Raw genomic sequence first — 57671 nt, 5'->3', positions numbered from 1 at the left:
CTCAACCGGGGGCGCACAGTGCTGCGCCGGGTTGCCCGCATCGAGGAGGTCTACCGTCTGCTCGAGGTCCTCAACTCCATCGGCGTGCGGACGCGGTGGGTCAACGACGGCGTCGACCTGGAGATCGTGCCGCCGGCCGAGCTGGACATGGCGGCGATCGACGCCGAGGCCGCCGTGCGCACCCGTTCCATCATCATGTTCCTCGGCCCGCTGCTGCACCGGGTGGACCAGTTCAAGCTGCCGTACGCGGGCGGCTGCGACCTCGGCACGCGGACCATCGAACCGCACATGATCGCACTGCGGCGGTTCGGGCTCGAGGTCGCGGCGACGGAGGGGCAGTACCACGCCGTCGTCGACCGCGCCGTGCGCCCGGACCGGCCTATCGTGCTGACCGAGCGCGGGGACACGGTCACCGAGAACGCGCTGCTGGCGGCCGCCCGGCACGACGGCGTGACCGTCATCCGCAACGCCTCCTCGAACTACATGGTCCAGGATCTTTGCTTCTTCCTGGAGGCGCTCGGCGTCCGGGTCGAGGGCATCGGCTCCACGACGCTCACCGTGCACGGCGTGGCGAACATCGACATCGACGTGGACTACTCCCCCTCCGAGGACCCGGTCGAGGCGATGAGCCTGCTGGCCGCCGCGGTCGTCACGGAGTCGGAGCTGACGGTACGCCGGGTGCCGATCGAGTTCCTGGAGATCGAGCTCGCGGTCCTGGAGGAGATGGGCCTCGACCACGACAGGACACCCGAGTACCCGGCCGACAACGGCCGCACCCGGCTGGTGGACCTCACGGTCCGGCCCTCCAAGCTGGAAGCGCCGATCGACAAGATCCACCCGATGCCGTTCCCCGGCCTGAACATCGACAACGTCCCCTTCTTCGCCGCCATCGCGGCCGTCGCCCAGGGCAAGACCCTCATCCACGACTGGGTCTACGACAACCGCGCGATCTACCTGACGGACCTCAACAGGCTCGGCGGACGCCTCCAACTCCTGGACCCGCACCGGGTACTGGTCGAGGGACCGACCCGCTGGCGAGCCGCCGAGATGATGTGCCCGCCCGCCCTGCGCCCGGCGGTGGTCGTGCTGCTGGCGATGATGGCCGCCGAGGGGACCTCGGTCCTGCGCAACGTCTACGTCATCAACCGCGGCTACGAGGACCTCGCCGAGCGGCTGAACTCGATCGGCGCGCAGATCGAGATCTTCCGGGACATCTGAAAGTCCCAGGAAAAGGTAACGCGGATCCTCTCCTGACCTGCACGTATGCAAGCCAGGAGGGGACTCGGCTCCATCTGTCGGACTTCTCGGGGAGCGTGCTGTCACGCTCATACCTTGTTCCGCGAACCCGTCCCGCTCACCGCGGACGCGGGCTCGCGCATCATCCTTACCGCTCTCCTGCCGTCATAATGGCTGCATGTCCTCCAGCCCACAGGACCCCGCACCCGCGCGGAGCGGCCTCTCGGACGCGGTCGCCGAGGATCTCGCGCTGTACCGGGAGAAGTTCCGACGGCGTCTGCCGGAGTCGCTGGACGAGTTGCACGGCCCGCCCCAGGGGATCGTGGAGCTGCCGCTGCACATGGCGTGGTCGGGGATGACCTCGTACGACCTGGGCAAGCCGCGCCAGCGTATGGGGCTGTACCGCACCGTCCTGCACGAGGGCCTGCGCGATGACCTGCCCCGCTACCTGAACCAGGACCTGCTCCTGGAGCTGTGGCCGGTGCTGCGCACCCTCGTCGGCCGCAGCGTGCGCGCCGTGTGGGAAGACGCCTTCCCTCAGCTCGCCTCCCGCACCCGGGCAGCCGCATGACGGACATGCCGGAGCTGCACACGCGGCTCCTGGCGGATGTGACCGCGCTCGGTTCGCCGTATCCGCTGGTTCTCACCGGTGGATACGCGGTGCGGGCACACCGCCTCGTGAACCGTCCCAGCCAGGACCTTGACGTCGCCACCGAGAATCCGCGCCCATGGCCGACATCGTCACCGTGATCAGCGCCGGGAGTCCGAACTGACCCTCGATCGGGGCGGGTCGCAGAGACCGGGGGTGTGGTCTCTGCGACGTCCGGTCGTGGCGTCCGGGGCCCGGTCAGGGTGGGGCGGGCCTCGGGTCAGATCTGGGTCAGGGTGACGTCCTGCTGGTGCACGGCGTGGAAGCGGGGCAGGGGGAGGCCGGTGTCGGGGCGGAGTTCCATCAGGGTGGCCTCGACGTGGGCGGTGCCGGGCGCCAGGTCGTTCGGGGTGGCCTTGCCGGTGTTCTGCCAGCTGTGCTCGGCGCCGTCGCACACCGCGCGGGTGCCGCCGATGCCGTGCCGGGCGCCGTCGGAGCTCTGGCCGACGGAGGAGCTGACGAAGACCGGACCGCTGCTGTCGGCGCAGCGGTAGGTGCCGGAGAGGGTGACGGTGCCGTCGGCGGCGAGTCGGCCCGTCGGGTCTACGGTGACGGACTCCGACGGGGCCGCCTGGGCGGTGACCGCCGGTCCGGACAGCATGAGCAGGGCGGCGGCGCCGGCTGCCGCGTGCAGTGCGGGGCGCATCGACATGGGAGAACCTCCTGTTGTGGGGCCTCCACTGGTACCGGGCGGAGCGCCCCGGCGCGGTGATCGTCACTCCTTCGGTGGCGCGCCGCACCGGCCGTCGACGAGCCGTACCCGTCGCCGACGAGCCGCACAGGACGCCGACGAGCCGCGCCGGGTCTTCAACGACCGGCGCCGGTCGCCGGCGCGCCGCGCCGGCCGGCGACGATCCGCGGCCAATCCTCGACGATCCGCCCCCGTCGTCGGGGAACGGTCCTGGAGTTGTCCTGGTGCTGTCACGCTTGCGGGCGGGCTCTGGCGGTGGCTTTCGGCCGGGCGCATGGTCGAGGCATACGGACCGGCCGGACGGCCGACCGTCGACGTGGAGGTGCGCTATGTGTTCCCACCTGAGTCCCGGCGCCGCTGCCCGCACCCGGCCCTGCTCCGACGCCCGCCCCGGGCATGTCGTCGCCGCCCACCCCGAGCAGGGGTGGAACCTGCTGTGCGACGGCACGATCGTCTTCGACGACTCGGGTGAGCTGCTGCCCGACGGCCGGGTCGTGGACCCGCACCGGGCGGCCTCGCCGGGCCTCGCGGTGGCGGCCTGACCCGACGGCCGGGCGCACGGCACGGGTCAGTGCGGGGTGGACGGCGGCGGGCCCAGGACGGCGATCCCGTCCAGCTCGACGAGCGCCTCCTCGTCCCAGAGCCGGACGACCTCGACGACGGCCATGGCCGGATAGTCCCGGCCCGCCAGGTCACGCCAGATGCGGCCGAGCCGCGGGGCGTGCGCGCGGTAGTCGGCGACGTCGGTCGCGTGGACGGTGACGCGGGCGAGGTCGGCCGGAGTGCCGCCGCAGTGGCGCAGAGCGGTGAGGAGGTTGGCCAGGGCCCGCTGGAACTGCTCCGGGAGCCCTTCACCGACGATCTTCCCCTCGGTGTCCAGCGCGGTCTGTCCGGCCAGGAAGACCACGCGCTCGCCGGTGGCGACGACGGCGTGCGAGAAGCCGGCCGGCGGGGAGAGTTCGGGCGGGTTGACGCGCTCGGCGCTCACCCGGCCGCCTCCTCGGTCCCGGAAGCGGCTCTCTCGCCTTCCCTGTGCGGCATCGCCCCCGCCGTACCTGCCCTATCCGCCTCCGACTCCGTCGCCGCCTCCGCCTGTTCGGTGTACAACTCCCTTGCGATGATGTCGCGTTGCACCTCGCTGGCCCCCTCGTAGATACGCGGTGCGCGCACCTCGCGGTAGAGGTGTTCGAGCAGGTGGCCGCGGCGCAGCGCGCGGGCGCCGTGGAGTTGGACGGCGGCGTCGACGACGTACTGCGCGGTCTCGGTGGCGAGCAGCTTGGCCATCGCGACCCGTTTGCGGACGTCCGGTTCCCCCGCGTCGTACGCCGTCGCCGCGGCGTGGACCATCAGGCGGGCCGCTTCCGTGCGCAGGGCCATCTCGGCGACCTGGTGGGCGACGGTCTGGAGGTCCCTCAGCTTGCCGCCGAAGGCGTCCCGCCGGGCGGTGTGGGAGAGAGCGGCGTCGAGGGCGGCGCCGGCCATGCCGACGGCGAAGGCGCCGACGCTGGCGCGGAACAGGTCGAGGGTGCCCATGGCGACCCGGAAGCCGCGGTCCGGCTCGCCGAGGACGTCGTCCGCGGTGACGGGGACGGCGTCGAAGCGGAGGGCGCCGATGGGGTGCGGGGAGAGCATGTCGAGGGCGGAGCCGGTGAGGCCCGGACGGTCGGCGGGCACGAGGAAGGCGGTCACGCCGCGGGCGCCGGCGCCGGGGGTCGTGCGGGCGAAGACCGTGTAGAAGTCGGCCTCCGGGGCGTTGGAGATCCAGCACTTCTCCCCGGTGAGGCGCCAGGCTCCGGGACCGTCCCGCTCCGCTGCGAGCGACAGGGCCGCGGCGTCCGAGCCCGCCCCCGGCTCGCTCAGAGCGAAGGCGGCGACCGCGGTGCCGTCGGCGACGCGGGGCAGCCAGCGCCGGCGTTGGGCGGGGGTGCCGTGGGTGTGCACGGGACGGGCGCCGAGTCCCTGGAGCGCGAGCGCGGTCTCCGCTTCCGTGCAGGCGTGGGCGAGGGACTCGCGCATCATGCAGAGGTCGACGGCGCCGGAGGTGAACAGCCGTGACAGCAGGTCGAGTCGGCCGAGTTCGGCGAGGAGCGGTCTGTTGACGCGGCCCGGCTCGCCCTTCTCGGCGAGGGGGCGCAGCCGGTCGGCGGCCAGCGCCCGCAGTTCGGCGCACCAGGCGGTCTGTGCCGGTTCGAGCGAGAATGCGGGCATCGCCGCTCCCCTCTGTCATGTCGGCCGGCGGCCGGCCCACCGCTACCTCCGACGGTATCGCGTACCGTTGACTGTCGTCACCAACGCGATACGCTCCTTGCGCGACCCCTCACGACGAAGCCCGCCCGGGCAGGCCGGCCGGAAGTCCATCGAGGCAAGGGGACGAACGCCGATGAACGTCTCTGCCCATGTCGACACCTTCGCGCGCGACCATCTGCCGCCGCCCGCGCAGTGGCCCGAGCTGCGCTTCGACCTGCCCGGGCTGGACTACCCCGCCCGGCTGAACTGCGCCGACGAACTGCTCACCGGCCCGCCGTCGGACCGGGTGGCGTTCCGGACGCCGTCGGGGCCCTCCTGGACGTACGGGGAGCTGCGCGCCCATGTCGACCGGATCGCCCATCTGCTCAGCGGCGAGCTGGGGGTGGCGCCCGGCAACCGCGTGCTGCTGCGCGGCCCCACCACGCCCTGGCTCGCGGCCTGCTGGCTGGCGGTGCTGAAGGCGGGCGCGATCGCGGTGACCGTGCTGGCCCAGCAACGTCCGCCCGAGCTGCGCACCTTGTGTGATATCGCCCGGGTGGAGCACGCGCTGTGCGACGTCAGGGCGGTGGACGACCTCGTCGCGGCGCGGATACCGGGGCTGCGGATCACGACGTACGGCGGGGACTCCCCCGGCGACCTGCTGACCCGGCCGGCGCCGGCCGGGCCGTACCGGGCCGTCGGCACGGCGTGCGACGACGTCGCGCTGATCGCGTTCACGTCGGGCACCACCGGTCGCCCCAAGGGCTGTATGCACTTCCACCGGGACGTGCTGGCGATCGCCGACACCTTCTCGCGGCATGTGCTGAGACCGCTGCCCGACGACGTCTTCGCCGGCAGCCCGCCGCTCGGCTTCACCTTCGGCCTCGGCGGGCTCGTCGTCTTCCCGCTGCGGGCGGGCGCCAGTGCGCTGCTGCTCGAACAGGCCGGGCCCAGGCAGCTGTTGCCGGCCGTCGCCGAGCACGGGGTGAGCGTGCTGTTCACCGCCCCCACCGCGTACCGCGCGATGCTCGACGACCTCGACGGGCACGATCTCTCCTCGCTGCGGCGCTGCGTCTCGGCCGGCGAGAACCTGCCCGCCGGGACCTGGCGGGCCTGGCACGAGCGGACCGGGCTGCGGCTGATCAACGGCATCGGCGCCACCGAGCTGCTGCACATCTTCATCTCCGCCGCCGACGACGACGTCCGGCCGGGAACGACCGGTGTGCCGGTGCCGGGCTGGCAGGCGCGCGTGCAGGACGCCGACGGCGCGCCCGTGCCCGACGGCGAGCCGGGGCTGCTCGCCGTGCGCGGGCCGGTGGGGTGCCGCTATCTCGCCGATCCGCGGCAGGAGCAGTACGTGCGCGACGGCTGGAACGTCACGGGAGACACCTATGTCCGGGAGGCCGACGGCTACTTCCGGTATGTCGCCCGCGCCGACGACATGATCGTCTCCGCCGGGTACAACATCGCGGGCCCCGAGGTGGAGGAGGCGCTGCTGCGCCATCCGGACGTGGTGGAGACGGCGGTGGTGGGACGGCCCGACGAGCGCCGGGGCCAGGTGGCCGTCGCGTTCGCCGTGCTGCGCGAGGGCGCCCCGCGCGACACGGAGGCGCTGGGCGCGTTCCTCCGGCGGGAACTGGCGCCGTACAAGTGTCCGCGCGAGTTCGTCCTGCTGGACGCGCTGCCGCACACCGCGACGGGGAAGCTCCAGAGATTCCGGCTGCGAGCAAGCGGTTGCACCGAAGGTGACCAGCAGTGATGCCGACGACCTAAGATGATCTACGTGTCCGACCAGCCCGCACCTCGGTCTCTCATCGTCACGCTCTACGGCGCGTACGGACGCTTCGCCTCGGGCCCGGTGCCCGTCGCCGAGCTGATCCGGCTGCTCGCCGCGGTGGGCGTCGACGCGCCCTCCGTCCGCTCCTCGGTCTCGCGGCTGAAACGGCGCGGTCTGCTGCTGCCGGCCCGCACGGCGCAGGGCGCAGCGGGCTACGAACTCTCGGACGAGGCGCGCCAGTTGCTCGACGACGGCGACCGGCGCATCTACGCCGACGCGCCCGCCGCGGACGAGGGCTGGGTGCTGGCGGTGTTCTCCGTGCCGGAGTCGGAGCGGCAGAAGCGGCACGTGCTGCGGTCGCGGCTGGCGGGTCTGGGCTTCGGCACGGCCGCCCCGGGCGTGTGGATCGCCCCGGCGCGGCTGCACGAGGAGACCCGGCACACGCTGCGGCGACTGCGGCTGGACGGGTACGTGGACCTCTTCCGCGGGGAGCATCTCGGTTTCGCGCCGACCGCGGAGGCCGTCGCCCGCTGGTGGGACCTGGCGGCCGTCGCCAAGGAGCACGAGGCGTTCCTCGACCGGCACGCGCGGGTGCTGGACGCCTGGCGGGAGCGGCGGGACACCCCGCCGGAGGAGGCCTACCGCGACTATCTCCTCGCTCTGGACTCCTGGCGCCACCTGCCCTACGCGGATCCGGGCCTGCCGGAGCGGCTGCTGCCGCCGGACTGGCCGGGCACCCGGTCGGCGGCCGTGTTCCAGGGACTGCACGAACGGCTGCGGGACGCGGGGGCGCGGTTCGCCGGGGTGTGAGGCCGCCCGGAACCCGTCCCGGCCCCGAGGGGCGGGGTGGTCCCGACGGGTGCGGTGGTCCCGAGAGGGCGTGGGCTGGTCCGGCGAGGCGTCAGTCGGTGAGGCGCAGGCGGGGTTTGGGGGCGTCCTGGCGTCCGGTGCGGGGTGGGCGGCTGCCTGCTCGGTACGGTGCCGGCCAGGGCGCGCCGGGGCCGGTGTAGCCCTGTTCGGCGGCCGCGTGCAGGGTCCAGTGCGGGTCGTAGAGGTGGGGGCGGCCCAGGGCGCAGAGGTCCGTACGGCCCGCGAGGATCAGGGAGTTGACGTCGTCCCACGAGGAGATCGCTCCGACCGCGATCACCGGGACGCCCGCCTCGTGCCGTATCCGGTCGGCGAACGGCGTCTGGTAGGAGCGCCCGTACTCGACGTGCTCGTCGGAGACCACCTGTCCGGTGGACACGTCGATCGCGTCGGCGCCGTGGGCGGCGAAGGCGCGGGCGATCTCGACGGCGTCCTCGGCCGTGGTGCCGCCCGGCGCCCAGTCGGTGGCGGAGATGCGGACGGTCGCCGGGCGTTCCGCCGGCCAGACCTCGCGGACCGCGTCGAAGACCTCCAGGGGGAAGCGCAGCCGTGCGGCGAGCGAGCCTCCGTAGGCGTCGGTGCGGCGGTTGGTGAGCGGGGAGAGGAAGCCGGAGAGCAGGTAGCCGTGTGCGCAGTGCAGTTCGAGCAGGTCGAAGCCGGCGCGGGCGGCGCGGCGGGCCGCGGACACGAACTGCTCGCGCAGGTCGGTGAGCTGGGCCCGGCCGAGTTCGCGGGGCGTCCGGCTGCGCGGTGTGTACGGCAGCGGGGAGGCGGCGACGAGGGGCCAGCCGCCCTCGGGCAGCGGTTCGTCCATGCCCTCCCACATGAGCCGGGTCGAGCCCTTGCGTCCGGAGTGGCCGAGCTGGACGCCGACGGCGGTTCCCGGCGCCCGCTCGTGCACGAAGTCGGTGATCCGCCGCCAGGCGTCGGCCTGCCGTGCGGTGTAGAGGCCGGTGCAGCCCGGTGTGATGCGCCCCTGCGGGGAGACGCACACCATCTCGGTCATCACCAGCGCCGCCCCGCCGAGGGCGCGGGCGCCGAGGTGGACGAGGTGGAAGTCGTCGGGGACGCCGTCCCGCGCCGAGTACATGTCCATGGGCGAGACGACGATCCGGTTGCGCAGGGTGAGGCCGCGCAGCCGGAACGGGGTGAACATGGGCGGGGTGCCCGGCGGGCAGCCGAACTCGCGTTCCACGGCGTCGGTGAAGCGGGAGTCGCGCAGGCGCAGGTTGTCGTGGGTGACCCGGCGGCTGCGGGTGAGGAGGTTGAAGGCGAACCGGCGGGGCGGCTGGTCGAGATGGAGGCCGATGTTCTCGAACCACTCCAGGCTGGCCGCGGCGGCGCGCTGGGTGGAGGCGACGACCGGCCGGCGCTCCGCCTCGTAGGCGGTGGCCGCGGCGCGCGGGTCGGGGTGTTCGTCCAGGCAGGCGGCGAGCGCGAGCGCGTCCTCGACGGCGAGCTTGGTGCCGGAGCCGATGGAGAAGTGGGCGGTGTGGGCGGCGTCGCCCAGCAGGACGACGTTGCCGTGCGACCAGCGCTCGTTGACCACCGTGCGGAACGTGGTCCAGGCGGAGGCGTTGGATCTCAGGGGGCGTCCGCCGAGCGCGTCGGCGAAGACCTCGGCGCAGCGCTCCACCGACTTTTGCTCGTCGAGGGCGTCGAGGCCGGCCGCCCGCCACACCTCCTCGCGCATCTCCACGATGACGGTGGAGGCGTCGCGCTCGTACGGGTAGCCGTGCAGTTGCATGACGCCGTGCTCGGTCTCGGCGATCTCGAAGCGGAAGGCGTCGAAGGCGAAGCCGGCGGCGAGCCAGATGTAGCGGCAGCGGTGGCCGGTGAGCCGGGGCCGGAAGACGTGCGCGCAGGTCTGGCGGGTGGTGCTGTGCACGCCGTCGGCGGCGACGACGAGGTCGTACCCGGCGGACAGCGACGCGGTGTCCGGGGCCCTGGTCCGAAAGCGCAGGTCGACGCCGAGGGAGCGGCACCGTTCGTGGAGGATGCGCAGGAGGCGTTTGCGGCCGAGGGCGGCGAAGCCGTGCCCGGTGGAGGTGTGGCGGACGCCCCGGTGCACGATGTCGATGTCGTCCCAGCGGACGAAGTGCCGTTGCAGGGCCGCGTAGACCTGCGGGTCGGCGTGTTCGATGCCGCCCAGGGTCTCGTCGGACAGGACCACTCCGAAGCCGAAGGTGTCGTCGGGGGCGTTGCGTTCCCACAGGGTGACCTCGCGGGCGGGGCCGAGGCGTTTCAGCAGGGCCGCCGCGTACAGCCCGCCGGGGCCGCCGCCGACGACCGCGACGCGCAGGGGCGCCCCGGCCGCCCCGGCCGCCGTCACCGTCCCCGCCACCGGGGCGGGCGCTTCTCGGTGAACGCGGCGTGGAACTCGGCGTAGTCCTCGCCGTTCATGAGGAGGGCCTGGGTGGCCGCGTCGAGTTCCACCGCGGCCGCCAGCGGCATGTCCAGTTCCGCCGTGAGGAGGGCCTTGGTCTGGGCATGGGCGAGGGCGGGTCCGTCGGCCAGGCGGCGGGCCAGGGCCTTCGCGGCCTCGTCGGCGCGTCCCTCCTCCGTCAACTGACTGATCAGGCCGATCCGTTCGGCCTCGGGGGCGTGGACCGGTTCGCCGAGCATGAGCAGCCGGGTGGCGTGGCCGAGGCCGACGACCCGGGGCAGGAGGTAGGCGGCGCCCATGTCGCCGCCGGAGAGGCCGACGCGGGTGAAGAGGAAGGCGAAGCGGGCGCCGGGGTCGGCGACGCGGAAGTCGGCGGCCAGCGCGAGGACCGCGCCGGCGCCCGCGGCCACTCCGTGGACGGCCGCGATCACCGGGAACGGTGCCTCGCGCACGGCGCGCACGACCTGGCCGGTCATCCGGTTGAAGTCGAGGAGGCGGGCGGTGTCCATGCCCAGGGTGGCGCCGATGATCTCGTCGACGTCTCCGCCGGAGCAGAAGCCGCGGCCCTCGCCGGTCAGCACGAGGGCGCGCACGGCGCGTTCCCGGGACAGTTCCGCGAGCAGGTCGCGCAGGTCGGCGTAGGCGCCGAAGGTGAGGGCGTTGAGCTTGTCGGGCCGGGCGAGGGTGACGGTGGCGACGCCGTCGGCGAGTTCCACGTGCAGATGGCGCCAGTCGGAGGTACGGGCGGCGGAGCCGGTGAAGGGACTCATGAGGGCGGCCTCCTCGACAGTTCCTCGAAGTTATCACTCTCTTGTGACTGCCGTCATGAGTACGCGATAGAGGGAGCGGGAAGAATCGCCGTGTCACCGCACGACATGCCCTCGTCACACACGTCACCGGTCGTCGATAACGCGGTAACAACGGGATCGGGTGCGCGAGGGCGGGCGTTGTCCCGGGTAGGCCGACCGGCAACGGGGCCGACGTCCCGTGCGACGCCCGCCGAGCGCTTTCGCCGGAGGCCGCCGTACCATTCCCGAAGCCGAAGGCAGGACCGTCCGATGTCGATCGCGGGAACCTGCGCCATGAACGGACTCGCCGTGCACGAACGCCCCTCCGACGCAGCCGCCTCCTGGCGGATCGCGCTGCCGCACTCCGCCGCGGCCGTGCCGGTGGCCCGTGCCCTGGTCCGTACGGCGCTGGCCGAACGGAAGCAGGTCGCGGACAGCGACACGGCGGAGCTGCTCACCGCCGAGCTGGTGGCGAACGCGGTGGAGCACACCTCGGGGGACGCCCCGATAGAGCTGGTGGTGGAGCTGCGGCCGAGCGGCTGCCACATCGAGGTGCACGACCCGGACCCGGCGGCGCCGGGCGATCTCACCCGCCCGTCCGGCGAGGAGCCCGACCCCTGGCAGGAGCACGGGCGCGGGCTGCTGCTGATCCGTTCCCTCAGCTCGTCCTGCGGGCACCGGCCGACGGAGCAGGGCAAGGCGGTGTGGTTCCGGCTGGCCGCCGTCCCGCCCCAGCGCGGCCCCGAACGGACGTGACCGGGCCGCCCGGGTCCGGTCACGGGCGGGCGGTGCGCCGACGGGGGCGCGGGCGGGCCCGGGGTGTCAGGCGAGGGTGGCGACCAGGACGGCCTTGATCGTGTGCAGCCGGTTCTCGGCCTCGTCGAAGACGACGGAGTGGGCCGACTCGAACACCTCGTCCGTCACCTCCAGGCAGTCCAGGCCGTGGCTCTCGTGGATCTCGCGGCCGACCTTGGTGCCGAGGTCGTGGAAGGCCGGGAGGCAGTGCAGGAACTTGACGTCGGGATTGCCGGTGGCGCGCAGGACGTCCATGGTGACCGCGTAGGGGCCGAGGGCGGCGATCCGCTCGTCCCAGACCTCCTTGGGCTCCCCCATGGACACCCATACGTCGGTGGCGACGAAGTCGGCGCCGCGGACGCCCTCGGCGAGGTCCTCGGTGAGGGTGACGCGGGCCCCGCTCGCCTCGGCCAGCTCGCGGGCGCGGTCCACGACCTCCTGGGCGGGCCAGTAGCTCTTCGGGGCCACGATCCGCACGTCCATGCCGAGGAGAGCGCCGGTGACCAGGTAGGAGTTGCCCATGTTGAAGCGGGCGTCGCCGAGGTAGGCGAAGGCGATCTCACCGAGGGGCTTGGCGCTGTGCTCGGTCATCGTGAGCACGTCGGCGAGCATCTGGGTGGGGTGCCAGTCGTCGGTGAGGCCGTTGTAGACGGGGACGCCCGCATGGGCGGCGAGTTCCTCGACCTTGTCCTGGCTGTCGCCGCGGTACTCGATGGCGTCGTACATCCGGCCCAGCACGCGGGCGGTGTCCTTCACCGACTCCTTGTGGCCGATCTGCGAGCCGGAGGGGTCGAGGTAGGTGGTCGACGCGCCCTGGTCGGCGGCGGCGACCTCGAACGCGCAGCGGGTGCGCGTCGAGGTCTTCTCGAAGATCAGGGCGATGTTCCGGCCGGCCAGGCGCCGCTCCTCGGTCCCGGCCTTCTTGGCGGCCTTCAGCTCGGCGGCCAGGGCGACCAGACCGCGGAACTCCTCCCCGGTGAAATCCAGCTCCTTGAGGAAGTGGCGGCCGGCGAGGGCGGTCGGGACTGTCGCCATGGGGGTCGCTCCAAAGACGCGGTGAGAACTGCCGTGAAGGGTCGCTGCGGTGACACAGATGTCGGAACTCTATACGACCCATGGCATTTTTATACAGACAGCTGTACGTCTACACGGCGCTCCGTTCGACCGGGCAGCTCATGCAGCGCGGGCCGCCCCTGCCCCGGCCCAGTTCGCTGCCCGGGATCTCGATCACTTCGACGCCCTGTTTGCGCAGGTGCGTGTTGGTGGTCACGTTGCGCTCGTAGGCGACGACGACGCCCGGTTCGACGGCGAGGACGTTGCAGCCGTCGTCCCACTGCTCGCGCTCGGCGGCATGGACGTCCTGGGTGGCGGTGAGCACGCGGATCTCGCTGAGCCCGAGAGCCGCGGCGATCGCGCGGTGCATGTGCTCCGGCGGATGGTCGGTGACCTTCAGCTCCTTGTCGGCGGCGCCGGGCTCGATGGTGTACGACCGGAGCATGCCGAGTCCGGCGTACTGCGTGAAGACGTCGGCGTCGACCATCGTCATCACGGTGTCGAGGTGCATGAAGGCCCGCCGCTTCGGCATGTCGAGGGCCACGATGGTCCGGGCCGAGCCCGCGGCGAACAGCTTGTGGGCGAGCATCTCGACGGCCTGCGGGGTGGTGCGCTCGCTCATGCCGATCAGCACGGCGCCGTTGCCGATGACGAGGACGTCGCCGCCCTCGATGGTGGACGGGTAGTCGGCCTGCCCCTCGGACCACAGGCGGAACGTCTCCGCACGGAAGAGCGGATGGTGGCGGTAGATGGCCTCGAAGTGGACCGTCTCGCGCTGCCTGGCCGGCCAGCGCATGGCGTTGATGGCGACGCCGTCGTAGATCCAGGCGGAGGTGTCCCGCGTGAAGAGGTGGTTGGGCAGCGGGTCGAGGAGGAAGTCGTCCAGCTCCATGACGTGGAAGCGCACCGAGGTGGGCTCGGGATGCGCCTGGAGGAACTCCCGCTTGGTCATGCCGCCGACGAGGGCCTCGGCCAGTTCCGGCGCGGGGAGGGTCTCGAACGCGGAGCGCAGGTGGTCGGTGGCGAGCACCCCGTACTCCTTCTCGTCGAAGACGCGGTCCAGGACGAGCGCGCGGGCCGCCGGGATCTCCAGGGCCTCGGTGAGCAGGTCGCCGAAGAGGTGGACGGCGACGCCGCGGTCGCGCAGCACGTCGGCGAATCCGTCGTGCTCGGCGCGCGCCCTGCGCACCCAGAGCACGTCGTCGAAGAGGAGGGTGTCCTTGTTGCTGGGGGTGAGCCTTTTGAGCTCGAGATCGGGCCGGTGCAGGATGACGCGGCGCAGCCGCCCGGCCTCGGAGTCGACGTGGAATCCCATGCCTCCATCCTGACCACCGAAGACCGTCTTCACCCCCCGCTCGGCCTTCTTGGACCGTTTCCGTCCCGAGTCCGCCCGCGCCGGTTCCGTCTTTGCCCCCACTCTCCTTCTCGTCCCCTTGACGACAAGAGGAGGTGTGGCTATCGTTTTCTTATCGTCGCAGTGACGAGAAAAGGGAACGAGGGGGACCTTGCATGGCCGACATCACCCGGCGCCTGGGCTGGCGCCATCTGCGGGGCGCTCCGACGGCCCATGTGCGCCACCACCGCTCCGGCAGACTCGCGCACGACGGGCCGGGGCTCAGCTTCTGGTTCCGCTCCCTGAGCGCCGCCCTCTCCGAGGTGCCGGTGGACGACCGCGAGCTGGCCATGACCTTCCACGCCCGCACGGCGGACTTCCAGGACGTGACGGTGCAGGCGACGGTGACCTACCGCGTCAGCGACCCGGCCCTGGCCGCCGCCCGCCTCGACTTCTCCATCGACCCCGACACCGGGATCTGGCGCGGCGCGCCCCTGGAACAGCTCGGCACCCTGCTCACGGAGACGGCACAGCAGCACGCGCTGGACGTCCTCGCGCGCACCTCGCTGTCGTCGGCCCTGGTGGACGGCGTGACGGCGGTGCGGGAGCGGGTCGCGGCCGGGCTGGCGGCGGAACCCCGGCTGCCGGCCACCGGCATCGAAATCGTGGCCGTCCGGGTCGTCGCGCTGCGCCCGGAACCCGAGGTCGAGCGGGCGCTGCGCACCCCGGCGCGCGAGCAGATCCAGCAGGAGGCCGACCGGGCCACCTACGAGCGGCGGGCGGTCGCCGTCGAGCGGGAGCGGACGATCGCCGAGAACGAACTGGCCAGCCAGATCGAACTGGCGCGCCGCGAGGAGCAGCTCGTCGAGCAGCGGGGCACCAACACCCGCCGCGAGGCCGAGGAGCACGCGGCCGCGGACAAGGTGCGGGCGGAGGCCGAGGCCCAGCGGTCCGTGCGGCTGGCCGAGGCGGAGGCCGCGCGCTCGGTGAAGCTGGCCGAGGCGGAGGCCGACCGGCAGGTGCGGCTGGCGGAGGCGGAGGCCCGGCGCACCGAGCGGCTCAGCGAGGCGGAGGCGGCGCGCACGGTGCGGGTCGCCCGCGCCGAGGCGGCGGCGGCACGCGAGGTCGGAGAGGCGCGGGCGCAGGCGCAGGAGGCCTGGCTGCGCGTGCACGGCGACGTCGACGTGGCGACGCTGCACGCGCTCACCGGGACGCGGCTCGCGGAGAACCTGCCGCACATCGACAGCGTGACGATCTCGCCGGACGTGCTGACCGGCCTGCTGTCGAGGCTCGGGGCCGGGGAACGGCAGTGAGCCTGGCCCCGCGGGCCGTGCTGGTCCACCGCACCACGGAGTACGAGGAGCTGGTGGCCCGGCACGGCACGCACGGCCAGGCCGCCTTCTTCCTCTCCTCGCGGGGCCGGGACATCGAGGAGGTCGCCGAACGGCACCGGCGCACGAGACGCGCCCTGGCGGAGGTGACGGCGGCGATCCCGCTGACCTGGCGGCAGAGCCGGGTGGAGCGCGCCGACCTGGACCGCTTCCTGTTCGCCCCGGAGGACGTGGTGGTGGTCGTCGGCCAGGACGGGCTGGTGGCGAACGTCGCCAAGTACCTGTCCGGGCAGCCGGTGGTGGGCATCGACGCCGACCCGGGCCGCAACGCGGGCGTCCTGGTCCGCCACCGGCCGTCGGACGCGCCGGTGCTGCTGCCCGGCGCGCTCGCCGCCGGCACCGGCACGACCGAGCTGACCATGGTCGAGGCCGTCGCCGACGACACCCAGCGCCTGCTGGCCCTGAACGAGATCTACCTCGGCGCCGCCGGCCACCAGACCGCCCGCTACCGCCTGGGCCTCGACGACGACGGGGGCGCCGTGGAGGCCCAGGCGTCGTCCGGCGTGCTGGTGGGCACGGGGACGGGGGCGACCGGCTGGATCCGGTCGGTGTGGCAGGAGCGGGGCGGCGCCGGGGCGGACGGCGGTCCGCGCCTGCCGTCCCCGACGGAACAGCGGCTGGTGTGGTTCGTGCGGGAGGCCTGGCCGTCCCCCGCCACCGGCACCTCACTGGTGGCGGGCGAACTCGCGGCCGGCCGCCGGCTGACCCTCACCGTCGAGTCGGAGCGCCTCATCGCCTTCGGCGACGGCATCGAGACCGACGCGGTGGAGCTGACGTGGGGACAGCGGGTGCGCGTCGGGGTGTGCGAGCAGCGGCTGCGGCTCGTGGGGTGAGGCGGGGGCGGGCCGTGCGCCGCCCGGCCCGCGCGGGGGCACGGACCGGGCGGCGTCTCACAGCCGCGGGTCGACCGGCTCCGACTCCAGGGCCAGCACGCCGAACACCGCCTCGTGCACGCGCCACAGCGGCTCGCCCTGCGCCAGCCGGTCCAGGGCCTCCAGGCCGAGGGCGTACTCGCGCAGCGCAAGCGACCGCTTGTGGCCGAGGAAGCGGCCGCGCAGCCGGGCGAGGTTCTCGGGCCGGGTGTACTCGGGACCGTAGATGATCCGCAGGTACTCGCGGCCCCGGCACTTCACGCCGGGCTGGACCAGGCGCCCGTCCTCGCCGCGGACCAGGGCGCCGAGCGGCTTGACGACCATGCCCTCGCCGCCCCGGCCCGTCATCTCCAGCCACCAGTCGACGCCGGCCGCGACCGACCCGGCGTCGCCCGTGTCGACGTACAGGCGGCGGGTGGTCCGCAGCAGGCCCGTGTTGTCGTGCTCCACCAGGCGGTCCAGGAGCGACAGCTGCTCGTCGTGCGGCAGCGCCGCGAGGCTGCGGCCCTGGACGGCGAGGATCTGGAACGGGGCCAGCCGTACGCCGTCCAGGCCGTCGGTCGTCCAGCAGTAGCGGCGGTAGGCCTCGGTGAACGCGGCCGCGTCGGAAGCGCGTTCACGCTGACGGGACAGCAGGTCCCCGACGTCCACGGCCCTGGCCGCGGCGGACTCCAGGGCCGACAGCGCACGCGGGAGGACCGCGCCGGACGCGGCGCCCACGGCCGCGTACTGCGAGCGCAGCAGTCCCGACGCCTTCAGCGACCACGGCATCAGCTCGGCGTCCAGCAGCAGCCAGTCGGTGTCCAGTTCGGCCCACAGGCCGGCCTCGTCCACCGCCGTGCGCACCCGGCCGAGGACCTCCTCCGTGACCGTCACGTCGTCGAAGAACGGGCGGCCGGTACGGGTGTAGAGGGAGCCGGTGGGGCCTCCCCCGCCGTCCGGGGTGCCCGGGTCGCCGGCGCCGAAGCGCCTGCGGGCCGTCTCCGCGTCGCGGCAGACCAGGACGACCGCCCGGGAGCCCATGTGCTTCTCCTCGCACACCACCCGGGCGACGCCGTCGCCGGCGTACTGCGCGAACGCCTCCGCCGGGTGCTCCAGGTAGCCGTCCACCCGGCTGGTCGCCGTGGGGGCCATCGTCGGGGGCAGGTAGGGCAGCAGGCGCGGGTCGACGGCGAAGCGGCTCATCACCTCCAGGGCGGCCGCGGCGTTCTCCTCGCGCACCGAGACCCGGTTGTGGCCCTCGTAGCGGGTCTCCACGACGCGCTTGCCGTGCACGTCCGCCAGGTCCAGCGGACGGCCGTCGTGACCGCCGGGCGCCTCGGAGCGCAGCGGCTTCGCCGGCTCGTACCAGACCCGCTCGGCCGGCACGTCGACCAACTCGCGTTCGGGCCAGCGCAGCGCGGTCATCCTGCCGCCGAAGACGGCGCCGGTGTCCAGGCAGATCGTGTTGTTCAGCCAGGTCGCCTCGGGGACAGGCGTGTGCCCGTACACGACGGCGGCGCGACCCCGGTAGTCCTCCGCCCACGGGTAGCGCACGGGCAGGCCGAACTCGTCGGTCTCGCCGGTGGTGTCGCCGTAGAGCGCGTGGGAGCGGACCCGGCCGGAGGTGCGGCCGTGGTACTTCTCCGGCAGGCCGGCGTGGCAGACGACGAGCCTGCCGCCGTCGAGGACGTAGTGGCTGACCAGTCCGTCGATGAAGCTGCGCACCTCGGCGCGGAACTCCTCGCTCTCGCCCTCCATCTGCTCGACGGTCTCGGCGAGCCCGTGGGTGTGCTGCACGTTGCGGCCCTTGAGGTAGCGGCCGTACTTGTTCTCGTGGTTGCCGGGCACGCACAGGGCGTTGCCGGACTTCACCATCGACATCACGCGGCGCAGCACGCCCGGGCTGTCGGGGCCGCGGTCGACGAGGTCGCCGACGAAGACGGCCGTGCGGCCCTCCGGGTGGACGCCGTCGGTGTAGCCCAACTTGCCCAGCAGCGACTCCAGTTCGGAGGAGCAGCCGTGGACGTCGCCGATGATGTCGAAGGGGCCGGTGAGGTGGGTCAGGTCGTTGTAGCGCTTCTCGGTGACGACCGAGGCGTTCTCGACGTCCTCGACGCCCCGCAGGACGTGCACCTTGCGGAAGCCCTCGCGCTCCAGGTGGCGCAGCGAGCGCCGCAGTTCGCGGATGTGGCGCTGGATGACCCGCCGGGGCATGCCGGCGCGGTCGGTGCGTGCCGCGTTGCGTGCGGCGCACACCTCCTCCGGCACGTCCAGGACGATGGCCACGGGCAGCACGTCGTGCTGCCTGGCCAGGTCGATCAGCTGCTTGCGCGCGTCGGACTGCACGCTCGTGGCGTCGACCACCGTGCGGCGGCCGGCCGCGAGCCGCTTGCCGGCGATGTAGTGCAGGACGTCGAAGGCGTCCCGGGTCGCGCTCTGGTCGTTCTCGTCGTCGCAGACCAGACCGCGGCAGAAGTCGGAGGAGATGACCTCGGTGGGCTTGAAGTGACGTCGCGCGAACGTGGACTTGCCCGAGCCGGACGCGCCGACGAGCACGACGAGGGAGAGGTCGGTGACGGGCAGGACGCGGCCCGTCTTCGCGGATCCCTGGGTGTCGTTCATGCCGCCTCCGCCTCCTTCTCGCTCTTCTCGCCCATCTCGTCCGTCCCGCCCGTCCCGTTGGTCCCGGTCGTCTCGTTGGTCCCGGTCTTCGAGGCCTTCCCGTCGCGGCCTCCGGCGTGGCCGCCCCGCGCGCCCTCGTTCTCCGCGCCGGCCGCCTTCCTCTCGAAGACGGCCATCTGGGTGGGCGGGCCGACCTCGGGGTCGTCCGGTCCGACGGGCAGGAACGCGACGTCGTAGCCGTGCCGCCCGGCGACCGCGGCCGCCCAGGCGCGGAACTCCCGCCGGGTCCATTCGAAGCGGTGGTCGCCGTGCCGGACGTGGCCGGCCGGCAGGCTCTCCCAGCGGACGTTGTACTCGACGTTCGGGGTGGTCACCAGGACCGTGCGCGGACGCGCCGAGCCGAACACGGCGTACTCCAGCGCGGGCAGCCGGGGCAGGTCGAGGTGCTCGATCACCTCGCTGAGCACGGCCGCGTCGTAGCCCTTGAGACGGCTGTCCGTGTACGCCAGCGAGCCCTGCAACAGCTGGACGCGGGAGGCCTGCCGCTCCCCCATGCGGTCCAGCTTCAGCCGGCGCGCGGCGACGGTGAGCGCGCGCATCGACACGTCGACGCCGACGATCTCGGTGAACCGCGGGTTCTTCAGCAGCGCCTGCACCAACTGGCCCTGTCCGCAGCCCAGGTCGAGGACGCGGGCGGCTCCGGCGCGGGTCAGCGCGGCGACGAGCGCCTCACGGCGCTGCTCGGCCAGCGGTGTCGGCCTCTCCTGCGTCTCGGCTTCCGCCGCGACGGCGTTGTCGATGTCCTCGACCTCGCTGTCGTCGGCCTCGGCGAGCCGGACCAGCTCCAGCCGCTCCATCGCCTGCCGGGTCAGCGACCAGCGGCGGGACAGGAACCGGCTGGTGATCAGCTTGTGCTCGGGGTGGTCGGGCAGCCAGCCCTCACCGGCGCGCAGCAGCTTGTCGACCTCGTCGGCCGACACCCAGTAGTGCTTGGCGTCGTCGAGGACCGGCAGCAGGACGTACAGCTGGCGCAGGGTCTCGGCGACGGTGAGCGTCTGCGACTCCAGTGTCAGGCTCACGTACCGCGAGTCGCCCCACTGCGGGAACCGCGCGTCCAGGGCCACCGGTTCGGCGCTCACCCGCCAGCCGAGCGGTGCGAACAGGGCGTGCACCAGGGCGGGCCCGCCGCGCGCGGGCAGGGCCGGTATCTCCACCCGCAACGGCCGCGGCTGGGCGGGCAGTTCGGGCTTCGCCGCGCACACCCCGCGCATCGCGCTGGAGAACACGCCGCTCAATGCGACCGCGAGCAGCGACGAGGCCGCGTAGGGGCGGTCGTTGACGTACTGGGCGAGAGCCGCGTCGGGAGCGCCGCCGCGGCCCTTGCCCTTGCCGCGCCGGACCAGCGCCACCGCGTCCACCTCCAGCAACAGCGCCGCCGTGCAGCGCTCGGCGTCGGCCTCGGGGTAGAGGACGTGGGCCGTGCCGTAGGAGGTGGAGAACGCCTGCGATCTGCCGGGATGCTTGTGCAGCAGGAAGCCCAGATCGGTCGCGGGGCGTTCAGGGGTGCCGGTGGTGCCGATGGTCAGGAACACGGTGGGCGCCTAGGAGAGGTGGGATGGGAACGGGAGCGGCAGCGCGCTCGCACGTCCGCACAACGTACCGACAACCGGCCTGCGGCACCCGGGGATTTTCTGGGGGTGGACGCCGGTCCGGGCTGGTCGGACGCGGTGTGGGCGGGGGAAGGAGGGGGCGGACGGGGACGGTCGTCAGGGGGAGGCGGTGGCGCGGATCCCCTGCGGCTGCGCCGCCGCGCGCCAGGCGCTGACGGCGAGCTTCCCCGTGGTGCCGAGGTCGAGGTGCGGGGTGATCATCACCGGCGCGGCGTCCGGCCGGGCGAGCACCCTGACGTACGGGACGCCCACGGCCGTGCCGGATCCGGTGGTGTTGCGCCACATCAGGCCGGACCTCGCCCGCTCGCCGGGCGCCAGGGTCACGGTGCGCGGCGGGTCGTCGAACGCGGTGACCGTGGCGATGCCCCCGCCGCCGTGGACGATCGTGACGCCGTCGACCGGCTGGTGGTCGTCGTCCAGCAGGGTCAGCCTCGGGTAGCCCTTGAGGGTGTAGTCCCGGTCGCCGCAGTTCTCCAGGAACAGCCCCACCACGCGCAGCCCCATGGCGGCGTCGCCGTCGTCGGCCGTGACGCGGATCCCGGAGGGCGGGCAGGCGTCCGCCTCGGCCGGCGCCTCGATCGCGGGGACGCTGGTCACCTCGGCGACCTTCACCCCGGTCACCGACGGCGCTCCCGGCGGCAACGGCTCCGGCCGCACCGTTTCGCGCACCGTCCGGCCCGGCCCGACCGGGCCCACGGTCACCTTGCGGTTGCTCATGGCCCCGCCGTCGTCCGAGGTGAAGACGAAGAGGACGGTGTAGGTCAGGGCTGCGGCGGTGGAGTTGGCGACCTCGTAGTCCGCCGAGACGCCCGAGCCGGCCTGGAGTGCGGTGGGCAGGGGCTCGGCCCGGACCATGCCGCCCCCGGCACCGGGGCTCCCGGAGGGAGAGGGGGAGGGGGACGGGATGGTCACCGAGGTGATCCGCACTCCGTCCACCGCGGGCTGGGAGACGGCGGTCCGCGGCGCCGAACCGCTCGCACCGGAGCCGCCGTCCTGGGTGCCGGCGCGTTCCGCTCCGCACGCGGTGAGCAGCAGGGCGACGGTGACGGCCGGGAGGAGAGCGGCGGTTCTGCGCATCCGGCCACCTCATCAGGGCCCCGGCCGCACGACTGTGACGGAAGCCACAGCTCCGGTCACAGCCGTGTCACAGAGCCCGTGACGCGCACGTCCTCCGGGGGCCGCCCCGGCCTGCCGACGCCGGGGACAGGTGCGGCCGCCGTACTGCGCCGCCGACGCTACGGTCGCCGCCCGCGTCCGTCATCCGCCCGGGCCCCCGTCCTGCCGACCGCCGTCCGCTCCGTCGTGCTACGGCAGCCGGCTCTGCACCTGGGCGGAGATCAGCTCCAGGTGGTCCAGGTCGTGCAGGTCGAGGACCTGGAGGTAGACCCGCTGCACACCGGTCTCGGCGTAGCGGCCGATCTTGTCCACGACCTCGGCCGGGGAGCCCGCCAGCCCGTTGGTCCTCAGCTCGTCGACCTCGCGGCCGATGGCGGCGGCTCGCCGGGCCAGTTCCCGGTCGTCCTTGCCGACGCAGACGACGAGGGCGCTGGAGAAGGTGATCTCGTCGGCGTCGCGGCCGATCTCCGCCGCCGCGTCGCGCACCCGGGCGAACTGACGCGCACTGTCCTCGACCGTGCCGAACGGCATGTTGAACTCGTCGGCGAACCGGGCGGCCAGGCGCGGCGTGCGCTTCGCGCCGGTGCCGCCGATCAGCACCGGGATCTTCGCCTGCGCGGGCTTGGGCAGGGCGGGCGAGTCGGTGAGTTCGTAGTACGAGCCCCGGAAGTCGAAGGTCTTGCCGGGCGCGGTGGCCCACAGGCCGGTGACGATCTCCAGCTGCTCCTCCAGCCGCCCCATCTTCTCCTTCGGGAAGGGGATGCCGTACGCCTTGTGCTCGTCCTCGTACCAGCCCGCGCCCAGCCCCAGTTCGACGCGCCCGCCGGACATCTGGTCCACCTGCGCGACCTGGATGGCGAGGACGCCGGGCAGCCGGAAGGTACCGGCCGTCATCAGCGTGCCGAGGCGGATGCGCTTGGTCTCGCGGGCGAGGCCGGCGAGCGTGATCCAGGCGTCCGTGGGGCCCGGAAGGCCGCTCACGTCGCCCATCTTCACGTAGTGATCGGACCGGAAAAAGGCGTCGAAACCGAGGTCCTCGGTGGCCTTCGCCACGGTGAGGAGGGTGTCGTAGGTCGCCCCCTGCTGGGGCTCGGTGAAGATACGAAGATCCATGACTCCATCCTGCACGCAGCAGCCGGTGACCGTCCCCTCCGTCCCCGCCCGGCGGGTCTCCCCCGGCGGGTGAAACCGTCCGTGTCCCGCGCGGGGATTCCCTCTCGGGGTGGGCGCGGCAGGCGGGGCGGGCTGAGCGCACCGGTCATCTCTCCGGCAATGCGCCCTCCCGCTCCTCCCGTTCCTCTCTCGCCGCCAGCTTGCGCAGCATCTCCAGGACCCGGTCCCTGGACTCGTCCGCCGCGTCGATGGCCTCCATGCACTGCCAGTAGGTGCCCTGGTCGTCGACCGAGCAGGCCAGGCCGACCAGGGCGATGCCCACCTCGCCGAGCAGGCCGCCCAGGTCGAGCAGGGCCCGGCGGGCGTCGTCCAGATCGGTGAGCCGGGCGGCCAGCAGGTCCCCCGGATCGAGGTCGGGCGCGCCCAGGACGCCGCAGCCCCGGCCCGCCAGTTCCGTCAGCCCCAGCGCCTCGCCCCGCAGTTCGGGCGGGCCCGAGACGGCGAGCCGGCTGCCGATCGCCTGCGCCAGGGCCTGCGCCTGCCAGACCTCCGTGAGAATCTCCGTGCGTCCGCCGCTGCCGGCGAGCGCGCGCCTGCTCGTCAGGATGAGCCGCACCGCGTCCATGCGCCGCCCCCGTCTGCCCGGCGTGCTTCCGGCACGCCACCCGAACGTGACTGTTCACTACCCAGAGTGAGGGCCTGCGGGGCGAAAAGCCAGAGGTGGACCGAAATCTGTGGACAACAAATCGATTTCGGTCCGCTTCTCGACTGCGGAGAGTGAAAACGGATCCAGTCCCTCCTGTCCTGCCCTCCCCACCGCCGAGCGGGGGAATGCCGGCCGCGGCGGACCGCGGGCCTCAGGGCGCCGGGAACCTGAGCTCGTTGCGGTCGATCTTCGCGGCCAGCGCCGTCAGCGGGTCGACGCCGAGCACCTCGCACAGTTGCAGCAGATAGGCGAGGACGTCGGCGACCTCGTCCGTGACCCGGTGCGCGGTGTCCGGGTCGTCCATCACGCGCGCGGACTCCTCCGGCGTCAGCCACTGGAAGATCTCGACCAGTTCGGACGCCTCCACGCTGAGCGCGGCGACGAGGTTCTTGGGGGTGTGGAAGGGCTGCCAGTTCCGCGCGGCCGCGAACTCGGCAAGCCTGCGCTGCAGTTTCGCCACATCGAGGTGTTGTTCCGTCACGGCCCCAGGTGTACCACCGTCACGCCGTCGGTCCGGGCGGCCCCGCTGCGGTCGCCGACCGCGCCGACGCAGCGGATGTGCCCGCGCCCCGCCATCCGCACGGCCAGTTTCAGGAGTTCGCCCGCCTGGCGCTCGTCGAGGCCGCGGTCGAGGCCGTCGGCGAGCAGGGTGAGGGTCTGCATCGCGGCCGGCACCTCGCCGGCCGGGTCCACGTCGAGGACGCCCGGCCCGGTGAGCAGCACCAGCGCGAGGGCGACGTAGCGCAGCTCGCCGTATCCCAGCCGGGCCAGCTCGGTGCGGCCGTCGGCGCGGTCCAGGACCGCCCGCACCGTGCCGTCGCCGAGCGGTTCGGCGCGCAGGTCGACGACCGGTGCGCGGGACCCGGCGGACAGCGCGGCGACCAGTTGCGCGTGCCGCCGGCCGCACTCCTCCCGGGTGCGCCACAGGACGTCGGCGAGGTTGTCGCATCCGGTGAGCAGCCGGCCGGTGCCCGTGGGCACGGGGGCGCCCATCCAGTCGGGCTGGGGGTCGCAGGGGAACACCGACCGCAGCGCGACGACCATCTGCTCGGCCGCCGCCAGGACCTGCCGCTGGCCGTCCGTCTTCCCGGCGACACGCAGCGGCAGCAGCGCGGTGCCGAGCCGGTCGTCGGGCAGCGGCGCGCGCGTCACGGGCGCGGGGCCGCCGGTGTGCCAGGCGGCCTGCACGGTGCGGCGCCCGGGATCGCGCAGGGCCGTCTCCAGCAGGACGACGCCTCCCGCGCTCAACCGCTCCCCCACGACGCGCAGTTCGGGCTCGGCCTGTACGGCGACGTCCAGGTGGACCGGGCCGCCGGGTCCGTCGGCCGTGCATCCGATGCGAAATCCCCGGCGGCGCTGGGCGTCGGGCCGCGCGCCCTGCGGCACGCACGCGACCGGATCGGGGAACACCTCCCCCAGCAGGGCCCCGCCGCCGAGCCGCGCCAGCGCTTCGTAGGCGCGCAGCGCACTGCTCTTGCCGCTGCCGCTGGGCCCGGCGAACACCGTGACGGCCCCCAGCGAGAACCGGGCCCGGCGGTGTCCCGCGAACGCCGACAGCCGCAGCTCGGTGACGCACGGCCGCACATGACGTGCGGGGACGGCGGTGGCACGCGGCTCCTGCCCGGCGCCCGACCGCGTCGCGCCGGAGGCCGGCTCGACGCCCGACGAAGACGCCGGAGTGCGGGCCGCGCCACGACCCGCCGCCGACGGCGAGCCGGCATTCGCCGCGGAGCCCGCCGACGCGACGTGTGCCGACCCCGGGGTCGCCGGCAACCGGTGCGGCTCCGGGCCGGACGCTCCCCGCGGATCGGCGCCGCACGAGGCGCAGCGCGGCGGGGAGGACGGCGCACCGCCGGTCCCAGTCGCGCCGAGGGGGCCTGCGGACGGCGGCTCGGGCCGGTCCTGCGGCGGCGACGCCTGAGCGGGCACCGTGGGCGTGGAGTGCACGGGCGCCCGAGGGCCGTCGGGCGCGGACGGGCGGGAAGGGGAAACGGCAAAGGGGGCCGGGGCGGAAGCCGGGCCCGAAGCCGCAGGGGCCGCGGGAGCGACGGGGGTTGGCGGGGCCGCGGGAGCACCGGAGGGGACGGGAAGGACCGGGGCCGAAGGAGCCGAGGGGGCGGGCGCGGGGGTCGGCGAGGGTGTGGAGGGAGCGGCCTGCGACGGAGTGGCGGAGGGTGGCGAGGGCATATGCGGACGGTAGGACTCCGCCGCCGGGCGAACCGTTCCGCCCGGACGAGCTTCCTACGATCGGGGGACCGCGCGGGCCGCGCCGGACCTCGCGCGGCGGCGGCGCGACGATCCGTGAGTCCGACGGCGATGCGTGGTGCCGACGGTGCATGGTGCCGGCGGTGCGCCGTCCCCCGGACGACCGGACAGCCGGGAACCGGACCGCGGGGTCGCTGGACCTCCTGTTCGCCGGATCCGGATCGCGAAACGCCGGACCTTCCTGACCGCCGAGCCCTGCCCGCGGATCGCCGGGCGGGCGTCCGCGCGTGCTGACCGCAGAGCCGCCGCGCCCCGCGCCGCCCGCGGCAAGGCGCGCGGCGCGGTGGGCTGTGGCCCCGGCGGCGCGGTGGGCGGTCGCCGAGGGTGGTGGTCGTCCGCGGCTCAGATGCCCGGGGCTCCCGCCCCCTCCATGAGTCCGCTCACCTCGGTGCCCGGCGGGGTGAGGAGGAAGACGTTGCGGTCGACCCGGTGCATACCGCTGGCCAGGCCGAACACCACCCCGGTGGAGAAGTCCAGGACGCGTTTGGCGGTGTCGGTCTCGGCTCCCGTCAGGTCGAGCAGCACGGGTATGCCCGACATCAGCGTCTCGGCGACCTCGCGGGCGTCCGCGAAGACGTTGACCCGCAACACGACGAAGCGCCGCCTGGTCTCCGTCTCGGCGTCCGGGAGCGAGCGGTGGTCCACCGCCGACGGCCACGCGTCCCGCCCGCGCAACGGAACGACCTGAGCGAGCCCTTCCCACTGTTCATCGGTGACGTCGTAACGGTTCACCGGCACCCCCCGGACTGACTCGCCTTCAATGCATGCACCAGTCATTCTTACGCCAAGTCACCCGTTCGGCCCAACAACGACACGGTCCGCCACCGGCCGGGACGTCTGCCGTCGGTCCCGGACGCCCGTGCGCCGGGCCCGCCGCACGGTCGAGGGGCCCCGGCGTCGCACTGACACCGGGGCCCCGAAGGAGCTGTTACACCATCTGCCGGCCTTGCTCACGCACCGGCCTGTTGTGTCCGCGGACCCGACCGAGACGCTGTCGGGGGCGCGGGGATCGCTGCTGTTGCCTGACCGGAGACCACCTCACTGTCGATGTCCTGCGGTACCCGGGCCGACGCTGCCGCCCGGGCGATCCTGATGGCGCTGACGTCCTCCGCTCTTCCCTCTGAACCGATCACTTGCCTGTACCGCTGTCGGCGGCCCCTGATCACCGCGGGCCGCCCGGTGCGGTCGTCAGTCCCGTCGCCGTCCTGCGAGAACCCTGGCTTCGGAACTCCACCACCGCACCGTCCTGCTGACTACCGATCGCAGGTACTGCCTCCCCGGCGCTTCGTCACTGCACTGCCGGGCCCTGCTCGATCTCTCGGCTACGAGTGAAACCATAACCACCGCCCTGCACAATGTCTACTACGACGGCTACAGATTTCCGCGCGCTGGAGGATGAGGTAAACCGTCACGGCCGGCTCGTCCGCGGCCGGGGCCGACGCCCCCTTCGACGACCCCTGCGGCGGCCTCTGCGCCTCGGCGGGGGCCACCGGCCGACCGGGCGGACGCACGGTGAATACAATCTGTCCCGTGTCGAAGCCTGACGAACTGCTGGTCGCCGTCGCCGCCCTGGTGGAGTCCGAGCAGAGCAACCAGATGTCCCTGACCGTGGTCACCGGTGGCGCTGTCATCACCGGTCGCTTGGCTCCCGAGGCGGTGTGGAGACAGCGGGTGTCCGAAGTGCTGACGGATTCGGACCGCCTGGGCGAGTTCTCCGCCGTCTTCGCCACTCCCGGACCGAAGGGGCCGCCGACGCATCTGCACTTCCACGTCGCCCGGATCCTCCAGGGCACGGTGGGGATTCCGGAGACGGGCGGCATGTACCGCGTCGCGATCGAGGACGTGAGCGCCTGGACCATGGGCGACTTCAGCTACTCCGACCGCTGAACGGCCGCCGGCCGCGCCCGTGACGCGGCCGGCGCCGTCCCACGCGATCCGGCACGGCGCGGCCCGGTCCGCCGTCCGCCGCGGCGGGTACGGCAGGCGCGTGCGCATCGGACCGCACCGCCGTCGGCCACGGCGCCGGGCCGCGCCGCCCACGACCGGCGCCCGCAGGCCGGACGCCGGCCTCAGCGACGACCGTCCCCCTGCGGCGCGCCCACCGCCCCTCGGCCACGGTCTCGCCGACGACGGTCGGCCCCGCCCCGCCGTCCCTCCGCCCCGCCGCTGTCTCTCCGCTTCGCCGCCGCGTCACCGGCCCGCGGGTGGCCGGCGCGCGACCGTCGGGTGTGCGCGGGCCTGTTGGTTTTCGCGCCCCTCGCCTCGCCGATGTGCGGACGCCCCGGACCGGGGCGTCCGCGCCCGCCCGTCGCCTTGCGCGTTCCCGGCGCTTCCTTGCGTCCCTTACCCCCGTCGCCCCCTCCCTCGCCGCCTTCCCGCCGCCTTCCCGCCTGCTTTCGGCCGGTCACAGGCTTGGGACCACCGTAGAGACGATCTTGAATTCGGGGCTCATCGAGGCGGCGTCGCGCGGCTTTATGGAATATGACGCATACATATACAGCAATGACGTCCATGCAGGGAATGGCCATGCATTCCACGAGATGAATCCGCGGGTCAGACCGCATTCGGCGGCTTTTCGGCCAAGATCCACGAAGCGTTCGGGCCAGGCGTCCAACGCGGCTTCGCGGCAGGCGCCTTGGGCCGGACGACGCCCGGCGGCACCGGAGGGCGCAGGGTGGCGGACGCGGCCGCGCGAGGGCGTCGCAGCGGGGCCCGGTGGGCTGCTGGAACGTGTGGTGACGGCGAGGTGTCCCCATGCGGTCACCGACGATGGATCAAGAATCAAAGCTTAAGCACAAATTACACACATCCTCTCTTCATACTGGCCGCGATGGTCTAGATTGACCTTGCTTCAGCCGTTCGGACATGAGGCGCACGCGTAAATGATCAATAGGTCCGGCACCGGGGAAAGCCCGTAATCGCTTTCCCGGCGCCAGACGCAGGGGGAGTCACTTTCACGGGACCCGAGGCGGCCTTGAGTGCGGGGAGCACGCGAGGTCGTGAAGGGGGTTCCGCGCATCTCGGGACTCTGACGGCACAGGCATGCCCGCTGCCGTGGGAGGGGCTTGCCCGAGTGGCTCCGCACCGGCCGGTATCCGGTTTTGTCGTGCGCGGGAGGCGGGGGCCTCCCGAGGGGAGGGACAGCGCGGCACGGGAGGCGGGGGCCTCCCGGGGGAGCGACAGTGCGGGAGGCGGGGGCCTCCCGAGGGGAGGCACAGTGCGGGAGGCGGGGGCCTCCCGGCGGCGAACACGTCGACATCACTGGGAACCTGGGGGGTTCTGTGCGGCAAGGGGAATTGGTCGGCCCGTTTCCGTCGGCGCGCGGCGGTCGTCTGGCGGACGGGACGGTCAGCCGGCCCGCAAGCGACTGGGAGCAGCGGTACCGCCGTACCGTGATCACCAGCGACACCGTGGTCACCGCGTTCGTGGTGGCGGGGATAGGCAACTTCTTCGGGGCCCGCGACGCGGCCAACTGGCACGAGAAGTGGGGGATTCTCGCGTTCGGCACCGAACTGCTGGTGCTGGGGGCGCTCGCGGTGAGCCGGGCCTGGGCCCCGGCGGTGCTGGGCCAGGGGGCGGAGGAGTTCCGCCGGCTGGGACGCTCGGTGTTCGCGGCGACCGTCGTCCTGGCGCTCGGCGGGATCGCCCTCACCTCTCGCAACATCAAGCTCTGGATCTTCGTCGCGATCCCGGCGATCGCGCTCGTCACCATGACGGCCAGGTACGTGCTGCGTCTCGGGCTGCACAAGCAGCGCAAGGAGGGGCGGTGCCTGCGGCCGGTGCTCGCCGCCGGCAGCCCGGACACCGTCCGCGATCTGATCACCCGTACCCGCAAGTTCCCGCACCTCGGGTGGCGGGTGGACGCGGTGTGCACGACGGACGCCGGTGTGCTCGACGGCGACCTGCTGGACGGGGTGCCGGTCGTCGGCCGGCTCACGGACGTCGCCAAGCACGTGCACTCCGACGGCTACCGCGTCGTCGCGGTCACCCCGGACCCGCACTGGTCGCCGCACCGGTTGCAGCGGCTGGCCTGGAACCTGGAGGGCAGCGACGCCGAGATGGTCGTGGCGCCCGTGCTGATGGAGGTGGCCGGCCCGCGGCTGCACATCGACGCGGTGCTCGGCATCCCGCTCCTGCGGGTCAGCATGCCGACGTTCACCGGGGGCCGCCGGGCGGTCAAGGGCGTCGTCGACCGGCTGGGCGCCGCGGTTCTGCTCGTCGTGTTCGCGCCGCTGATGGCGTTCGTCGCGCTGCTCGTGCTGCTGGACAGCCGCGGCGGGGTCTTCTACCGGCAGCGCAGAGTCGGCAAGGACGGCAGCGAGTTCACCATTCTCAAGTTCCGCACCATGGTCGCCGGCGCGGACCGGGCGCGGGAGAGGCTGGCCGCCCTCAACGAGGGGGCCGGCCCGCTGTTCAAGCTCCGCCGCGATCCCCGGGTGACCCGGGTGGGAGCGGTGCTGCGCCGGTACTCCATCGACGAGCTGCCGCAACTGTTCAACGTGCTCACCGGATCCATGTCGCTCGTCGGTCCGCGGCCCCCGCTGCCGGAGGAGTCCGCCGCGTACGGCCCGGACATCCGGCGGCGGTTGCTGGTCAAGCCGGGCCTCACCGGGCTGTGGCAGATCAGCGGGCGCAGCGACCTGTCGTGGGAGGAGGCGGTCCGGCTGGACCTGCGGTACGTGGAGGACTGGTCGCTCGCCCTGGACACGGTGATCTTGTGGAAGACGCTGCGTGCGGTGCTCTACGGGCAGGGGGCCTACTGATGGGCCGGAAGCTGCAACTCGACGTTTTCGCCGGTGCGCGGACGGCAGGCCCGAGCGGGTCTGCCCGGGGGAGGAACGGGTCATGAGAGTCAGCGTTTTCGGGCTCGGCTACGTGGGCTGCGTGTCGGCCGCGTGCCTGGCCGGCATGGGGCACGAGGTCGTCGGCGTCGACGTGAACCAGGTGAAGGTCGACCTGGTCAACGACGGCAAGGCGCCGGTGGTCGAGGAGCGGATCGGCGAGCTGATCGCCGAGGTCGTGGGCGCCGGAGCGCTGCGCGCCACCGCCGACGTCCGCGAGGCGATCATGAACAGCGAGATCTCGCTGGTCTGCGTGGGCACGCCGTCGGAGCCCAACGGCAGCCTGTGCACGACGTATCTGGAGCGGGTCACCGAGGAGATCGGCGCGGCCCTGGCCGAGCGCGGCGGCCGGCACACCGTGGTGTTCCGCAGCACCATGCTTCCGGGCACCTGCCTGAACCTGCTGGTGCCGATCCTGGAGAAGTACGTCGGCGGCACGGCCGGGGTGGACATCGGGGTCGCGGTCAACCCGGAGTTCCTGCGCGAGGGCACGAGCGTGCGCGACTTCTTCGACCCGCCGAAGACGGTCGTCGGCGAGCTGGACCCGGCGAGCGGCGACGCGGTGCTCGCACTGTACGAGGGGCTGCCCGGCGAGGTGTTCCGGGTGCCGGTGCCGACCGCCGAGGCCATCAAGTACGCGGACAACGCCTTCCACGGCCTCAAGATCGGCTTCGCGAACGAGCTGGGCGCGGTGTGCCAGGCGCTCGGGGTGGACTCGCACCAGGTGATGGACGTGTTCCTCGCCGACCGCAAGCTGAACATCAGCCCCGCCTATCTGCGGCCCGGCTTCGCCTTCGGCGGTTCCTGCCTGCCCAAGGATCTGCGCAGCCTGGTCCACGCCGCGCAGCGGGCCGACGTGTCGGTGCCGATCCTGTCCCATGTGCTGCCCTCCAACTCCGACCATCTGCAGCGCGCGGTGGAGCTGGTCGAGCGGACCGGGAAACGGCGGGCGGGCCTGTTCGGGCTGTCCTTCAAGCCCGGCACCGACGACCTCCGCGAGAGTCCGCTGGTCGAGCTGGCGGAGCGGCTCTTCGGCAAGGGGTACGACCTGAAGATCTACGACGCGAACGTGAGCATGTCCCGGCTGCTCGGCGCGAACCGCGAGTACATCGAGACGCGGCTGCCGCATCTCGCGCAACTGCTCGCGGACTCCGTCGAGGAGGTGCTCGACCACGCCGAGGTGTGCCTGGTCGGGACGAAGGATCCGGCCGTGCTGTCGGCGCTGCCGCACGGCGACGCCCCGGTGATCATCGATCTCGTCCACCTTCCCGACGCCGACGCGCGCCGGGCCGAACAGGGGTATGTGGGCCTTGCCTGGTGACGCGGGAAGCGGCGGCCGGCCGGGCCGGCGCGCGCTGATTCTGGTGGAGAACCTGTCGGTGCCGTTCGACCGGCGGGTGTGGCAGGAGTGCACGACGCTGCGCGACGCGGGCTGGACGGTGGACGTCATCTGCCCGCAGGGCGGCAAGCGGGACACCGAGCCGGAGGCCGTGATCGACGGGGTGCGGATCCACCGCTACCCGCTGCGCGCGGCCACCGGGGGGCCGGCCGGTTATCTGCGGGAGTACGGGACGGCGTTGTGGCACACGGTCCGGCTGGCCCGCAAGGTCGGCCCGGTCGACGTGGTGCACGCCTGCAACCCGCCCGACCTGCTGTTCCTGCCCGCGCTGTGGCTCAAGCGGCGCGGGGCGCGGTTCGTCTTCGACCAGCACGACCTGGTGCCCGAGCTGTACCTGTCCCGGTTCGGCCGGGGCAAGGACCTGCTCTACCGCGCCGTGTGCGCGCTGGAGCGGCGCACCTACCGGGCCGCGGACGTGGTGATCGCCACCAACGAGAGCTACCGGGACGTCGCGGTGCGCCGCGGCGGCAAGCGGCCGGCGGACGTCTTCGTGGTGCGCAGCGCACCCGACGTGGACCGCTTCCACCCCGTGCCGCCCGAGCCGGAGCTGAAGCGGGGCAAGCCCCATCTGCTGTGCTATCTCGGTGTGATGGGCCCGCAGGACGGGGTCGACTACGCCCTGCGGGCGCTGGCGAAACTGCGCGACGAGGTCGGGCGCGGCGACTGGCACGCGGTGTTCGTCGGCGGCGGCGACACCTTCGACGCGATGGTGGAACTGGCCGGGCGGCTCGGGCTGTCGGAGCAGGTGCAGTTCACCGGGCGCATCCCGGACGCCGACCTGGTGCGCTACCTGTCCACCGCGGACGTGTGCCTCTCCCCCGACCCGCACAACCCGCTCAACGACGTGTCCACCATGAACAAGGTCCTGGAGTACATGGTCATGGGCCGGCCGATGGTCTCCTTCGACCTGCGCGAGGCGCGCGTCTCCGCGGGCGACGCCGCCCTGTACGCGCGCGCCGACGACGAGAGCGAGTTCGCCCGGCTGGTCTCCGTGCTGCTGGACGATCCGGAGAAGCGGGCCCTGATGGGCAAGACCGGCCAGGAGCGGATCGGCGGCGCGCTGTCGTGGCGGAACTCCCAGCGCGCGCTGCTGGACGCCTACGCCGCCGCGGTCCGCGACCGGTCCGCGGGGACGGCCCGGGATCCGGACCCGGCAGGGGAAGGCCGCACCATTGAGCGATGACACGATACGGCTGGTCACCATCGGGCGGATCGTCCGCCGGCGGCTGAGGCTGCTCGCCCTGGTCGCCCTGGTGGGCGCGCTCGCCGGGTACGGCGTCTCCGCGCTGTTCCCGCCGCGTTACACGACGTCGGCGTCGGTGCTGCTCCCGGGCACGTGGGAGGAGCGCGAGCTGCTGACCCAGACCGAGGTGGCGACCAGTTCGGTGGTGGTCGACCGGGCGGCCGCCAAGCTCGGCTGGGCCGGGGTGAGCGGCAGCGACCTGCGGGACCGGGTGAGCGCCAAGGCCACCGACGGCAACATCATCAAGATCTCCGGCACGGCCGAGTCCCCGGAGCGTGCGCAGCGGCTCTCCGACCAGGTGGCCGAGGAGTTCGTCTCGTACGCCACCCGGATCGCGAAGGACACCGCCGACCCGGGGGCGGCGGAGGAGCTGGCCGCGCTCCAGAAGTCGGTGCGCGACACCAGCCGGCGCATCAGCGAGCTGGCCGACTCGACGGATCCCGGGGACACCGTGGAGAGCGTGCAGACCCGCACCGAGCTGGAGAAGCTGCGCACCGCGCTGCGGGAGGCCATCACCACCATCAAACAGGCCGACCCGGCCGACGACGAGGCGAAGAACATGGTCGTCATGGGGGCGGCGGCCCGGCCGACGGGCGAGGCGCCGCCGACGAGGACGCAGCTCGTCGCGGGCGGAGCGCTGCTGTTCTTCCTGGTCGCGGTGCTCGGCCATCTCACCGCCGCGCGGATGAGCCGCCGGCTGCGCGGCGAGGCGGAGATCACCGCGGCGCTGGGCTCGGCGCTGCTGGGCACGGTCGACGTCCCCGTCGAGCGGCGCGCACTGCGCAAGCAGGGCCGTGGCCCGGCGGTGCTGCTGCGCAGGCTGCTGGGCACGGACGTCCGGTGGGACATCCCGGCTCCGCAGACGTCCGGCGACGAGGCCAGCAGGCGGATCCGCTACCGGCGGGTGTGCTCGCGCCTGCGGGACCGGCTGCCGGCCCCGCAGCGGCTGCTGGCGGTCTTCCCCGACGGCGACGAGATCGCCCGCCTGGCCGCCGGGCAGCTCGTCGCGGAGGCCGGGAAGGACCCGGGGCTGCGCGCCGTCGCGGTGCCGGTGTCGCGGCCGATGGTGCCGGACCGCGGCCATGAGGCCGGGGCCCTCGTCGTGGTGAGCGCCGGCCACTGGACGGCTGCGGAACTCGCCGGACTCGCCGAGGCGTGCGCGGACGCCAAGCACGCCGTCGTCGGGGTCGTCCTGGCCGGTCCGGTGCGCGCGGTGCGGCCGGCCGGCCGCTCGCGGGGCGCCGCCGCACCGGCGCTGGAGAGCCTCGACGGCGAACGGGACGACGCGACGGGAGTCACAGGGTGACGACGAGTACGACCGCGCAGTCGTCGGCCGCCACGCCGCTGCTGGATCTTCAGGTGCTGGTGGCGGCGGTGCGCAGACGGCGCCGCCTGTGGTCGTCGCTCGCGCTGCTGGGGCTGCTCGCGGGCGCGGCGGCGGGGTTGCTGATGCCGCAGCCGCCGACCGCGGTGACCAAGATCCTCGTCGCGCACGAGGAGGACCAGCCCAACGACCCCGGCACGCTGATCCGCACCGACGTGGCCCTGTTGCAGACCACGCGCATCGCCGGACAGGCCCTCAAGGCCCTCAAGTCCCCGGAGAAGGCCGGGGACTTCATGCGGGACTACAGCGGTACGGGGCTGACCAACAACGTGCTCCAGATCACCGTGACCGGCGACAGCGACGCCGAAGCGGTGGCCCGTGCCCAGGCGTTGGCCGACGCGTTCGTCGCGGACCACGTGCAGCGGATCCGGGAGTCCTCGAAGGCCGAGTCGAAGGCCCTGCTCGACCAACGCGACCAGCTGAAGGCGCAACTGGCCCAGGTCAACAAGGCGATCGGGGACGGAACCGGCCAGAGCGGGCCGGAGTCGTCGGCGGACCTGGAGTCCCTCTACGCCCGCCGGGCCGAACTCACCTCGCAGATCACCGACTTCAGCCAGCGCGCCGCGGAGGCCAGCATCGGCGCCCCGCGGCTCGTCGCCGGCACGCAGATCGTGGACGCCCCGTACGCGGTGCACACCTCACTGCCCAGGACCGCCGCCACGGACGCCGCGATCGGGCTGTTCCTCGGGCTCTTCCTCGGGCTCGCGGCGGCCGCGGTCGGCGCGGTCGTGGCGGACCGCCCGGTGCTGCGCCGGGAGATCGCCGCGAACCTGGGCGCCTCGGTGATCGCCGAGCTGCCCCACCGGGTGGGCGGGCGGTGGCAACGCCGCCGGACCGGGGCGGCGCGCGAACGGCTCGTCACGTCCCTGACCCGCATCGTGCGCGGCTCCGCGGAGCCGGTGTCGCTGCTGGAACTGGGCTGCGCGCGCGAGACGGGCGTGATCGCGCTCGGCCTCGCCGGGGCGCTGGCGGCGGACGGGCCGGTGACCGTCGTCGACGGGCTGCCCGGCCCGCAGCTGTCCGGCCGCCGCCCGAAGCCGGGCGACCCGGCGGTGGTCGGCGCCGAGCGGGCCGCGGGCCTGCCGCCCGAGGAACGCCGGCTCGGCGTGGGCTCCGTGGCGCCGGGCACGGCGTGGACCGACCTGCGCCACCTCGGCACGCGGACCGTGCTCGTCGTGCGGGCAGGGCACGGCAGCGCCGCGTGGCTGCACACCGTGGCACGGCAGCTCGCGGACCAGCGCATCGCGGTGGCCGGGGTGGTGCTGATCGACCCCGACCCGCGGGACCGGACCGACGGCACGCTGTGGAACGGGCTGCACACCGCGCTGCGCGGCCACGGCGAGCGGCCGGTGCGGCAGAGCGGCGGGGGTGCCTCCCCCGCCGTCCAGGCGGTGGGCGAGGGACGGCGGGGGACGGAGCGGTCGCCGATGTGGGCGGCCCGGGTCCCGGACAGCGACCAGGAGGCGCGGTAGCACATGTGTGGCATCGCAGGCACATACCGGTGGCCGGACGGGAAGGCCGTGACGGACCGGCTCACCGAGACCCTCGCCCACCGCGGGCCGGACGGGGCGGGCCGCTACGGCCACCCCCTCGGCGACGGCGAAGTGCAGCTCGGGCACCGCCGGCTGGCCATCGTCGACCTGTCCGCGACGGGCGCCCAGCCGATGGTCTCGGACGGCCTCGTCCTGACGTACAACGGCGAGCTGTACAACGCGCCCGAACTGCGCGCCGAGCTGGCGGCCGCCGGGGTGCGCTTCCGCGGCACCTCCGACACCGAGGTGCTGCTGGAGGCCTGGCGGCGCTGGGGCACGGACTGCCTCCCCCGGCTGCGCGGCATGTTCGCGTTCGGCGTCTTCGACGAGCGCACGGGCGAGCTGGTCCTCGTCCGCGACCAGCTCGGCATCAAGCCGCTGTTCCTGATCCGGCGCGGCGAGGGGCTGGTGTTCGCGTCCGAGCTGAAGGCGCTGGCCGCCGTGACCGGCGGCTCGCTGGAGGTGGACCACGCCGCGCTGGTGGCGTCGCTGCTGTACTACTGGGTGCCCGACTCGCGGTGCGCGCTGCGCGAGGCGGAGAAGCTGCCGCCGGGGACCTGGCTGCGGTGCCGGCCCGACGGCCGGGTGGAGCGCGGCCGGTTCTGGAACCTGCGCGACGTCGCGGCCGAGGGCGCGGAGCGCGCCCGTGCCGGGGAGCGGCCGGACCTCGCGGCCGTCGTCGAGGAGTCGACCCGGCGCCACCTGCTCTCCGACGTCCCCGTGGCGACGTTCCTGTCGGGCGGTCTCGACTCCAGCTACCTGACCGCGCTGGCGGCCCGCGAGCGGCCCGGGATCTCCGCCTACACGATCGGGTTCCGCGCCGAGGACGCCCGCTTCGAGGCGATGCCGGACGACCTGCGCTACGCCCGGCGGGTGGCGGAGCGCTTCGGCGTCGACCTGCACGAGATCGAGATCGCCCCGGACGTCCTCGACCTGCTGCCGCGGATGACGTACCACCTGGACGAGCCGATCGGCGACCCGGCCGCGATCAACACGTTCCTGATCTGCTCGGCCGCCCGGGAGGCCGGGGTGAAGGTGATGCTGTCGGGGATGGGCGCCGACGAGTTGTTCGCCGGGTACCGCAAGCACCTGGCCAACCTGTTGGCGGTGCGCTACCAGCGCGTCCCGCGGCCGCTGCGGCGCGGTCTGTCCGCGGCCGTGGACCGGCTGCCGGTCGCCTCGGCCCGGCGCGGGTACCGGTCGGTGCGCTTCGCCAAGCGGTTCCTGTCCTTCGCGGACCTGCCGGAGGAGACGGCGTTCCGGCGCAGCTACACCATGTACGACCGGGACGAGCTGATCGGCCTGATCGACCCGGACCTGGCCGGGACGGTCGACGACGTGCTCACCGAGCACGCGGACGTCTACCTCGACAACGAACTCGACGACTTCGTCAACCGCATGTGCCTGGGCGACTCCCGGATGTTCCTGCCGGGCCTGAACCTCGCCTACACCGACCGGTCGAGCATGGCCGCGTCGACGGAGGTGCGGGTGCCGTACGTGGACGTCGACGTGGTGCGGGCGGCGTTCGCGGTGCCCGGCGACCGCAAGATCGCCGGGCGGCAGGGCAAGGCGGTCCTGAAGGAGGCGGCCTGCTCGATCCTGCCGCGGGAGATCGTGTACCGGCCCAAGGGCCTGTTCAGCGCCCCGCTGCGGGCCTGGATGAGCCGTGATCTCGCGCCGCTGGTGCGGGAGGTCGTCAACGACGGCGTGCTCGTCCGGTCCGGGTTCCTGCGCCGTGAGGCGTTGCAGCGGCTCGTCGCCGAGGACGCCGCCGGACACCGGGACCACTCCAAGCATCTGTGGCATGTGCTGACCCTCGAGTACTGGTACCGCGGCGCGACCTCCGGGTCGTCCCGGACCGCACCCTGACGGCGTAGAGACAAGAGGACTTCGGGTGAAACAGGTTGTGCAGAACTACAAGAGCGGCGAGCTGGCCCTGCTCGACGTGCCCGAGCCGGGGTGCAAGCCGGGGGGTGTGCTGGTCCGGAGCGCCTTCTCGCTGATCTCGACGGGCACCGAGCTGATGAAGGTGTCCGAGGCGGGCATGTCGATGGTGGGCAAGGCCCGCTCGCGGCCCGACCAGGTGGCCAAGGTCGTGCAGAGCGTGGCCGCCAACGGGGTGCCCGCCACCTACCGCAAGGTGATGGGCAAGCTGGACTCCTACACGCCGCTGGGCTACTCGCTGTGCGGGGTCGTCGAGCAGGTCGGCGCCGGCGTCGACGACGTGAAGGCCGGCGACCTGGTGGCCTGCGCCGGCAACGAGCACGCGCTGCACGCCGAGCTGAACTGGGTGCCGAAGAACCTGTACGCCCCGGTGCCGGACGGGCTCGCGCCCCGGCACGCGGCGTTCGGCACCGTCGGGTCGATCGCGTTGCAGGGCGTGCGCCAGGGCGAGTCGCGGCTCGGCGAGGTGGCGCTGGTCGTCGGGCTCGGGCTGATCGGGCAGCTGGTGGTGCAGCTGCTGACGGCGTCCGGGGTGCGCGTCGTCGGGGCCGATCCCGACCCGGCGCGCTGCGAGCTGGCCGAGCGGCTGGGCGCGGCGGCGTGCGGCGATCCCGGCTCCGCGGCGGTGGAGGGGGCGGTCGCCGAACTGACCGGCGGACACGGCGTGGACCAGGTGTACCTGGCGGCGGGCGGCGGCAGCAACCAGCCCGTCGAGCTGGCCGCGCGGCTGAGCCGGGACCGCGGCCGGGTCGTCGACATCGGCAAGTGCCGGCTGGACCTGCCGTGGAACGCGTACTACGAGAAGGAGCTGGACGTCCGGTTCTCCCGCAGCTACGGCCCCGGGCGCTACGACCCTGCGTACGAACTGGAGGGGCGCGAGTACCCGATCGGCTATGTGCGCTGGACCGAGCGCCGCAACCTGGCGTGCTTCCTCGACCTGGCCGCCCGCGGCCAGGTCGACGTGGAGCCCCTGATCTCCCATGTGGCCGGCTTCGACGACGCCGTCGAGACGTACCGGAGCCTGAAGGACGGCGAACTCAAGGCCGTGGCCGTGCTGTTCGAGTACCCCGGGCAGCCGGGGGCGGCGGCCGGGGCGCAGGCCCCGGCGGTGACCGTGCCCGCGGTCGTGCGCCCGGGCGGCGCGCGGCCCGCCGCGGTCCGCGCCGTCAGGTCGCCGGTGCGGCTCGCGTTCGTCGGCGCGGGCAACTACGCGTCGTCGATGCTGCTGCCGCACCTGGCGCAGCGCGAGGGCGTGGAGCTGTCCACGGTCGTCACCACGACGGCGCTGTCCGCGGCCAACGCGCAGCGCAAGTTCGGCTTCGGCCGGGCGACCACCGACCTGGACGCCGTGCTCGGCGACGACTCGGTCGACGCCGTGTTCGTCGTGACCCGGCACAGTTCGCACGCCGAGCTGACCCGCAGGGCGCTGCTGGCCGGCAAGACGGTGTTCGTGGAGAAGCCGCTCGCGCTCGACCAGGACGAACTGGCCGGTGTGCTGGCGGCGGTGGAGGAGTCCGGCAACGACCGGATCCAGGTGGGCTTCAACCGCCGGTTCGCGCCCCTTCTCCAGGAGGCCAGGAAGCGGTTCGGCGTGCGGACCGGCCCGGCGAGCCTGCGCTACCTGGTCAACGCGGGCCGCCTGGACCACGGCAGCTGGTATCTGCGGCAGGGCACGGAGGGCTCGCGGTTCGCGGGCGAGGGCGGCCACTTCGTCGACACGGCGAGCTGGCTGCTGGGGGCCGATCCGGTGTCGGTGTACGCGGTCGCCCCGCCCGGCAACGAGGACCTCCAGGTCGTGCTGCGCTACCCGGACGGCTCGACCGCCACGATCAGCTACGTCACCACCGGTGCGTCCGGCTTCCCCAAGGAGACGCTGGACCTCGTCGCGGACGGCAAGGTGCTGCGGCTCGACGATTTCGTCCGGGCGTCGGTCCACAGCCGCAAGCGGTGGGTCAGCTCGCGGCTGCCCAAGGCCCGCGACAAGGGCCAGTCGGCCGAACTGGCCGCGTTCGTGCGGGCGGTGCGGACCGGCGGCCCGATGCCGGTGCCGCTGGAGTCGCTGGTCGCCACCACGGCGGCCACCCTCGCCGTGCAGACCGCGCTGGCCGGCGGCGCGCCCGTGACACTGGCGCGGCCGTGATGACGGTCGCCTCGGGAAGCGCGGGCTGGTACCTGCGCCGGCTGTCGCGGATGGGGCCGCGGGAGATCGGCGGCCGGGTGGGCGACACCGTGCGCAGGCGGCGGTGGCGGCGGTCCGCGCCGCCGGACGCACCGGCCGTGAGCGGCGCCCGGTTCACCGCGGTGCTGCCCGCGGGCGCGCTCGACGCGGTGGAGCCGGACGCCGTGAAACGCCTCGTCGCGGAGGCGGACCGGCTGATGTCCGGGCACGCCGTGTTCTTCGGGGTGCTGCGCGACGACATGGCCGACCCGGACTGGTGCCACGACCCGAAGACCGGGCGCCGGGCGCCCTGGGGCTACGCCTTCGACGTGCCGTACCGCGACGAGGACGCCGTCGGCGACATCAAGCAGATCTGGGAGCCGTCGCGCCACCAGTACCTCACCGTCCTCGCCGCCGCCTACGCGCTCACCGGCGACGAGCGGTACGCGGAGCGGGTGGCCGCGCACCTGCGGTCCTGGTGGGCGGCCAACACGCCGCTGCGCGGGGTGCACTGGACCAGCGGCATCGAGCTGGGCATCCGGCTGCTGTCCTGGGTGTGGATCCGCCGGCTCCTCGACGGCTGGCCGGGCGCGGCCGCCCTGTTCGAGCACAACCCGGCGGCGCTGCGACAGATCTGGCACCACCAGCGCTGGCTGGCCGCGTTCCCCAGCCGGGGTTCGTCGGCGAACAACCACGTCGTCGCCGAGGCCGCCGGGCAGTTCGCCGCGGGCTGCGCGTTCGGGTGGTTCCCGTCCTCGGCGCGCTGGCGGGCCGACGCCCTGCGCTCACTGGAACGGCACCTGCGCGCCAACACGTTCGGCTCCGGCCTCAACCGCGAGCTGGCCACCGAGTACCACGGGCTGGTGCTGGAACTGGGCCTGGCCGCGCTGGCCGAGGCCGACGCCTCGGGCGTCGCGGTGCCCTCGGCGGTGCGGCTGGTGCTGCTGCGGATGACCGACGCGCTCGCCGCCGTCGTGGACGACCGGCTGCGGCCGCCGCGCCAGGGGGACGCGGACGACGGGCACGGTCTGGTCGTGGACGGCCCCGGCACCGACCGCTGGGCTTCACTGCTGGCCACCGGAGACGCCGTGTTCGGCCGGCTCGACTGGTGGCCCGCGGTGACCGGCGCCGATGTGCGCACCCCGCTGCTGGCCGCGCTCGTCCGCCCGTACGCCAAGGGCGCGCCGGCGTCGGCGGTGCCGCGTCCGGCGAGCCGCCCGGCGCACTTCGCCGACGCCGGCCTGACGATCCTGCGCGGGCCGGAGGGGATCTGGTGCCGCTGCGACGGCGGTCCGCACGGGTTCCTGTCGATCGCTGCGCACGCCCACGCGGACGCGCTGTCCGTGGAGGTCCGCCACGACGGGGTCGACGTGCTCGCCGACCCGGGGACGTTCTGCTACCACGGCCAGCCCGGGTGGCGGCGCTACTTCCGCTCGACCCTCGGCCACAACACCCTGGAGCTGGACGGCGCCGACCAGTCGGTGTCCGGCGGCCCGTTCCTGTGGACGCGGCAGGCCCGCAGCCGGGTCCTGGCCGTGGACACGTCCGGCGCGCCGGACGGAGGGACGGTCCACTGGGCCGCCGAACACGACGGCTACCGGCCCTCGGTGCACCGGCGCCGGGTGGAACTGGCGTCCGCGGGCCGGGAGCTGAGGGTGGTCGACGAGGTGCGCGGCGGCCCGCGCCGGGCCGTGCGCCTGGCGTTCCACCTCGGCCCGCAGATCACCGCCGAGCTGACCGGGAACCGCGCGGTGCTCACCTGGACGCGGGACGGCGAGGACCGCTCCGCGGTGCTCGACCTGCCCGGCGCGCTGTCCTGGACGGCGCACCGCGGGGAGAGCGAACCGCCGCTGGGCTGGTACTCCGCCGGGTTCGGGCGCAAAGAGCCCGCCACCACGCTGGTCGGCGCGGGCTTCACCGACGGCACGCAGGGCTTCACCACCGTGCTCGGGTTCCAGGGTTAGGGAGGAGGGAGGACGCATGGGGACAGGGCGCGTGGGGACCACATGGCGGCGGGCGCTGCCGGCGGCGGCGCTGGCACTGGCGCTGGCGGCGGCGACCGGCTGCGACGACGGCGGCACGACGGACGCGACGCCCAGACCGACCGCCGCGCCCTCCGCTCCCCCGGCGTCCGCGGCCCGCCTGTGCGCCGAGCCCGCCGCCGGGCCCGCGAAGGCGCCTGAGGGCGCGGTGGCGGTCGACCCCGCCGTCCCCGGCGACCTGGCGGCGAAGACCGCGAGCAGCCCTCCGCACACCACCTTCTGGCTCCGGCCGGGCCGGCACACCCTCCCGTCGAACCGCTACGACCAGGTGATCCCCAAGGAGGGGGACGTCTACCTCGGCGCGCCGGGCGCGGTCCTCGACGGCCGCCGGAGCAACCACTACGCGTTCGGCGGCTCCGCCGCCGGCATCACCATCCGGTATCTGACCGTGCGCGGGTTCGTCGCGCCCCGCGACGAGGGCGTCGTCAACCACGACTCGGCCGACGGGTGGGTCATCGAGCACACCACGATCCGCGACAACTCCGGCGCCGGGCTGATGGCCGGCTCCCGCCAGCAGGTCCGCGCCAACTGCCTGCGCGACAACGGCCAGTACGGGATGAACGCGTACAAGGAGGGCGGCGTCCGCGGCCTGGTGGTCGAGGGCAACGAGATCACCGGCAACAACAAGGACGACTGGGAACGGCAGCGGCCGGACTGCGGGTGCAGCGGAGGCGTCAAGTTCTGGGCCGTCGACGGCGCGGACGTGCGCGGCAACTGGGTGCACGGCAACCGCGGGACCGGGCTGTGGGCGGACACCAACAACAACGACTTCCTCATCGAGGGCAACCTGATCGAGGACAACGACGGCGCCGCGCTGATCTACGAGATCAGCTACAACGCGGTCATCCGCAAGAACACGATCCGGCGCAACAACTGGGTCGAGGGCCGCGCCTACGCGGCCTCCGGCGACACCTTCCCCTTCGCGACCGTCTACCTCTCCGAGTCCGGCGGCGAACCGCGCGTGCGGGCCCGCACGGACCGCATCGACGTCTCCGGCAACGTCCTGGAGAACAACTGGTCCGGCATCACCCTGTGGGAGAACGCCGACCGGTTCTGCAACAGCCCGGCCAACACCTCGTCCGGCGACTGCACGCTGCTGGTGAAGGACATCCGTCGCTGCGCGCAGCCGGCGATCGCCGGCCCGCCGCTGTACTCCGACTGCCGGTGGAAGACCCAGCGGGTGGACGTCCACGGCAACCGCTTCGTGCTCGACGGGTCCGTCCCCGCGTGCGCGGGCAAGTGCGCCCGGATGGGGGTGCTCTCCAACTACGGCACCTATCCGGACTGGTCGCCGTACCAGGGCGAGCGGGTCGCCCGGGCGATCACCCACGACCAGCACAACAGCTGGCACGACAACGTCTACGTCGGCCCGTGGACCTTCGTCGTCCACGACGCGAGCCGCGCGGTCGGCTTCAAGCAGTGGCGCGACGCCCCCTACCGGCAGGACGCGGGCAGCACCCTGCGCGCGAAGGACGGTGACTGAGATGACGTCCGCGAACACCGGCACGGACCGCACGCCGAAGATCGTCGGGGCGGTCTGGGGCCTGCTCGTCCTCAACACCCTCGGCTCCGCCGGGGCCGTGACCATCGTCCCGCTGCCGCGCTCGCTCATCCAGATGGTCACCATGGGCTCGCTGGCCGCCGCGTTCGCGCTGGCGCTCCTGGCCAACCCCCGGGTGCGCCTGCGGGCCAGTTCCTACGTGTTCCTGCTGACCCTGCTGCTGGTGCCGAGCCTGATCTCCAGCGTGGACCAGGGGGCCGGGTTCGGCGCGCTGTTCCGCTGCGGCCGGCTGGCCCTGTTCGTCGCCACGCTGTGGCTGCTCAGCCGCTGGTGGGACGGCGGCACGACGTTCGTGCGGCACCACATCCGGATGTACTTCGCGGTGCTCGGGTCGGTCGCGGCCGGCCTGGTCGTCTCACCCGGCGCCGCCCTGCCCGACCTGTACGGCGGGCGGCTGGTCGGCGCGCTGTGGCCGCTCACCCCGCCGCAGATCGGACAGTACGCCGCCGTCATCACGGGGCTGACCGTGCTGCTGCTCCTGGGCCGCCGCACCGACGGCAGGAGCGCCGCCGTGGTCGTCGTGCCCTCCCTCGGCCTGCTCGCGCTGACCCACACCCGCACGGCCACGCTCGGCCTGATCGTCGCGCTGGTGCTGGCGATCACCTCGCTCGTGCTGACCAGCGCCGCCGCCCGCCGGGTCTTCTCCTGGGGCGTGCTGTGCTCGGCGGTGGCGGCGGTGGGGTTCAGCTCCGCGCTCCAGGCGTGGTTCCTGCGCGGGCAGAGCCAGGAGAACTTCGCCAGCCTCACCGGCCGGGCCAAGGTCTGGCACGCCCTGCTGGCGGCGCCCCGGACGACGTCCCAGCACCTGTTCGGCACCGGTCTGGGCGACAAGTCGTTCGGCGGGCTCCCCATCGACAACAGCTGGCTGGCCGTCTACAACGAGCAGGGCGTGACCGGCATCGCCCTGGTGGCGGCGATCGTCGTCGTGCTGGGCGGCGTCGCCCTGCTGCGGCCGCCGTCGCTGTCGAGGGCCTGCGCGATCTTCCTGATCAGCTACTGCGCGATCGCGTCGTACACCGAGGCCGGGCTGGGCGACGCCTCGCCGTATCTGCTGCACCTGGCCGTGGCCGCCTCGCTGCTGGCGGTCCCCGCCGAGGCCGAGGCCGCTGCGGCGGCGCCCGAACCCCCTCGACGACACGTCCCGCGATGGGCCCGGACAACGGAGGTGACCTGAGCGTGGACGCCCTTCACGTGCTGGTGGTGCACAACCGCTACGGCTCGGCCCAGCCGAGCGGCGAGAACAAGGTCGTCGACCAGGAGGTCGCGCTGCTGCGCGCGGCCGGCCACCGGGTCGACGTGTTCGAGCGGCGCAGCGACGACATCGCCGCCCGGTCGCTGCCGGGCAAGGTCGCGGTGCCGCTGCTGGTGCCGTGGAACCCGGCGGTCCGCTCGGAGCTGGCCGCGAAGCTGCGCGCCGAGCGGCCGGACGTGGTGCACGTCCACAACGTCTTCCCGCTGCTGTCGCCGGCGGTGCTGGCGGCGTGCGCCGACGTCGGCGTGCCCGTCGTGGCCACCCTGCACAACTACACGCAGGTCTGTCCGCCCGGCACCCTCCAGCGGGACGGCCGGCCGTGCGCCGAGTGCGTGGGGTCCTCGCCGCTGCCCGCCGTGCGGCACGGCTGCTACCGGGGCTCCCGGCTTGCGACGGTGCCGCTCGCCGTCGGCCTGGCCGTCAACCGGCGGCGGTGGTGGTCGGGCGTGGAGCGGTTCTTCTGCATCTCCGCGGCACAGCGCGACGTCCTGGCCGGGGCCGGGATGCCGGCCGGGCGGCTCGCGGTCAAGCACAACTTCGTGCCCGAACCGGGCGTGCGGCGCACCGGCCCCGGCGAGCACGTGCTGTTCCTGGGCCGGCTCGCGGAGGCCAAGGGCGTACGGCTGCTGATGGCCGCGTGGGACGAACTCGCCGCGGGCGGCGGGCCGGGCGTGCCGCTGGTGATCGCCGGCACCGGGCCGCTGGAGCCGGAGGTGACCGCCTGGGCGGCGGGCCGTGACGACGTGCGCTACGTCGGCCTGTACGACACGGCGCGGTGCCGCGAGGCGATCGCGCGGGCCACGGCCGTGGTGGCGCCCTCGACGTGGCTGGAGGCGTTCGGCCTGGTGGTCGTGGAGGCGATGGCGGCCGGGGTCCCGGTCGTCGCCGCCGGTCACGGCGCGTTCGTCGAACTCGTCGAGGACGGGGTGACCGGGCTGCTGCACCGGCCGGGCGACACCGCCTCGCTGGCGGCCGCGCTGGGCCGGATCACCGCCGATCCGGCGCTCGACCGGGAGATGGGACGGGCGGCCCGGCGCCGATACGAGCAGGGCTTCAGTCCGGCCGTCGGGCTGGAGCGCCTGGAGGAGGGGTACCGCTCCGCGATCGCGGGTCGGTCAGTACCGGCTCACGGCGGGGACACCCGGGTGAGCAGGGGGGATGGGGACAGCACATGACACGATGCCGACTGTGCGGCTCGGAGGCGATGGCGAGCGTCGTCGACCTCGGGGCGACGCCGCCGTGCGAGAGCTTTCTCGCCGCGGACCGACTGGACGATCCCGAGCCGGCCTACCCGCTGCACCTGCGGGTCTGCACCGACTGCTGGCTCGCGCAGATCCCGCCGCTGATCTCGCCGCGGGAGACGTTCGAGGAGTACGCGTACTTCTCCTCCTTCTCGACCTCGTGGGTGGAGCACGCGCGCACGTTCGTCGCCGACGCCGTGGAGAAGGCGGGCCTGGGGCCCGACGCGTTCGTCGTCGAGGTCGCGAGCAACGACGGCTATCTGCTGCGCCACGTGGTGGACCGCGGGATCCGCTGCCTGGGCGTGGAGCCCTCGGTGAACGTCGGCGCGGCGGCCCGGGAGGCGGGCGTGCCCACGCTCACGGCGTTCCTGGACCCGGACACCGGCGCCGCCGTGCGCGCCGAGCACGGCCCGGCGGACCTGGTCGTGGCCAACAACGTGTACGCGCACATCCCCGACGTGACCGGCTTCACGCGGGGGCTGCGGGCGCTGGTCGCCGACGACGGCTGGGTCTCCGTCGAGGTGCAGCACCTGCTGACCCTGATCGAGGAGAACCAGTACGACACGATCTACCACGAGCACTTCCAGTACTACACGGTCGCCTCCGCGATCCGGGCGCTGGACAGCGGCGGACTCGCCCTGGTGGACGTCGAGCTGCTGCCCACGCACGGCGGCTCCATCCGGCTGTGGGCCCGGCCGGCCGAGGCGGCCGGCGAGCCCACCGCGCGGGTGGCCGACGTGCTGGCCCGCGAGAAGGCCGCGGGGCTCCAGGAGCTGTCCGGATACGCCGAGTTCTCGGCCCGGGTCGCCAAGGTGCGCCGGGACCTGCTGAAGTTCCTCGTCGAGGCGGCCGAGCGCGGCGAGACGGTCGTCGGCTACGGCGCCCCCGGCAAGGGCAACACCCTGCTCAACCACTGCGGCATCCGGCCCGACCTGCTCGCGTACACCGTGGACCGCAACCCCTACAAGCACGGCAGGTTCACGCCCGGCACCCGCATCCCGGTCCTGGCGCCCGAGCAGATCGCCGCGGACAAGCCGGACTACGTCCTCGTCCTGCCGTGGAACCTGCGCACCGAACTGGTCGAGCAGCTGTCCTACGTGCACGAGTGGGGCGGCCGGCTGGTCTTTCCCATCCCGGAACTGAGCATTGTCGAGGTCAAGCGATGAAGGTCGTCCTGTTCTGCGGCGGTTACGGGATGCGGATGCGCAGCGGCTCCGCCGACGACGTCCCCAAGCCGATGGCGATGGTCGGCCCCCGGCCGCTGATCTGGCACGTCATGCGCTACTACGCCTACTTCGGGCACACGGAGTTCATCCTGTGCCTGGGCTACGGGGCCCACCACATCAAGAACTTCTTCCTCAACTACGAGGAGACGACGTCCAACGACTTCGTGCTGCGCGGCGGACGGACCGAGCTGCTGTCCACCGACATCTCGGACTGGACGATCACGTTCGCGCAGACCGGCATCGAGTCGCCGATCGGGGAACGGCTGCGCCGGGTGCGCGAACACCTGGACGGCGACGACATGTTCCTCGCCAACTACGCCGACGTCCTCACCGACGCCCCGCTGCCGCAGATGATCGACTCCTTCGCGCGGCGCGACGCCGGCGCGTCGATGATGGTGGTGCCGCCGCAGTCCTCGTTCCACTGCGTGGACCTGGGCGAGGACGGCCTGGTGGGCGGCATCACCGCGGTGAGCGAACTGCCCCTGTGGGAGAACGGCGGCTACTTCGTCCTGCGCCAGGAGGTCTTCGACCACATCCCGCAGGGCGGCGACCTGGTCGCCGACGGGTGCGCACAGCTCGCCAAGCGCGGGCGGCTGGTGGCGCACCAGCACCGCGGGTTCTGGAAGCCGACCGACACCGTCAAGGAACGGGCCGCGCTCGACGAGGCGTACGCGCGGGGTGACCGGCCGTGGGCCGTGTGGGAACGCGACGGCGCCCCGGCGCCCGCCGCGGCGAGGACCGCGTGATACGTCTCGGGGCCGGGCGCCCCGACCGGATCGTCGCCGTGGGCGCGCACTGCGACGACATCGCCATCGGCGCCGGCGGCACGCTGCTGACGCTGTGCCGGGCCCGGCCGGGCGTCCGCGTCGACGCGCTGGTGCTCTCCGGCGGCGGAACCGAGCGCGAGCAGGAGGAGCAGGCCGCGCTCGCCGCGTTCTGCCCCGGCGCCGACCTGCGGCTGACCGTGCACAAGCTGCCCGACGGCCGGCTGCCCGTGCACTGGGACGAGGCCAAGGCCGCCGTCGAGGAGCTGCGCGGCCGGACCGAGCCGGACCTGATCCTCGCCCCGCGCACCGACGACGCGCACCAGGACCACCGCGGCCTGGCACGGCTCGTCCCCACCGCGTTCCGCGACCACCTCGTGCTCGGCTACGAGATCGTCAAGTGGGACGGCGACCTCGGGCGCCCCACGGCCTACCAGCCGCTCCCGGACGAGGTCGCCGAACAGAAGGTGCGGCTGTTGCAGGAGCACTACCCCTCGCAGCGGCACCGGCCCTGGTACGACCGGGAGGCCTTCCTCGGGCTGGCCCGGATCCGCGGCATCGAATGCCACGCGCGCTACGCCGAGGCGTTCGCCGTCACCAAACTCACTCTCGATCTGGGGGAATGACCTGTGCGCGTACTGCTGACGGGACACCAGGGCTACCTGGGCACCGTGATGGCCCCCGTGCTCGCCGCCGCGGGACACGAGGTCGTCGGTCTCGACGCCGGCCTGTTCGCCGACTGCGTCCTGGGCCCGGAGCCCGCCGACCCCGAGGGCCACCGGGTGGACCTGCGGGACGTCACGGCCGAGCACGTGGCCGGGGTGGACGCCGTGATCCACCTGGCCGCGCTCTCCAACGACCCGCTGGGATCGCTGGCGCCGGAGCTGACCTACGACATCAACCACCGGGCGTCGGTGCGGCTGGCCCGGCTGGCCCGCGACGCCGGGGTGCGGCGCTTCCTGTACGCGTCGACCTGCTCGGTGTACGGCGCCGCCGGCGGCGACGAACTCGTCGCCGAGGACGCCCCGTTGCGCCCCGTGACCCCGTACGCGGAGTCCAAGGTGCGGGTGGAGGACGACGTGCACGCCCTCGCCGACGGCGACTTCAGCCCGGTCTACATGCGCAACGCCACCGCCTTCGGGTACTCGCCCCGGCTGCGCGCCGACATCGTGCTCAACAACCTGGTGGGGCACGCCCTGCTGTCCGGCGAGGTCCTCGTCCTCTCCGACGGCACGCCCTGGCGCCCGCTCGTGCACGCCGCCGACATCGCGCGCGCCTTCGCGGCCGCGCTGACCGCGCCCCGCGAGGCGGTGCACGACCGGGCGTTCAACATCGGCAGCGAGGTCAACAACGTCACCGTCGCCGAGATCGCCGGACAGGTCGCCGAGGCGGTGCCCGGCTCCGAGGTGGTGATCACCGGGGAGAACGGGGCCGATCCGCGGTCCTACCGGGTGGACTTCTCGCGGTTCCGCGCAGCCGTCCCCGGCTTCGACTGCGAGTGGACGGTCAAGCGCGGCGCGCTCGAACTCGCCGACGCCTACCGCACCCACGGGCTGACCCGGGAGGCCTTCGAGCAGCGCTTCACCAGGCTGGCCGTGCTGCGCGCGGCGTCCGAGGCCGGCTCGGTCGACGACACCCTGCGGTGGCGCCGATGACCGCGCCCGGCGACGACATGCACGCGCTGGTGCGGCGGATGTACCCGCTGTGCCGCAGCATCACCGGCGACGGTGTGCGCGCCACCCTGGACATCGTCGGCGAGTACCTCCCGCTGACGGTGCACGAGGTGCCGACCGGGACCCGGGTCCTCGACTGGACGGTGCCGCAGGAGTGGAACATCCGGGACGCCTACATCGCCGGCGCCGACGGGAAGCGCGTCGTCGACTTCGCCGCGTCCAGCCTGCACGTGCTCGGCTACAGCGTGCCGGTGTCGGCGCGGATGCCGCTCGCCGAACTGCGCGAGCACCTGCACACCCTGCCGGAGCACCCGTCCTGGGTGCCCTACCGCACCAGCTACTACCAGCCGCAGTGGGGGTTCTGTCTGTCCCAGGAGACCCTGGACGCGATGCCGGACGGCGAGTACGAGGTGTGCGTCGACTCCACGCTCGCCGACGGCCACCTCACCTACGCCGAGCACGTGGTCCCCGGCGAGGTCAGCGACGAGGTGATCGTCTCCTGCCACGTCTGCCACCCGTCGCTGGCCAACGACAACCTGGCCGGCGTCGCGGTGGCGGTGTTCCTCGCACGGGCGCTGGCCGAGCACAGACCGCACTACACCTACCGGTTCATCTTCGCGCCCGGCACCATCGGCGCGATCACCTGGCTGGCCCGCAACGCGGAGCGGGTGCAGCGGGTCAGGCACGGCCTCGTGCTGGCCTGCGCCGGCGACCGGGGACGTCTGACGTACAAGCAGAGCAGACGCGGCGACGCGGAGATCGACCGGGTGCTGCGCCATGTGCTGGCCTCCTCCGAACGCCCCCACGACATCAAGGAGTTCACCCCCTACGGCTACGACGAGCGGCAGTACTGCTCCCCCGGGTTCGACCTCGGCGTGGGCTCGCTCAGCCGGACCCCTTACGCCGGCTACCCCGAGTACCACACCTCGGCCGACGACCCGGACTTCGTCTCGCCCGAGGCGATGGCGGACACCCTGGCCGTGTGCCGCGAGGCGTTCGCCGTCCTCGACCGCAACCGCAGGTACGTCAACCTCAGCCCCTACGGCGAACCGCAGCTGGGCCGGCGCGGGCTCTACGACTCGCTCGGCGGCCGCAGCGACGCCAAAGAGGCCCAGCTGGCCATGCTGTGGGTGCTCAGCCTCTCCGACGGCGAGCACACGCTGCTGGACGTCGCCGAACGGTCCGGGCTGCCGTTCGACGCCGTCGCCGCCGCGGCCGACGCGCTGCGCGACGCCGAGCTGATCAAGGCGTGAAGCCGGTGACCGCCGAGGGGGAGAATCCGCGGCCGGCGGCGGCGCCGGCCGGATCCGCCAAGCGCGCCCTCCTCGGCCGGCTGTCCTGGGGCCTCGCCGACCAGGCCGCTTCCAGCATGTCCAACTTCGCGGTGGGCATCTACGTGGCCCGCTCGCTGGGGGTGACCGCGTTCGGCGTGTTCAGCCTGGCCTGGGTGACCTACGGCGTGGTGCTGAACGTCTCCCGCGGGCTGGCCACCGACCCGCTCGTGGTGCGCTTCAGCGGACCGCCGGACGCGTCCTGGCGGGGCGCGGTGGCCCGATCGACGGGCACCGCGCTCGGCGTCGGCACCGGCCTCGGCGCGGCCTGCCTGGTGATCGGCCTCGCGCTGGGCGGCCGGGTGGGGCCCGCCTTCGCCTGCCTCGGCGTCATGCTGCCGGGGCTGCTGCTCCAGGACGCCTGGCGGTTCTCGTTCTTCGCCGCGGGCGCCGGCCGCAAGGCGTTCCTCAATGATCTCGTGTGGGGCGTCGCCCTCGTCCCGGCCATGGTCGTCGCGGCCCGCGTGGGCAGCGTGGCCGCCTTCGTGCTCGCCTGGGGCGCGTCCGCCGCGGCGGCCGCCGCCTACGGCTGCGTCCAGTCCGGCATCCGGCCCCGGCCCGGGGGGGCGCGCGGCTGGCTGCGCGAGCAACGCGACCTCGGGTACCGCTACCTGGTCGAGAACGTCAGCCTCAGCGGCGCGAGCCAGCTGCGGGCCTACGGGCTCGGCGCGATCGTCGCGGTCGGCGCGGTCGGCGCGGTGCGCGGCGCCGAACTCCTGCTGGGCCCGTTCCTCGCCGTCCTGATGGGACTGTCGCTGGTCACCGTCCCGGAGGCGGCCCGGGTGCTGCGGCGGGCCCCGCACCGGCTCGGCACGTTCTGCCTCCTCCTCGGCGGCGGCCAGGCCGCCGGCGCACTGTGCTGGGGCGGGGCGCTGCTGCTGATGCCGGACCGGTTCGGCGCGGCCGTGCTCGGCGAGGTCTGGCATTCCGCCGCCCAGCTCGTCGTGCCCATCACCCTCGGCGTCGCGGGCGCGGGGCTCGGCACCGGCGCGGCCGCCGGGCTGCGCGCCCTCGGCGCGGCCCGGCGCAGTCTGCGCTCCCAGCTGTTCGCGTCCGCCTGCTACGTCGGCGGCGGGCTGGGCGGGGCGGCCCTGGCCGGCGCGGTCGGCTCGGCCTGGGGCGTCGCCGCCGCGACCGTCAGCGGCTCGGCCGTGTGGTGGCTGCAGCTGCGGTCCGCCCTGGGCGAGCGGCACCACCACCCCGTTCCCGAAGTGAGGACCACATGAGCGACCGTCCCAGGCTGAGCATCGGCCTGCCCGTGTACAACGGCGAGGAGTACCTGGCCGAGTCCTTCGACGCCCTGCTCGGCCAGAGCTACGAGGACTTCGAGCTGGTCGTCTCCGACAACGCCTCCACCGACGGCACCGAGGACATCTGCCGTCGGTACGCGGCGAAGGACTCCCGCATCCGGTACATCCGGCTGTCCCGCAACATCGGCGCCGCCCCCAACCACAACCACGTGTTCGCCGAATGCCGGGGCGAACTGTTCAAGTGGGCCTCGCACGACGACCTGTACGCCCGGGACCTGCTGCTGCGCTGCGTCGAGGCGCTGGACGAACGGCCCGACGTGATCCTCGCGCACAGCGGCCAGGCGGTCATCGACGGCGACGGCCGGGTGACGGTCCCCTACGAGTACACCCTCGCCACCGACTCGCCGCACGCGCCGGAACGCTTCCGCAGCCTGCTCTTCGAACCCGGCGGCGACGACTTCTACGGGGTGATGCGGGCCGACGTGCTGCGCCGGGTGAAGCCGCACGACAGCTACCACCACGCCGACCGCACGTTCGTCGCCGAGATCACCCTGCACGGCCCCTTCCACCAGGTGCCGGAGCTGCTGTACTTCCGCCGCGACCACCCCACCCGCGCCGAACGGGCGAACCCCTCCAAGCGCTCCCGCTGCGTCAACCTGGACCCGCGCCGGGCAGGCCTCCTGCACCCGACGCCCCGGCTGCTCGCCGAGTACGTGTGGGGCTTCGCCTCCGCGATCCGGCGGGCGCCGCTGTCGTCGGCCGACCGGCGCGCCTGCTACCGCCACCTGGCCGCATGGCTGACCAGCCGCTCCCGGCCGGGCGCCGGCGAACGGGTCGAGGACCGCGCCCCGGTCGTGCCCGAGGGACTCGCCGTGTCCGTGGACGCCCTCGTGCCCGGCCGCGAGGGGAGGCGGCCATGACACCGGCGGACGCCGCGCCGGTGCGCGTCGGGGTGTTCGGCCTGCTCGGCTCGGGCAACCTCGGCAACGACGGATCGCTGGAGGCCGTCCTCGGATACCTCCGCGCCGAGCACCCGGAGGCCGTCGTGGACGCGCTGTGCGGCGGACCGGAGGCCGTAACCGCCCGGTACGGCATCCCCGCGACGCGGCTGCACTGGTACCGCGGCGAGTACCGGACCGCCTCGCGGGCGGGCGCGGTCGCCGGCAAGGGCCTGGGCAAACTGGTCGACGTCCTGCGCACCGCCGCCTGGGTGCGCCGCCACGACGTGGTGATCGTGCCCGGCATGGGCGTCCTGGAGGCCACCCTTCCGCTGCGGCCCTGGGGCTTCCCCTACTCGCTGTTCCTGCTCTGCGCGAGCGGCAGGCTGTCGGGCGCCAGGGTCGCGCTGGTCGGCGTCGGCGCCGCCGAGATCGGCAACCGGGCGACCCGCACCCTGGTGCGCTGGTCGGCGCGGCTCGCCGCCTACCGGTCGTACCGCGACGCCCCGTCCCGCGACGCGCTGCGCGCGATGGGCGTGGACACCTCGCGCGACGAGGTCCATCCCGACCTCGCCTTCGCCCTGCCGGCGCCCCCGGCGACCGCGCCCGCCGAACCGCCCGGCCGGGTCTGCGTGGGCGTCATGGCCTTCCACGGCGGCGACGACGACCGCGCGCGGGCCGAGGAGATCCACCGGCGCTACCTCGACGGCACGATCCGCTTCGTGCGCGCGCTGGCCGAGGACGGCAGGCAGGTCCGGCTGCTCATCGGCGACGCCTGCGACGCGCCGGTGGCCGCCGCGATCCTCCACGCCGTGGACTCGCCCCTCGTCACCGCCCCCGAGACGGCGTCGCTCGCCGACCTGATGCGGGAGACGGCCGCCGCCGACGCCGTGGTGGCGACCCGCTACCACAACCTGATCTGCGCGCTGAAGGCCGGCACGCCGACGCTCGCCGTCAGCTACGCGGCGAAGAGCGACGCCCTCATGGCCGAGATGGGACAGGGCGCGTTCTGCCACCCGGCCCGCGAGGTCGACGCCGACCGGCTGCTGGAGCAGTTCCGGACGCTGGAGAAGAACGCGGCGGACGTCCGGCGGACCCTCGCCGAACGCAACCTGGTCGCCACCGAACGCCTGCACCACCAGTTCGCCGTCCTGACGGCGGCCCTGTTCCCGCCGCCCGACCCCGCCCAGCCCGCCCGGGAGAGCGCATGAAAGCCACCGAGGTCCCGGCCATCGCCGGCGCGTACCTGTTCGAGCCGACGCCGTACGCCGACGAACGCGGCTTCTTCAGCCGCACCTTCGACGCCGACGTCGTCCGCTCGGCGGGCCTCGACCCGCACGCCTTCGTCCAGGACAGCCTGTCCCGCTCGGTGAAGGGCGTGCTGCGCGGCCTGCATCTGCGCTCCGGTGCGGGAGAGGCCAAGCTGGTGCGGTGCTCCTACGGGCGGATCTTCGACGCCGTCGTGGACCTGCGCCCGGACTCGCCGACCTACCGCAACCTGGCCACCTTCGAGCTCTCCGACGAGACGCAGCTGACCCTGTACATCCCGGCGGGCTGCGCGCACGGCTTCCAGGCGCTGACCGACACCGCCGACGTCTCCTACCGGATCGACCGCCGGCACGACCCGGCCGAGGACGTGACGATCGCCTTCGACGACCCGGAGATCGCCGTGCCCTGGCCGCTGCCGGTCACCTCCACGTCCCGGCGGGACCGGGAGGCGCCGAGCCTCGCCGAGGTCCTGAAGCACCTGCACCAGAAAGTAGGTTGAGGCCAGCGTGGACACCACACACACCACGGTCGCCGCCGACCCGGGGGAACTGCGCCTGCCCCGGTCGCGGCAGGCCAACGAGCGGCTGCACGCCATGGTCCCCGGAGGCGCGCACACCTACGCCAAGGGCGACGACCAGTACCCGGAGAACCTGGCCCCGGTCATCAGCCACGGCCGCGGCGCCCACGTGTGGGACGTCGACGGGAACCGCTACATCGAGTACGGCTCGGGCCTGCGGTCGGTCAGCCTCGGCCACGCCCACCCGCGGGTGACGGAGGCGGTACGCCGCGAAATCGACCGGGGCAGCAACTTCGTCCGGCCGTCCATCGTGGAGGTCGAGGCCGCCGAACGCTTCCTGGCCACGGTGCCGACCGCCGAGATGGTGAAGTTCGCCAAGAACGGCTCCGACGCCACCACCGCCGCGGTCCGCCTCGCCCGCGCCGCCACCGGACGTCCCCGCGTGGCCCTCTGCGCCGACCACCCCTTCTTCTCCACCGACGACTGGTTCATCGGCACCACCCCGATGGACGCCGGCATCCCGACGGCCACCACCGACCTGAACCTCTCGTTCCCCTACGGGGACCTGGCCGCCGCGGAGGAACTGCTCACCCGTCACCCGGGCGAGGTCGCCTGCCTGATCCTCGAACCCGCCACCCACACCGAGCCGCCCCCCGGCTACCTCGCCGGTCTGCGCGACCTGGCCGACCGGCACGGCTGCGTCCTGATCTTCGACGAGATGATCACCGGCCTGCGCTGGTCCGAGGCGGGCGCCCAGGGCCTGTACGGCGTCGTCCCCGACCTCTCCACCTTCGGCAAGGCTCTGGGCAACGGCTTCGCCGTCTCCGCGCTCGCCGGACGCCGCGACCTGATGGAGCGGGGCGGACTGCGCCACCCCGGCGAGCGGGTGTTCCTGCTGTCCACCACCCATGGCGCGGAGACGCACTCCCTGGCCGCGTCGATGGCGGTGCTGACCACCTACGCCGAGGAGGGCGTCACCGCACGGCTGCACGCCCTCGGCGAACGGCTGGCCGCGGGTGTCCGCGAGGCCGCGTCCGCCATGGGCGTCGGCGACCACGTCGTGGTCCGGGGCCGGGCCAGCAACCTGGTCTTCGCCACCCTCGACGAGAACCTGCGGCCGTCCCAGGAGTACCGCACCCTGTTCCTGCGCCGGCTGCTTGCGGGCGGCGTGCTCGCCCCGTCGTTCGTGGTGAGCAGCGCGCTCACGGACGCCGACATCGACCGGACCGTCGACGCGGTGGCCCAGGCGTGCGCGGTCTACCGCAAGGCGCTGGACACCGCCGACCCCACCCCCTGGCTGGGCGGCCGCCCGGTGAAACCGGTCTTCCGCCGCACAGCGTGAAAAACCGCACCGCCGCCCCGGCACGAGCGGGGGCGGCGCCCGGCAGCCGCCCTCGCGGCCAGGGAGTCAGCGAGACGGTCCGCCGCCGCGTCCGCCGTACGCCGTGCCGTCCGCCGTGCCGCCGTGCCGGCTCGCGTCCGGGCTGCCGTCCAGGCTCATATCCGGCCTGCCGTCCGGCCCGCCGTCCGGTCGGCGGACCGCCCGGTCGATGAGCCATCCCGTCGCCGGCACCACCGCCAGCGCGGTGCAGAAGCCGCCCAGGGCGTCGGTCGGGTAGTGCGCGCCCAGAGCCACCTGCGCCCAGCCCATCGCGGCGCCGGCGACCAGTGCGAAGCCGAGCACGAGTGCCATGCCGGCCGTTCTGCCGAGGCCGAGCCGGCCGGTCGCGAGCAGTGCCACCGCCAGGGCGAGCGCGGTGGCGAACGCGGTGTGGCCGCTCGGGTAGGAAAGGTTGCCGTCGCCGTGGATGGTGCGCCCCACCAGGTGCTTGAGCAGCGTCGCGACCGCCACGCCCGCTCCGGCCCCGGCCACGGTCAGCACCGCCGCCCGAGGACGCCGCACCAGCAGACAGCCCGCGACGAGGGCCGTCACCAGCAGCACCGACCCCACGGGCTCCCCGAGGAAGTCCAGAGCCAGCGCGAGACGCCGCCACGGCGGACCCACGCCGTCCGCCTCCGGGCTGCTGAGCCGCCTGTCCACACCGCCGGGCTCGCTGCCGCCGGCGTACAGGATCCCGAGCAGGACGACGGACAGCCCGGCGAGACCCGCGACCGCCCCGAGCCACCCGCGCAGCACCGGAGGCAGCACCGGGTGCGCCGACCGGCCGGTCACCGGCCCACCCCATCCGGCCGGACGGAGCAAGCCGCGCACACACCCCGGCGGACCGGCATCCGCCGACGCCCACTCCCCACCCAAGACCCCCTGACGTCACGCCGCCCTTCGACGGCGCCCTCTCCTTCTCCAATGACCGAGAAGGCCGAAGGGTTCCCCGACCCGGGGAAAAGCCCGTGGAAGCGGAGGAGGGCACCCGCGAAGGACGAGCCCACGGGCGGTCACATCGAGGACGACCGCACGCGGACCCCCATCGTCATGCAAACGCACATGCCAGGCCAGGGAACCCAAGCCCCGGATCATGCCAAGCAACAAGAGACTTTCACCTTGCACCTGCGGCATCATGGACGGCGCACGCGCACTCACCGGATCGACGACACGGGCGTTGCTCGGCG

Annotated in this window: 46 protein-coding genes and 1 pseudogene (1 of these 47 cut by a window edge); 31 read left to right on the top strand and 16 right to left on the bottom strand. The window is 73.6% G+C overall.

Annotated elements, in window-relative coordinates; genetic code table 11:
• From ACGFSH_RS24365 to ACGFSH_RS24355, 3 genes and pseudogenes are all read left to right on the top strand, one after another.
• Positions 1-1218: the 3' portion of a helix-turn-helix domain-containing protein gene (locus ACGFSH_RS24365; protein ID WP_393352046.1), read on the top strand. Its footprint begins 312 nt before the window's first position; 1218 of the gene's 1530 nt are visible here — the last part of the coding sequence; its start codon lies off the left edge, out of view; the stop codon is at positions 1216-1218.
• Between the two features lie 196 nt (positions 1219-1414).
• The gene (locus ACGFSH_RS24360) at positions 1415-1807 is read left to right on the top strand and encodes a hypothetical protein (protein WP_393352043.1); all 393 of its coding nucleotides are present in this window, start codon (positions 1415-1417) and stop codon (positions 1805-1807) included.
• A pseudogene (locus ACGFSH_RS24355) lies at positions 1804-1997 on the top strand (hypothetical protein); the annotation flags it as partial. The gene ACGFSH_RS24360 and the pseudogene ACGFSH_RS24355, both read left to right, overlap by 4 nt.
• Before the next feature lie 108 nt (positions 1998-2105).
• On the opposite strand, the gene ACGFSH_RS24350 reads toward ACGFSH_RS24355, so the two are convergent.
• Positions 2106-2537, bottom strand: a complete 432-nt coding sequence (locus ACGFSH_RS24350) for a DUF6299 family protein (RefSeq protein WP_393352040.1) — start codon at positions 2535-2537, stop codon at positions 2106-2108.
• A gap of 368 nt (positions 2538-2905) precedes the next feature.
• Here ACGFSH_RS24350 and ACGFSH_RS24345 point away from each other — a divergent pair, with 368 nt between their 5' ends.
• Complete coding sequence (locus ACGFSH_RS24345) at positions 2906-3118, top strand: DUF5999 family protein (protein ID WP_393352037.1); 213 nt, start codon at positions 2906-2908, stop codon at positions 3116-3118.
• 26 nt (positions 3119-3144) lie between these two features.
• Here the strand turns inward: ACGFSH_RS24345 and ACGFSH_RS24340 are convergent, their stop codons facing one another.
• Complete coding sequence (locus ACGFSH_RS24340) at positions 3145-3564, bottom strand: RidA family protein (protein WP_393352034.1); 420 nt, start codon at positions 3562-3564, stop codon at positions 3145-3147.
• The gene (locus tag ACGFSH_RS24335; protein ID WP_393352031.1) at positions 3561-4784 is read right to left on the bottom strand and encodes an acyl-CoA dehydrogenase family protein; all 1224 of its coding nucleotides are present in this window, start codon (positions 4782-4784) and stop codon (positions 3561-3563) included. The genes ACGFSH_RS24340 and ACGFSH_RS24335 overlap by 4 nt, the downstream gene beginning before the upstream one ends.
• Positions 4785-4956: 172 nt before the next feature.
• Between ACGFSH_RS24335 and ACGFSH_RS24330 the strand changes: the two genes are divergently transcribed.
• Complete coding sequence (locus ACGFSH_RS24330; protein ID WP_393352030.1) at positions 4957-6561, top strand: AMP-binding protein; 1605 nt, start codon at positions 4957-4959, stop codon at positions 6559-6561.
• Between the two features lie 15 nt (positions 6562-6576).
• Positions 6577-7389, top strand: coding sequence for a PaaX family transcriptional regulator C-terminal domain-containing protein (locus ACGFSH_RS24325; RefSeq protein WP_393352027.1), 813 nt, complete (start codon positions 6577-6579; stop codon positions 7387-7389).
• A gap of 91 nt (positions 7390-7480) precedes the next feature.
• Here the strand turns inward: ACGFSH_RS24325 and ACGFSH_RS24320 are convergent, their stop codons facing one another.
• On the bottom strand, positions 7481-9790 hold the full coding sequence (locus ACGFSH_RS24320) for a bifunctional salicylyl-CoA 5-hydroxylase/oxidoreductase (protein ID WP_393352024.1): 2310 nt from the start codon (positions 9788-9790) through the stop codon (positions 7481-7483).
• Positions 9775-10602, bottom strand: a complete 828-nt coding sequence (locus ACGFSH_RS24315; protein ID WP_393352021.1) for an enoyl-CoA hydratase family protein — start codon at positions 10600-10602, stop codon at positions 9775-9777. The genes ACGFSH_RS24320 and ACGFSH_RS24315 overlap by 16 nt, the downstream gene beginning before the upstream one ends.
• A gap of 312 nt (positions 10603-10914) precedes the next feature.
• Between ACGFSH_RS24315 and ACGFSH_RS24310 the strand changes: the two genes are divergently transcribed.
• Positions 10915-11376 carry an ATP-binding protein gene (locus ACGFSH_RS24310; protein WP_393352290.1) on the top strand — a complete coding sequence of 154 codons (462 nt, stop codon included), beginning with the start codon at positions 10915-10917 and terminating at the stop codon, positions 11374-11376.
• A 66-nt stretch (positions 11377-11442) separates the two neighbouring features.
• Here ACGFSH_RS24310 and argF read toward each other — a convergent pair whose 3' ends face one another.
• Positions 11443-12450, bottom strand: coding sequence for an ornithine carbamoyltransferase (gene argF, locus ACGFSH_RS24305; protein WP_393352016.1), 1008 nt, complete (start codon positions 12448-12450; stop codon positions 11443-11445).
• 109 nt (positions 12451-12559) lie between these two features.
• Positions 12560-13783, bottom strand: a complete 1224-nt coding sequence (locus tag ACGFSH_RS24300) for an arginine deiminase (protein WP_393352013.1) — start codon at positions 13781-13783, stop codon at positions 12560-12562.
• Positions 13784-13977: 194 nt separating this feature from the next.
• On the opposite strand from ACGFSH_RS24300, the gene ACGFSH_RS24295 reads away from it, so the two are divergent.
• Both ACGFSH_RS24295 and ACGFSH_RS24290 read left to right on the top strand, forming a co-directional pair.
• The gene (locus ACGFSH_RS24295) at positions 13978-15114 is read left to right on the top strand and encodes an SPFH domain-containing protein (protein ID WP_393352010.1); all 1137 of its coding nucleotides are present in this window, start codon (positions 13978-13980) and stop codon (positions 15112-15114) included.
• On the top strand, positions 15111-16025 hold the full coding sequence (locus ACGFSH_RS24290) for a hypothetical protein (RefSeq protein ID WP_393352007.1): 915 nt from the start codon (positions 15111-15113) through the stop codon (positions 16023-16025). Before ACGFSH_RS24295 ends, ACGFSH_RS24290 begins: the two co-directional genes overlap by 4 nt.
• Positions 16026-16082: 57 nt before the next feature.
• On the opposite strand, the gene ACGFSH_RS24285 is transcribed toward ACGFSH_RS24290, so the two are convergent.
• The 8 genes from ACGFSH_RS24285 to ACGFSH_RS24250 form a co-directional block, all read right to left on the bottom strand.
• Complete coding sequence (locus ACGFSH_RS24285) at positions 16083-18668, bottom strand: polynucleotide kinase-phosphatase (protein ID WP_393352005.1); 2586 nt, start codon at positions 18666-18668, stop codon at positions 16083-16085.
• Positions 18665-20260 carry a 3' terminal RNA ribose 2'-O-methyltransferase Hen1 gene (locus ACGFSH_RS24280; protein WP_393352003.1) on the bottom strand — a complete coding sequence of 532 codons (1596 nt, stop codon included), beginning with the start codon at positions 20258-20260 and terminating at the stop codon, positions 18665-18667. Before ACGFSH_RS24280 ends, ACGFSH_RS24285 begins: the two co-directional genes overlap by 4 nt.
• 174 nt (positions 20261-20434) lie before the next feature.
• Positions 20435-21415 carry a DUF4232 domain-containing protein gene (locus tag ACGFSH_RS24275; protein WP_393352001.1) on the bottom strand — a complete coding sequence of 327 codons (981 nt, stop codon included), beginning with the start codon at positions 21413-21415 and terminating at the stop codon, positions 20435-20437.
• Between the two features lie 228 nt (positions 21416-21643).
• Complete coding sequence (locus tag ACGFSH_RS24270) at positions 21644-22567, bottom strand: LLM class F420-dependent oxidoreductase (RefSeq protein ID WP_393351998.1); 924 nt, start codon at positions 22565-22567, stop codon at positions 21644-21646.
• 145 nt (positions 22568-22712) lie between these two features.
• On the bottom strand, positions 22713-23192 hold the full coding sequence (locus tag ACGFSH_RS24265; protein ID WP_393351996.1) for a DUF6099 family protein: 480 nt from the start codon (positions 23190-23192) through the stop codon (positions 22713-22715).
• A gap of 232 nt (positions 23193-23424) precedes the next feature.
• Positions 23425-23754, bottom strand: coding sequence for a nucleotide pyrophosphohydrolase (locus tag ACGFSH_RS24260; protein WP_256911853.1), 330 nt, complete (start codon positions 23752-23754; stop codon positions 23425-23427).
• Positions 23751-25220, bottom strand: coding sequence for an ATP-binding protein (locus ACGFSH_RS24255; RefSeq protein ID WP_393351994.1), 1470 nt, complete (start codon positions 25218-25220; stop codon positions 23751-23753). Before ACGFSH_RS24255 ends, ACGFSH_RS24260 begins: the two co-directional genes overlap by 4 nt.
• A gap of 660 nt (positions 25221-25880) precedes the next feature.
• Complete coding sequence (locus ACGFSH_RS24250) at positions 25881-26276, bottom strand: cell division protein SepF (RefSeq protein ID WP_329414549.1); 396 nt, start codon at positions 26274-26276, stop codon at positions 25881-25883.
• A gap of 792 nt (positions 26277-27068) precedes the next feature.
• Between ACGFSH_RS24250 and ACGFSH_RS24245 the strand changes: the two genes are divergently transcribed.
• The 22 genes from ACGFSH_RS24245 to ACGFSH_RS24140 all read left to right on the top strand — a co-directional run bounded on the left by ACGFSH_RS24245 (position 27069) and on the right by ACGFSH_RS24140 (position 56445).
• Positions 27069-27425 carry a hypothetical protein gene (locus tag ACGFSH_RS24245; RefSeq protein WP_393351992.1) on the top strand — a complete coding sequence of 119 codons (357 nt, stop codon included), beginning with the start codon at positions 27069-27071 and terminating at the stop codon, positions 27423-27425.
• 1394 nt (positions 27426-28819) lie between these two features.
• Positions 28820-30301 carry a sugar transferase gene (locus tag ACGFSH_RS24240; protein WP_393351989.1) on the top strand — a complete coding sequence of 494 codons (1482 nt, stop codon included), beginning with the start codon at positions 28820-28822 and terminating at the stop codon, positions 30299-30301.
• A gap of 82 nt (positions 30302-30383) precedes the next feature.
• Entirely contained in the window at positions 30384-31700 is a 1317-nt protein-coding gene (locus tag ACGFSH_RS24235) for a nucleotide sugar dehydrogenase (protein ID WP_393351987.1), read from the top strand.
• Positions 31681-32961, top strand: a complete 1281-nt coding sequence (locus tag ACGFSH_RS24230; protein WP_393351984.1) for a glycosyltransferase family 4 protein — start codon at positions 31681-31683, stop codon at positions 32959-32961. Before ACGFSH_RS24235 ends, ACGFSH_RS24230 begins: the two co-directional genes overlap by 20 nt.
• Positions 32951-34327 carry a Wzz/FepE/Etk N-terminal domain-containing protein gene (locus ACGFSH_RS24225; protein ID WP_393351981.1) on the top strand — a complete coding sequence of 459 codons (1377 nt, stop codon included), beginning with the start codon at positions 32951-32953 and terminating at the stop codon, positions 34325-34327. Before ACGFSH_RS24230 ends, ACGFSH_RS24225 begins: the two co-directional genes overlap by 11 nt.
• Positions 34324-35877 carry a Wzz/FepE/Etk N-terminal domain-containing protein gene (locus tag ACGFSH_RS24220; protein ID WP_393351979.1) on the top strand — a complete coding sequence of 518 codons (1554 nt, stop codon included), beginning with the start codon at positions 34324-34326 and terminating at the stop codon, positions 35875-35877. The genes ACGFSH_RS24225 and ACGFSH_RS24220 overlap by 4 nt, the downstream gene beginning before the upstream one ends.
• A gap of 3 nt (positions 35878-35880) precedes the next feature.
• The gene (gene asnB / locus ACGFSH_RS24215) at positions 35881-37806 is read left to right on the top strand and encodes an asparagine synthase (glutamine-hydrolyzing) (RefSeq protein ID WP_393351976.1); all 1926 of its coding nucleotides are present in this window, start codon (positions 35881-35883) and stop codon (positions 37804-37806) included.
• Positions 37807-37831: 25 nt separating this feature from the next.
• Positions 37832-40021, top strand: a complete 2190-nt coding sequence (locus ACGFSH_RS24210) for a bi-domain-containing oxidoreductase (protein WP_393351974.1) — start codon at positions 37832-37834, stop codon at positions 40019-40021.
• Positions 40021-42003 (top strand): alginate lyase family protein, encoded by a 1983-nt coding sequence (locus tag ACGFSH_RS24205; RefSeq protein WP_393351971.1) that lies wholly within the window; start codon positions 40021-40023, stop codon positions 42001-42003. The genes ACGFSH_RS24210 and ACGFSH_RS24205 overlap by 1 nt, the downstream gene beginning before the upstream one ends.
• 16 nt (positions 42004-42019) lie before the next feature.
• The gene (locus ACGFSH_RS24200; protein WP_393351969.1) at positions 42020-43564 is read left to right on the top strand and encodes a right-handed parallel beta-helix repeat-containing protein; all 1545 of its coding nucleotides are present in this window, start codon (positions 42020-42022) and stop codon (positions 43562-43564) included.
• Position 43565: 1 nt separating this feature from the next.
• Positions 43566-44816, top strand: coding sequence for an O-antigen ligase domain-containing protein (locus ACGFSH_RS24195; protein ID WP_393351966.1), 1251 nt, complete (start codon positions 43566-43568; stop codon positions 44814-44816).
• On the top strand, positions 44789-46069 hold the full coding sequence (locus ACGFSH_RS24190) for a glycosyltransferase (RefSeq protein WP_393351963.1): 1281 nt from the start codon (positions 44789-44791) through the stop codon (positions 46067-46069). Before ACGFSH_RS24195 ends, ACGFSH_RS24190 begins: the two co-directional genes overlap by 28 nt.
• Positions 46066-47301: a class I SAM-dependent methyltransferase gene (locus ACGFSH_RS24185; protein WP_393351960.1), complete on the top strand. Its 1236-nt coding sequence runs from the start codon at positions 46066-46068 to the stop codon at positions 47299-47301. Before ACGFSH_RS24190 ends, ACGFSH_RS24185 begins: the two co-directional genes overlap by 4 nt.
• Positions 47298-48107, top strand: a complete 810-nt coding sequence (locus ACGFSH_RS24180) for a glucose-1-phosphate cytidylyltransferase (RefSeq protein WP_393351958.1) — start codon at positions 47298-47300, stop codon at positions 48105-48107. Before ACGFSH_RS24185 ends, ACGFSH_RS24180 begins: the two co-directional genes overlap by 4 nt.
• A complete protein-coding gene (locus ACGFSH_RS24175; protein ID WP_393351956.1) occupies positions 48104-48751 on the top strand; it encodes a PIG-L deacetylase family protein in 648 nt (215 codons plus the stop codon). The genes ACGFSH_RS24180 and ACGFSH_RS24175 overlap by 4 nt, the downstream gene beginning before the upstream one ends.
• Positions 48752-48754: 3 nt before the next feature.
• Positions 48755-49780 carry an NAD-dependent epimerase/dehydratase family protein gene (locus tag ACGFSH_RS24170; protein ID WP_393351954.1) on the top strand — a complete coding sequence of 342 codons (1026 nt, stop codon included), beginning with the start codon at positions 48755-48757 and terminating at the stop codon, positions 49778-49780.
• Positions 49777-51051 (top strand): DUF4910 domain-containing protein, encoded by a 1275-nt coding sequence (locus tag ACGFSH_RS24165; protein WP_393351952.1) that lies wholly within the window; start codon positions 49777-49779, stop codon positions 51049-51051. Before ACGFSH_RS24170 ends, ACGFSH_RS24165 begins: the two co-directional genes overlap by 4 nt.
• Before the next feature lie 5 nt (positions 51052-51056).
• Positions 51057-52355, top strand: coding sequence for a hypothetical protein (locus tag ACGFSH_RS24160; protein ID WP_393352287.1), 1299 nt, complete (start codon positions 51057-51059; stop codon positions 52353-52355).
• The gene (locus tag ACGFSH_RS24155; RefSeq protein ID WP_393351949.1) at positions 52352-53299 is read left to right on the top strand and encodes a glycosyltransferase family 2 protein; all 948 of its coding nucleotides are present in this window, start codon (positions 52352-52354) and stop codon (positions 53297-53299) included. Before ACGFSH_RS24160 ends, ACGFSH_RS24155 begins: the two co-directional genes overlap by 4 nt.
• The gene (locus tag ACGFSH_RS24150) at positions 53296-54528 is read left to right on the top strand and encodes a polysaccharide pyruvyl transferase family protein (protein WP_393351947.1); all 1233 of its coding nucleotides are present in this window, start codon (positions 53296-53298) and stop codon (positions 54526-54528) included. The genes ACGFSH_RS24155 and ACGFSH_RS24150 overlap by 4 nt, the downstream gene beginning before the upstream one ends.
• Entirely contained in the window at positions 54525-55085 is a 561-nt protein-coding gene (gene rfbC, locus ACGFSH_RS24145) for a dTDP-4-dehydrorhamnose 3,5-epimerase (protein WP_393351945.1), read from the top strand. The genes ACGFSH_RS24150 and rfbC overlap by 4 nt, the downstream gene beginning before the upstream one ends.
• 7 nt (positions 55086-55092) lie before the next feature.
• Positions 55093-56445: a glutamate-1-semialdehyde 2,1-aminomutase gene (locus ACGFSH_RS24140; protein ID WP_393351943.1), complete on the top strand. Its 1353-nt coding sequence runs from the start codon at positions 55093-55095 to the stop codon at positions 56443-56445.
• 66 nt (positions 56446-56511) lie between these two features.
• On the opposite strand, the gene ACGFSH_RS24135 is transcribed toward ACGFSH_RS24140, so the two are convergent.
• Positions 56512-57276, bottom strand: a complete 765-nt coding sequence (locus tag ACGFSH_RS24135; protein ID WP_393351941.1) for a phosphatase PAP2 family protein — start codon at positions 57274-57276, stop codon at positions 56512-56514.
• Positions 57277-57671: the final 395 nt, after the last annotated feature.

The organism is Streptomyces sp. NPDC048481 (genome assembly GCF_043200075.1).
In the GTDB taxonomy this organism is placed as follows: Bacteria; Actinomycetota; Actinomycetes; order Streptomycetales; family Streptomycetaceae; genus Streptomyces.
Note: the sequence above shows the minus strand (reverse complement) of the source record. Positions and strands in the feature narration are given on the sequence as shown.

Excerpts from the sequence above, each read along its gene's own strand:
- ACGFSH_RS24310 (WP_393352290.1), top strand. The coding sequence starts at position 10,915 with ATGAACGGACTCGCCGTGCACGAACGCCCCTCCGACGCAGCCGCCTCC.
- ACGFSH_RS24205 (WP_393351971.1), top strand. The coding sequence starts at position 40,021 with ATGACGGTCGCCTCGGGAAGCGCGGGCTGGTACCTGCGCCGGCTGTCG.
- ACGFSH_RS24165 (WP_393351952.1), top strand. The coding sequence starts at position 49,777 with ATGACCGCGCCCGGCGACGACATGCACGCGCTGGTGCGGCGGATGTAC.
- ACGFSH_RS24200 (WP_393351969.1), top strand. The coding sequence starts at position 42,020 with ATGGGGACAGGGCGCGTGGGGACCACATGGCGGCGGGCGCTGCCGGCG.
- ACGFSH_RS24330 (WP_393352030.1), top strand. The coding sequence starts at position 4,957 with ATGAACGTCTCTGCCCATGTCGACACCTTCGCGCGCGACCATCTGCCG.
- ACGFSH_RS24195 (WP_393351966.1), top strand. The coding sequence starts at position 43,566 with ATGACGTCCGCGAACACCGGCACGGACCGCACGCCGAAGATCGTCGGG.
- ACGFSH_RS24325 (WP_393352027.1), top strand. The coding sequence starts at position 6,577 with ATGATCTACGTGTCCGACCAGCCCGCACCTCGGTCTCTCATCGTCACG.
- ACGFSH_RS24285 (WP_393352005.1), bottom strand. The coding sequence starts at position 18,668 with ATGAACGACACCCAGGGATCCGCGAAGACGGGCCGCGTCCTGCCCGTC.
- ACGFSH_RS24360 (WP_393352043.1), top strand. The coding sequence starts at position 1,415 with ATGTCCTCCAGCCCACAGGACCCCGCACCCGCGCGGAGCGGCCTCTCG.
- ACGFSH_RS24270 (WP_393351998.1), bottom strand. The coding sequence starts at position 22,567 with ATGGATCTTCGTATCTTCACCGAGCCCCAGCAGGGGGCGACCTACGAC.
- ACGFSH_RS24185 (WP_393351960.1), top strand. The coding sequence starts at position 46,066 with ATGACACGATGCCGACTGTGCGGCTCGGAGGCGATGGCGAGCGTCGTC.
- asnB (WP_393351976.1), top strand. The coding sequence starts at position 35,881 with ATGTGTGGCATCGCAGGCACATACCGGTGGCCGGACGGGAAGGCCGTG.
- ACGFSH_RS24230 (WP_393351984.1), top strand. The coding sequence starts at position 31,681 with ATGTGGGCCTTGCCTGGTGACGCGGGAAGCGGCGGCCGGCCGGGCCGG.
- ACGFSH_RS24315 (WP_393352021.1), bottom strand. The coding sequence starts at position 10,602 with ATGAGTCCCTTCACCGGCTCCGCCGCCCGTACCTCCGACTGGCGCCAT.
- ACGFSH_RS24295 (WP_393352010.1), top strand. The coding sequence starts at position 13,978 with ATGGCCGACATCACCCGGCGCCTGGGCTGGCGCCATCTGCGGGGCGCT.
- ACGFSH_RS24350 (WP_393352040.1), bottom strand. The coding sequence starts at position 2,537 with ATGTCGATGCGCCCCGCACTGCACGCGGCAGCCGGCGCCGCCGCCCTG.
- ACGFSH_RS24335 (WP_393352031.1), bottom strand. The coding sequence starts at position 4,784 with ATGCCCGCATTCTCGCTCGAACCGGCACAGACCGCCTGGTGCGCCGAA.
- ACGFSH_RS24180 (WP_393351958.1), top strand. The coding sequence starts at position 47,298 with ATGAAGGTCGTCCTGTTCTGCGGCGGTTACGGGATGCGGATGCGCAGC.
- ACGFSH_RS24155 (WP_393351949.1), top strand. The coding sequence starts at position 52,352 with ATGAGCGACCGTCCCAGGCTGAGCATCGGCCTGCCCGTGTACAACGGC.
- ACGFSH_RS24300 (WP_393352013.1), bottom strand. The coding sequence starts at position 13,783 with ATGGGATTCCACGTCGACTCCGAGGCCGGGCGGCTGCGCCGCGTCATC.
- argF (WP_393352016.1), bottom strand. The coding sequence starts at position 12,450 with ATGGCGACAGTCCCGACCGCCCTCGCCGGCCGCCACTTCCTCAAGGAG.
- ACGFSH_RS24150 (WP_393351947.1), top strand. The coding sequence starts at position 53,296 with ATGACACCGGCGGACGCCGCGCCGGTGCGCGTCGGGGTGTTCGGCCTG.
- rfbC (WP_393351945.1), top strand. The coding sequence starts at position 54,525 with ATGAAAGCCACCGAGGTCCCGGCCATCGCCGGCGCGTACCTGTTCGAG.
- ACGFSH_RS24345 (WP_393352037.1), top strand. The coding sequence starts at position 2,906 with ATGTGTTCCCACCTGAGTCCCGGCGCCGCTGCCCGCACCCGGCCCTGC.
- ACGFSH_RS24235 (WP_393351987.1), top strand. The coding sequence starts at position 30,384 with ATGAGAGTCAGCGTTTTCGGGCTCGGCTACGTGGGCTGCGTGTCGGCC.
- ACGFSH_RS24275 (WP_393352001.1), bottom strand. The coding sequence starts at position 21,415 with ATGCGCAGAACCGCCGCTCTCCTCCCGGCCGTCACCGTCGCCCTGCTG.
- ACGFSH_RS24265 (WP_393351996.1), bottom strand. The coding sequence starts at position 23,192 with ATGGACGCGGTGCGGCTCATCCTGACGAGCAGGCGCGCGCTCGCCGGC.
- ACGFSH_RS24190 (WP_393351963.1), top strand. The coding sequence starts at position 44,789 with ATGGGCCCGGACAACGGAGGTGACCTGAGCGTGGACGCCCTTCACGTG.